At 40.2% G+C, this 57,671-nt stretch carries 35 protein-coding genes and 1 tRNA gene (1 of these 36 running past the window's edge); 21 read left to right on the top strand and 15 right to left on the bottom strand.

Annotated elements, in window-relative coordinates; translation table 11 throughout:
* From IQ226_RS05375 to IQ226_RS05355, 5 genes are all read right to left on the bottom strand, one after another.
* Positions 1–135, bottom strand: partial view of an NUDIX hydrolase gene (locus tag IQ226_RS05375; RefSeq protein WP_193893055.1) — the 5' portion only. The gene continues 360 nt to the left of window position 1, outside the view; 135 of the gene's 495 nt are visible here — the first part of the coding sequence; its start codon is at positions 133–135; the stop codon falls past the left edge of the window.
* Between the two features lie 358 nt (positions 136–493).
* The gene (locus IQ226_RS05370; protein ID WP_193893013.1) at positions 494–3,370 is read right to left on the bottom strand and encodes a response regulator; all 2,877 of its coding nucleotides are present in this window, start codon (positions 3,368–3,370) and stop codon (positions 494–496) included.
* A gap of 157 nt (positions 3,371–3,527) precedes the next feature.
* Positions 3,528–6,158, bottom strand: coding sequence for a methyl-accepting chemotaxis protein (locus IQ226_RS05365; RefSeq protein WP_193893010.1), 2,631 nt, complete (start codon positions 6,156–6,158; stop codon positions 3,528–3,530).
* A 59-nt stretch (positions 6,159–6,217) separates the two neighbouring features.
* Positions 6,218–6,715 (bottom strand): chemotaxis protein CheW, encoded by a 498-nt coding sequence (locus IQ226_RS05360; protein ID WP_193893007.1) that lies wholly within the window; start codon positions 6,713–6,715, stop codon positions 6,218–6,220.
* A 227-nt stretch (positions 6,716–6,942) separates the two neighbouring features.
* Positions 6,943–7,962 carry an ABC transporter ATP-binding protein gene (locus IQ226_RS05355; RefSeq protein ID WP_193893004.1) on the bottom strand — a complete coding sequence of 340 codons (1,020 nt, stop codon included), beginning with the start codon at positions 7,960–7,962 and terminating at the stop codon, positions 6,943–6,945.
* A gap of 342 nt (positions 7,963–8,304) precedes the next feature.
* On the opposite strand from IQ226_RS05355, the gene IQ226_RS05350 reads away from it, so the two are divergent.
* From IQ226_RS05350 to IQ226_RS05330, 5 genes are all read left to right on the top strand, one after another.
* On the top strand, positions 8,305–8,712 hold the full coding sequence (locus IQ226_RS05350) for a RusA family crossover junction endodeoxyribonuclease (protein ID WP_193893001.1): 408 nt from the start codon (positions 8,305–8,307) through the stop codon (positions 8,710–8,712).
* Complete coding sequence (locus IQ226_RS05345) at positions 8,709–9,944, top strand: hypothetical protein (RefSeq protein ID WP_193892998.1); 1,236 nt, start codon at positions 8,709–8,711, stop codon at positions 9,942–9,944. The genes IQ226_RS05350 and IQ226_RS05345 overlap by 4 nt, the downstream gene beginning before the upstream one ends.
* Entirely contained in the window at positions 9,941–10,561 is a 621-nt protein-coding gene (locus IQ226_RS05340; protein WP_193892996.1) for a Shedu immune nuclease family protein, read from the top strand. The genes IQ226_RS05345 and IQ226_RS05340 overlap by 4 nt, the downstream gene beginning before the upstream one ends.
* A 73-nt stretch (positions 10,562–10,634) precedes the next feature.
* Positions 10,635–11,129, top strand: a complete 495-nt coding sequence (sixA, locus tag IQ226_RS05335; RefSeq protein WP_193892992.1) for a phosphohistidine phosphatase SixA — start codon at positions 10,635–10,637, stop codon at positions 11,127–11,129.
* 87 nt (positions 11,130–11,216) lie between these two features.
* A complete protein-coding gene (locus tag IQ226_RS05330) occupies positions 11,217–12,353 on the top strand; it encodes a citrate synthase (RefSeq protein WP_193892989.1) in 1,137 nt (378 codons plus the stop codon).
* A gap of 360 nt (positions 12,354–12,713) precedes the next feature.
* Here the strand turns inward: IQ226_RS05330 and IQ226_RS05325 are convergent, their stop codons facing one another.
* Positions 12,714–12,908: a hypothetical protein gene (locus IQ226_RS05325; RefSeq protein ID WP_193892986.1), complete on the bottom strand. Its 195-nt coding sequence runs from the start codon at positions 12,906–12,908 to the stop codon at positions 12,714–12,716.
* A 35-nt stretch (positions 12,909–12,943) separates the two neighbouring features.
* Between IQ226_RS05325 and nuoH the strand changes: the two genes are divergently transcribed.
* The 9 genes from nuoH (at position 12,944) to IQ226_RS05280 (ending at position 22,179) form a co-directional block, all read left to right on the top strand.
* Positions 12,944–14,062 carry an NADH-quinone oxidoreductase subunit NuoH gene (gene nuoH / locus IQ226_RS05320; protein WP_168643844.1) on the top strand — a complete coding sequence of 373 codons (1,119 nt, stop codon included), beginning with the start codon at positions 12,944–12,946 and terminating at the stop codon, positions 14,060–14,062.
* Positions 14,063–14,179: 117 nt separating this feature from the next.
* A complete protein-coding gene (ndhI, locus tag IQ226_RS05315) occupies positions 14,180–14,761 on the top strand; it encodes an NAD(P)H-quinone oxidoreductase subunit I (protein ID WP_096670315.1) in 582 nt (193 codons plus the stop codon).
* 89 nt (positions 14,762–14,850) lie between these two features.
* Positions 14,851–15,462 carry an NADH-quinone oxidoreductase subunit J gene (locus IQ226_RS05310; protein WP_193892983.1) on the top strand — a complete coding sequence of 204 codons (612 nt, stop codon included), beginning with the start codon at positions 14,851–14,853 and terminating at the stop codon, positions 15,460–15,462.
* Between the two features lie 33 nt (positions 15,463–15,495).
* Positions 15,496–15,801, top strand: a complete 306-nt coding sequence (gene nuoK, locus IQ226_RS05305) for an NADH-quinone oxidoreductase subunit NuoK (RefSeq protein ID WP_015080280.1) — start codon at positions 15,496–15,498, stop codon at positions 15,799–15,801.
* Between the two features lie 6 nt (positions 15,802–15,807).
* Positions 15,808–16,728, top strand: coding sequence for an NAD(+) kinase (locus IQ226_RS05300; RefSeq protein ID WP_193892980.1), 921 nt, complete (start codon positions 15,808–15,810; stop codon positions 16,726–16,728).
* Between the two features lie 255 nt (positions 16,729–16,983).
* Positions 16,984–18,123, top strand: coding sequence for a glutamate--cysteine ligase (gshA, locus tag IQ226_RS05295; RefSeq protein WP_193892978.1), 1,140 nt, complete (start codon positions 16,984–16,986; stop codon positions 18,121–18,123).
* A 243-nt stretch (positions 18,124–18,366) separates the two neighbouring features.
* Positions 18,367–18,828: a tRNA (cytidine(34)-2'-O)-methyltransferase gene (locus tag IQ226_RS05290; RefSeq protein WP_193892974.1), complete on the top strand. Its 462-nt coding sequence runs from the start codon at positions 18,367–18,369 to the stop codon at positions 18,826–18,828.
* 768 nt (positions 18,829–19,596) lie between these two features.
* On the top strand, positions 19,597–21,960 hold the full coding sequence (locus tag IQ226_RS05285; RefSeq protein WP_193892971.1) for a peptidoglycan DD-metalloendopeptidase family protein: 2,364 nt from the start codon (positions 19,597–19,599) through the stop codon (positions 21,958–21,960).
* Between the two features lie 145 nt (positions 21,961–22,105).
* Positions 22,106–22,179, top strand: a tRNA-Met gene (locus IQ226_RS05280).
* A gap of 806 nt (positions 22,180–22,985) precedes the next feature.
* Here the strand turns inward: IQ226_RS05280 and IQ226_RS05275 are convergent.
* Both IQ226_RS05275 and IQ226_RS05270 read right to left on the bottom strand, forming a co-directional pair.
* Complete coding sequence (locus IQ226_RS05275) at positions 22,986–23,183, bottom strand: HNH endonuclease (RefSeq protein ID WP_193893053.1); 198 nt, start codon at positions 23,181–23,183, stop codon at positions 22,986–22,988.
* A 121-nt stretch (positions 23,184–23,304) separates the two neighbouring features.
* The gene (locus IQ226_RS05270; protein WP_193892968.1) at positions 23,305–23,862 is read right to left on the bottom strand and encodes a hypothetical protein; all 558 of its coding nucleotides are present in this window, start codon (positions 23,860–23,862) and stop codon (positions 23,305–23,307) included.
* Between the two features lie 394 nt (positions 23,863–24,256).
* Between IQ226_RS05270 and IQ226_RS05265 the strand changes: the two genes are divergently transcribed.
* Positions 24,257–25,450, top strand: a complete 1,194-nt coding sequence (locus tag IQ226_RS05265) for a Coenzyme F420 hydrogenase/dehydrogenase, beta subunit C-terminal domain (protein ID WP_193892965.1) — start codon at positions 24,257–24,259, stop codon at positions 25,448–25,450.
* Positions 25,451–25,505: 55 nt separating this feature from the next.
* On the opposite strand, the gene IQ226_RS05260 is transcribed toward IQ226_RS05265, so the two are convergent.
* The gene (locus IQ226_RS05260) at positions 25,506–25,880 is read right to left on the bottom strand and encodes a GxxExxY protein (RefSeq protein ID WP_193892962.1); all 375 of its coding nucleotides are present in this window, start codon (positions 25,878–25,880) and stop codon (positions 25,506–25,508) included.
* Positions 25,881–25,922: 42 nt separating this feature from the next.
* Positions 25,923–27,155 carry a methionine gamma-lyase family protein gene (locus IQ226_RS05255; protein ID WP_193893051.1) on the bottom strand — a complete coding sequence of 411 codons (1,233 nt, stop codon included), beginning with the start codon at positions 27,153–27,155 and terminating at the stop codon, positions 25,923–25,925.
* Between the two features lie 86 nt (positions 27,156–27,241).
* On the opposite strand from IQ226_RS05255, the gene IQ226_RS05250 reads away from it, so the two are divergent.
* The 4 genes from IQ226_RS05250 (at position 27,242) to IQ226_RS05235 (ending at position 31,324) form a co-directional block, all read left to right on the top strand.
* Positions 27,242–28,057, top strand: a complete 816-nt coding sequence (locus tag IQ226_RS05250; RefSeq protein ID WP_193892960.1) for an acyl-CoA desaturase — start codon at positions 27,242–27,244, stop codon at positions 28,055–28,057.
* Between the two features lie 229 nt (positions 28,058–28,286).
* Positions 28,287–29,345 (top strand): fatty acid desaturase, encoded by a 1,059-nt coding sequence (locus IQ226_RS05245; protein WP_193892958.1) that lies wholly within the window; start codon positions 28,287–28,289, stop codon positions 29,343–29,345.
* Between the two features lie 197 nt (positions 29,346–29,542).
* Positions 29,543–30,619: a fatty acid desaturase gene (locus tag IQ226_RS05240; RefSeq protein WP_193892957.1), complete on the top strand. Its 1,077-nt coding sequence runs from the start codon at positions 29,543–29,545 to the stop codon at positions 30,617–30,619.
* Between the two features lie 162 nt (positions 30,620–30,781).
* The gene (locus tag IQ226_RS05235) at positions 30,782–31,324 is read left to right on the top strand and encodes a DUF3172 domain-containing protein (RefSeq protein WP_027401792.1); all 543 of its coding nucleotides are present in this window, start codon (positions 30,782–30,784) and stop codon (positions 31,322–31,324) included.
* A 116-nt stretch (positions 31,325–31,440) separates the two neighbouring features.
* Here the strand turns inward: IQ226_RS05235 and IQ226_RS05230 are convergent, their stop codons facing one another.
* The 3 genes from IQ226_RS05230 to IQ226_RS05220 form a co-directional block, all read right to left on the bottom strand.
* Positions 31,441–32,169, bottom strand: a complete 729-nt coding sequence (locus tag IQ226_RS05230) for a Bax inhibitor-1 family protein (protein WP_027401791.1) — start codon at positions 32,167–32,169, stop codon at positions 31,441–31,443.
* A 392-nt stretch (positions 32,170–32,561) separates the two neighbouring features.
* Positions 32,562–33,236: an AMIN domain-containing protein gene (locus tag IQ226_RS05225; protein ID WP_228039254.1), complete on the bottom strand. Its 675-nt coding sequence runs from the start codon at positions 33,234–33,236 to the stop codon at positions 32,562–32,564.
* A gap of 1,448 nt (positions 33,237–34,684) precedes the next feature.
* The gene (locus IQ226_RS05220; RefSeq protein WP_193892953.1) at positions 34,685–35,140 is read right to left on the bottom strand and encodes a hypothetical protein; all 456 of its coding nucleotides are present in this window, start codon (positions 35,138–35,140) and stop codon (positions 34,685–34,687) included.
* Positions 35,141–35,282: 142 nt separating this feature from the next.
* On the opposite strand from IQ226_RS05220, the gene IQ226_RS05215 reads away from it, so the two are divergent.
* On the top strand, positions 35,283–35,480 hold the full coding sequence (locus tag IQ226_RS05215; protein WP_193892950.1) for a hypothetical protein: 198 nt from the start codon (positions 35,283–35,285) through the stop codon (positions 35,478–35,480).
* A gap of 162 nt (positions 35,481–35,642) precedes the next feature.
* On the opposite strand, the gene IQ226_RS24925 is transcribed toward IQ226_RS05215, so the two are convergent.
* Together IQ226_RS24925 and IQ226_RS05165 are read right to left on the bottom strand one after the other, a co-directional pair.
* The gene (locus tag IQ226_RS24925; RefSeq protein WP_370567082.1) at positions 35,643–52,118 is read right to left on the bottom strand and encodes a putative Ig domain-containing protein; all 16,476 of its coding nucleotides are present in this window, start codon (positions 52,116–52,118) and stop codon (positions 35,643–35,645) included.
* A 763-nt stretch (positions 52,119–52,881) separates the two neighbouring features.
* Entirely contained in the window at positions 52,882–55,074 is a 2,193-nt protein-coding gene (locus IQ226_RS05165) for a cation:proton antiporter (protein WP_193892948.1), read from the bottom strand.
* 615 nt (positions 55,075–55,689) lie between these two features.
* Between IQ226_RS05165 and IQ226_RS05160 the strand changes: the two genes are divergently transcribed.
* Entirely contained in the window at positions 55,690–57,384 is a 1,695-nt protein-coding gene (locus IQ226_RS05160; RefSeq protein ID WP_193892945.1) for an ABC-F family ATP-binding cassette domain-containing protein, read from the top strand.
* Positions 57,385–57,671: the final 287 nt, after the last annotated feature.

The following is a 57,671-nucleotide window of genomic DNA, read 5'->3' as shown; positions in this document are numbered from 1 at the left end:
ACCATCAGGTAAAATAGGAATAATACTTGTACCAGTAATGGGGTGGCGGAATATAATACCCAGTACCGTTTGTCCAAAATGCCATAGGCTGCGCGTGGACTGAATTATTGGTGTAAAAAAAGCAAGAATGTTCAAGTTGAAAATTACTTTGTTGTATTCTAAGTAGGTTAGCATTGAAAATCTTCGTTATGGCAAGGCAAAAGGCAAGAGGCAAGAGGCAAAAGGCAAGAGGCAGTAGTGAAGAGGGTTTGGGCGATTTTACTTTTCTTTACACAGATTGGTTTTATTGTGTTCACCTACTTACGAATTACGAATTCCGGCGTTGCTGATTAAGGGTATGAATTTTAGTCTCACGCAAAGGCGCAATCACGCTTCGTGATCTCGAAGAGTAGACGCAAAGGTAAGATTTTTAAAGGTTCAATTTGGAAATTTCATACCTCGATTCAGCAACGCCCGAATTCCAAATTCCAAATTACGAATTACGAATTACGAATTACGAATTACGAATTAATGTTGTTTCTGCAATCTGGAAAATCATTTCTTCTAATGTCCGTAATAATTCTTGCTCATTATACGGTTTAGAAAAATAAGCTTTTGCTCCTAATTGCATAGCTAACTGACGATGCTTACTACTACTACGGGATGTTAACATAGCGACAGGAATATTTCTTAACTCTGTATTATTGTTGATTCGCTCTAAAAAGCTATAACCGTCAATACGAGGCATTTCAATATCACAAATTACCGCTTGGACTTGCAGACCACTTTCTAGCTTTTCTAAGGCTTCTTGACCATCTTTAGCCTGTTCTACTTGATATCCACCTTTTTCCAGGGTTAGTGCTAGATAACGGCGGACGTTAATGGAATCATCAACGATCAAAATTATGCCTTTTTGGCGACTAGGTTGATTTACAGTCGTTACTTTTGGCGGTTTGAGGAATGCAGTTTGTAGTCTTGTTGTTGGTAATTTATTACTGATGTGGGGACGTTCATTTTTCGTGATCCACGATACTAAATCATTAGTGTTAATGAGGGGAACTACTCGACCATCACCCAGAATTGTACAGTTATTAAAACCACCGGGAAGGGGAATATTACCTTCTACTTGACGAATAGCTACTTCCTGTTCACCCCAGCAACGCTCTACTTGAACTGCGACTTGTTGATGATCATGTTTGACTATCAATACACTTATAGCATTAATGATTGGCAGAGTTTCTATTTCTAGGTTATTGTAGCGGGAGCAATTAAACTCAAAGTAACTATTGAGACGCAGTAATGGTAATTGATTGTTTTGCCAGTTAATAAATTCTTTCCCGTTTTGGGAGAAGATTTGTTCCTGTTCTAGCAAGAAAATTTCCTCGATTACGTCTGTAAAAAATGCTAACACCAAGCGATCGCTCTCAACCAATAAAACCCGCGCGACTGACAAAGTAAATGGAACTGATAAGGTAAATTTTGTCCCCACTCCAGCTTGGGTGTCAACATTCACATCTCCTCGTGCTAATTTCAGGTTGTTACGAACCACATCCATGCCTACACCCCGACCAGATAAAGCTGTTACTTGTTCCGAGGTGCTAAATCCTGGTTCAAAAATTAATGATAGTAGTTCTTCATCACTAGCGATCGCTAATAAGGAATCATCCAAACCCATTTTTAAAGCCCGGTGACGAATTTTGTCTAAAGAAATACCTTGACCATCATCACGAATAGTAATAATTGTGCGATTACTATGATAGGCTGCTTTCATTTCAATTAAACCTTGTTCAGGTTTGCCTTGATTTTTCCGAGTAATAGGATCTTCAATTCCATGATCAAAAGCATTGCGTAACAAGTGCATTAAAGGCTCGTTTAAAGCTTCCAAAATACCTCTTTCAATTAAAGTATTTCCACCTTCAATTTTTAACTGTACATTTTTTCCATACTCAACATTTAAATCCCTAATAGCTCTAGGAAAACGTTCCACCAAATCGGAAAAAGGACGCATTCTCACCTGGGTTAATTGTCTTTGTAATTGTTTAGAAGTTTTATTGAGTTTTCGTGTGATTTGGTCTGTATCGTCCACGCTTAATTGAATATCACTGGTAACTTCCGCAACTTGGACAATAGTTTCCATGACATTTTGAGATAATAAATTCAATTTTTGATAACTCTCTTGTTCTATAAAATTATTTTCTACTTCTTGATTACCATGATTATGAGTTATTATTTTTGCGTAGGCTGTTCGCAGTTCTTGATTTTCTTGATCAAGAATTTGAACTCTTTGACTGAGATTACGCACCAATTTACGTAATCTTTCCACTTGCACATTTAACCCATTACGTTGAATAATAACTTCTCCAAATAAATCATTAATTTTTTCTAAATGTTTACTAGGAACTCTAACTGTATTTTCCTGGTTTTCCCTTTCTTTAGGTAGTGAATTAATATCACTTTTACGTTCAGTATATTTATAATCTATGGGGAGATTTTCCGAAGTTGATACTCTATCAGCACTTGCTGGAGATAGTTCAACATTTTCTAAGAAATCAAAATCAGAAACAAATGACTTATGCACTTGCTGATTTGATAAAATCGCAGGAAGATCATGAATAACTTCACCAAAATCAATTCTATTTGGTAAATTACCTCGTTGATTACTTAATACTAAAGTTTGAGATTGCCGCCATGCTTTTAATGCTAAATTAGCAATTTCTAAATAACTATCAGGGTGAGTTTCTAAATAATGGCTAACGGATTGACATAATTGGGTAAAAGCTGTTAATTGCAGCATTTCTCCTAACCCACCCAACTCAGTTGCCATCATTACCAACTCTGCTCTTAATCCCGATTTATTGCTATTTTTTAATCTAGCTTCTAGGTGTTGTAAATACTCTTCAACTTCAGTTTCAAATAATAAAGGGATAATTTCTGTATCATTTTCTGATGATAGCAAAGTTGTAATATTTTCTGGAGTCGGTTCACCTAAACGCTCATAAAGTTCGTTAAAAACTGGATAACAAGATTTTCTTAACCAACTATCATCCAGATTATTACCCTTTGCCAATAACTCAACAATCTGTCGTAGCCAATCAACACTAGATAGTAATAAACTTTGTAAATGAGTATCAAGTTCCAAAGAATCTTTTTGAGTCTTTAAGACTTTAAAGGCATCTTCCAATTTATGAGCTAAATTACTTAATACGCGAAATCCCATCATTGCTGCTCCACCTTTAATAGAATGGGCGGCTCGCATTGCAGCGTTAATATGTTCTAATTCAATACGTTTACTAATGTCAATTTCCAGTAATACCCCTTCTAAAGTATTGAGGTAATCAGTTGCTTCTTCCAGAAATTGCATCTGGATTTCCAATTCTTTATCTTTAGTCATTAGTGATTAGTCCTTAGTCATTATTTATTAAGTAGGTTGGCGTTGAAAATTGTCGTTATGGCAAGGCAAGAGTCAAGAAGTTTTCAGCGATTTTACATTTCTTTACACAGTTTGGTTTTATTGTGTTCACCTACTTAATTCAGAACAAATGAGAATATTAATTAAAAGGGAAAGTCTCAATAGTATCTTTTAACTCTTGAGAAATATCTACTGCTGTTTGTAACGATTGGGAAACTTGACGCGAATTATGAGTATTACGTGCTAATGCCAGAGTAATATCCTTAATAGTTTGACTCACAATTTGTGATGTTTGAACTTGAGATTGAGTAGAACTTAAAATTAACCGGACTAAGGTATCTACTTGCTGGGATACATCAACAATTTGTCGTAAATTATCTTTGGCCTTTTCAATAATATTCCTGCTTTGGGTAACTTGATTAGTTCCCGTTGTCATTGTTTTTAATACTTCACCTGTTTCTCGTTGGATTTTGACAATTATTTCCTCAATTTCTTGAGTAGCGGCGGCACTTCTGGCGGCTAATTCGCCAACTTCTTCAGCTACCACGGCAAAACCTTGACCTTCCTCTCCGGCTCTTGCAGCTTCAATTCCCGCATTAATTGCTAATAAATTAGTTTGCATGGAAATTTGATTGATTATAGAAACCACACAGGAAATTTGTTGAGAAGAGTCCCCTAAACGTCTTACTTTTTTAGTAACTTCATCAACTGTTTCTTGGACACAGAAAATATTTTCCAGTGTTAAATCCATATCTGCTCCAGTTTTAGTGGCTGTATGGTTAGCATCATTAGCAATGGTGACAGCTTGCTGTGCTATATCAGCGATAGATTGAATAGCAATGGTCATATTTTCAATAGTTTCTAAGCTTTGGTGCATTTTTTCAGGTTCTATAATTGCCTCTGTGGTGAATTTTTCTAAATAAACATTTACTTCACTAATAGCTTGTTGAATTTGATTGACAATTGGCTGAATACTATCCTGGAAATTCTGGATTTCTAGAGAGTCTTGATGAATATTTGTTTGACTATGAGCTTTCAATTTTCTGATCTCTACTAGCAGATGAGATTGTTCTAAAGCATAGCCAATTTGTGTAGCAATTTGGGTTAAAAAATTAATTTCTCCAACTTGCCAAACATGAGGATGATGACAATGATGAGCAATCAAGAATCCTTGAATTTCTCCATGACTTAAAATCGGTGCTGTTAAACTACTTTGTACAGAAAATTTCTTTAACCATTCGATATAACTACTGGTTAAATTTACCTCTTGTTTAATGTTTGATATGGCCTCAAATTGATTACTTTTCCCAAGTTCTCGCCAGTGAGAATCATTGTTATAGACACCGAGCATTTTTTGACAATCATCAAGTACCGATTCAGCAATTACTTTGACAGATTGCGTTTTCCGATGGAGTTTATAAACGATGACTCTATCTGCTTTGAGAACATGAATAACTTCAGAAATTGCTGTTTGATAAATAGCTTCGGACTGAAGATTTAGCCGAATTTTTCTAGTCACCTCTAGCAGTAATTTTAGCCATTCAATTTCTCTTTCTTGATCTTCTTGTTTGTTGACTACGCTTAGATGTATTTGCTCTTGAATTTCCTGAGCTTTTCCTATAGACGTATTCGCAATTTTAGCATTAATCCGCTGACTTAACCAAGCTACAAGCAACGTCATTAATAATGCAATTAATGATGTTGTACTAGCAGTTAAGGTTAAAAATTCTCTTTGTTGCTTAAAGGCGATCGCTGTATCTTTTTCTATGATTAATTGCCACTTGCTCTCTGGTAAACCTGATATCTTGGAAAATGGTATATAAGTAATAAGTTGCTGGTTTTGATTATTTTTGGCAATGGCTGTAAATGTATCAATATTTTTGGTATTCAAAACATTTGTTAAACTCGGATATATATTTACGAGTTTTTCACCAAATATATCTTGATAGGAACTAATTAAAATTTTTCCTGCTGCATCTAAAAAATAATATTGATGATTCTTATCTATATAATTTTGTATTACTTTTTTTAAAGCCTTCAGAGGTATACGGGTTCTGACTATACCAATAGTATTACCCTCCACTGCATCCTTAATTGGTGCAGCTATATAAATCACTGTACCGATATTTTCAACTATTTCTGGTTGACTAATAATAGGAGTATTTTGTTTAACTACCTCTTGAAAATAGATAAGTTGTTTTTCTGGACTTAAAGATTCTCCTGATGATTGCATCATCACTTGTCCATTCAGATCAAATATGGCTACACTATCATAAACATGACTATTTTTGATCAAGCTATCTAAGGAGACTTGTGTTTCTATATTAATTGTGCTGGGATCAACTTTCGATATTTGCCTAGATTTTTCTGCTATTGCTTTTTCTGTATCTTGCATCGGACTTGAAAAAGATATATTAGATAGGATCTGAATATCTCCATAGCGTTGTCCAATAAAGTTATTAACTTTATCACTTAAATTAATTGCTGTATTTTCTTGGGATGTAATAATTTGCTTTGTAATTAACTGACTACCAAACATATAAGCGATCGCCCCAGTTCCCACAACTGGTAAAGTACCAATAGCAATAGTGATAGACAAAATTATAGATTTGGTACTTAACTTAAATTGTCGCAAATATTCTAATCTCTCATACCAAGACCTCTGATCACTGGAACTTTTTCCTCTATTATCAACAACTTTAGTTGGAGAAATTAAAGATGCTTGATTTTGAGAATTGCTACTTTGTTTGATATCAGTCTTATTCAACATATATTCCTCGCACCACATCTATAAAATAAAAAGTTACCACTTTCTTTGAGTATTAATTATTAGTTAATACAAAAAACATCTGAACTTAAAATATGTACTGCATTTAATACCAATAAAATTTCTTCTTGTTGTACCACACAACCACATAAGTAAGGTACTAAACTAGATGCTACTTGTCCCACAGGAGAACGGATATCATCAGCGATAAACTTGGTTGTACCTTTAATTTCTTGAACAACTAAACCTAAAATCATTGATTCTATTTGAATAACAATAATATTATACTGACGCAATCGGTGGTCAAGACATTCTAGATTAAACATCCTCGGTAAATCAACCACCCAAATTATATGACTGCGCCAATTCATCAATCCTAATATACAAGCAGGCATATTCGGAATAGCCGTAACCGATGTCACAGGTACAATAATTGCTTCCTGCGTATGAGCAATGGATAAAACAGCACCAGTTTGTTGATTAAGTTGAAATTTGAGATAGCCATCTTCTCGACTATTATGTATGGCTTGATGGTTAAAGTCAATTTGCAACTTTTTCATAAATAAATATTATAGGACTTACGCACGCTCACTAATTTACCATGATATGAATGAACGAAATTGCGTCGTTTTCGGCTTTGGGAATAACTTATTGAGTAGGGTGCGTCAGATAGAGGGAATCTGTTTTTTTGTCAAAATATCGTGTCTGACGCACCCTACAAGGGATAAAATTTACCTCGCATATTTGGGGAATCTTGTCAATGCGTAAATCCTATTCTCTATTTTCTCTATCTCATATTTTGCTTTTTCTCCGCTTTAGGATCACGATTAGCTACAGCGGCTAATTCCGCATCCATTAAGGTTTTTCCGGTGGCTGCTAGGTAAACATCATCTAAACTAGGACGAGATTGAGCGATACCAAAAATTGGTAAATTGGCATGATTTAACACCTGTTGAATCGTGATTAAAACGTCATTTTGCGGTGTAACTACCAAATTTAGGGAGTTACCCTGGGCGCTATTGATGATGATTTCTTGGACAAAAGGTAAGGCTGCTAACAGGTTTTTGGCGGTTTCGGCTTCTTCTAGAGGTGAAAATTCACGGATTCTCAAGGTGATGCGATCGCCCCCCACCTGATCTTTTAACTGAGAAGGTGTACCATTAGCAATAACTAAACCTCTATCAATAATTGCCACCCTGTCAGCTAAAGCATCAACTTCTTCTAAATAATGACTGGTAATTACCACAGTAGTTCCCCCAGCCCGTAATTGCCGCAAGAAATTCCAGACTACAACCCGACTTTCAATATCCAATCCTACCGTTGGTTCATCTAATACCAACACATCCGGCGCATGAAGTAAACCAGCCGCTAAATCTAGCCGTTTGCGTAAACCACCGGAATAAGTTCCAGTTTTTTTATCTGCGTATTCTTGTAACCCCAGCAAATCCAAAATAGTATTAATTCGCTGTTTAATCACCGCACCAGGAAGGTGATACAGCGCCGCTTGTAACTGTAGTAACTCCCGTCCAGTTAGCACCTTATCCAAAGCTACCTCTTGGGCTACATAACCCAGCTTTTGCCTAGCTAATTTGGGGTGCTTTAAGACGGAAATGCCAGAAACTTCAATTTTCCCAGTATCAGGCGTTGTTAGGGTGCATAAAGCCCGGAGAGTGGTCGTTTTCCCCGCCCCGTTAGGTCCAAGTAACCCAAAGATTTCTCCAGGTTGGACTTGAAAGGAAACATCCTGGACTGCAACTACATTACCGTAGCTTTTTTTAAGATTTTCGATCAAAACAGCGGCAGTCATGACAGCTATAATCCTTAACTATACAATTCGCAACAATCTATCTTTTATTGTACAAGTTAGGCGATCGCCATGATGAGTTGAATATTTCATTTTCAGATAATTTTCAGTACAGATTTAGCCAAATGATCAACTATAGGGATAAGCACATCTCTACCGTTATTGTTGATACTCTAGCTATACAGTACGGCTATCAACTTGACTTATTTGATTTATTTTTGAAACTATATAGTCAAAGAAACAGGTATAAATTTAGTACAATTTTGAGATACACCCAAGACTTGAGGAGTAAGTGGTGGAAAGTGCTGTAAGTTTATTAAGTTATAATCAAGAGATGGACTGGGAATGTCAATAATATATTTTGAACTTCTCATTCGCAAGCGGCCTGTTTCATTACAAGGAAAATCAAAAGGACGTAATGAATGGAAAACTTTTGTTCGTTCTGAAGCTCAAAAGGTTTGGACAGGTGGCAGTCCAATTAAAAATGTTAATTTACAGTTAACGCTAATTTATCTTTGTGATGATAGTCCACCTGACACCGATAACATTATTAAACCCATTCAGGATGCACTCAATGAGTTAGTTTATGAAGATGATGGACTAATATCAGATGTAGAGAGTCATCGTCGGTTTTTATCTGAGCCAATTGATATAACAAATTTACCTTTATTATTACAGGAAGGTGTCATCATTGGCGAAGAGTGTGTTTATGTCAAAGTAAGTGAATCTCAAACATTGGAAAAATACTTATGATAGACAATACTAAAAGTTTACATGATGATAAAGTTGAATCTTTGATCAAGCAGTATCGTGATCAAGGATTTACTGTTATACAAAACCCGAAAGCAGATCAATTACCGTTTGATTTGGATAATTATCAACCCGATATTCTGGCTACGAAGAATGAAAATGAATCTGGTTTAATAATTGAAGTAAAAACCAGCATTAGTCCAGTTTCAGTTGAGCAGTTACAATCTGTAGCAGAAGAAGTAAGTAGACATCCAGGCTGGCGTTTTTTATTGGTAACACTTGAAGATATACAAGCAGAATCATTACCAGGAACATCGGAAGAACTACCTTCCTGGGAAGAAATAGTTGACCATTTTAGTCAAGTTAGCAAGCTTATTGAAAATAATAATATTGAACCTGCTTTTCTTTTTCTCTGGAGTATTTTTGAAGGAGCATTAAGAAAAAGATCATTGGATGTATCAATTCCTATTGAACGTTTACCATTCATAAAATTGCTAAGATCAATGTACTCTTTGGGAGAGTTATCAATTTCTGAATTTGATAGTATTCAAGCTTACCTAGAAAAGCGCAATCGTCTGGCTCACGGTTATATTCAGAAGCTAGATTCGGAGGTTTTACCTACGTTTATAATTTTGGTTGTTAAGTTATTGATAGAATGGATTTCTCATATAACTGAAGAAATAGCAATTTTACAGGTTTTCGGGCAAATTATGGTTAGTATGACCGAAAATACTCAGGAAACTACAGCACAAAGGAATCAGAAATTTCAAGAAATATTAGTTTCTGTGTTAAACGACGAACCAACAGAAAAAAAAGATGAAATATTTGCAAAGATTAAGCACACATTGGAAAAAGTAGAAGGAGGAACTAATTTTTTCAATGAAGTTCAACACTTATCTGATGAGTCTTGCGATTTTTCTACTGACTCTAAAAATCAACAGCCAAACAAAAATGAAATAGTTTTAGATGATAACGCACAAATAGCACTTGATACTTTACCAACTCAAGAGAAATACAAGATTAGTCATGCTATTAGTTGTCTAGAAAAATTTCCTGATTGTTCAGAAATTGAAGTTTCTCAACTGAATTCAAGCTCAGATAATGATTTTATTGCCAAGGTAGGAATATATCGAATCATTTTTGAAGTTCAATCCAAAAAAGTAACTATTATTGATATAGTTAATTACAAACGGATTGAAATGTTATATGGATTATTAGAAAAGGCTAAAGTATGAGAGGTCTAGATTCTTTTGATATAGATATTAAACAGTGTTGGGTTGAACTTGAGGAATTTGAAAATCTACTGCGTAATAATAAGGAATTAAATGAACGGAAGGATATACTTCCTTTTTTCAAAGAAAGACCACATTTATCAGCCTGTATTGGGTGGTATGCTCCTGATAACTTTTGCAACCAAATAAAACATGAATTTACATTATTTGGAGATTTTAGAGCCGATTTAGTTGTTGGTGATTGTGTCAATAATATTTACTGTTTTATTGAATTTGAAGATGCTACAAAAGATAGTATTTTTATCAACAAAGAAAGAAGTACATCAGAGTGGTCGCATAGATTTAAAGATGGATTTAGTCAAATCATTGATTGGTTTTGGAAAATTGATGATGTTAAGAATACTTCTCAATTTCGTTCTATTTTTGGAACTGAGAATATAGAATATCAAGGTATTCTTGTTATAGGTAGAGATGAATTTCTTAGTGAGCTTGAAAAAGCTAGATTGAAATGGTATTTAAATAGAGTTGTAGTAGACTCACGCAAAGTAATTTGTAAAACATTTGATCAATTAGCTAGAGATATAAGAAATAGACTTTCACGGTATCCAAAGATTTTATGAAATTACTAATTTTACCCTCTTCTTTGCGTCTTTGCGCGAAACAAAAATAATATAAAAACACCCAACTAAAAACATGGAACTCTACTTAATTCGTCATGGTATCGCCGAAGAACATCAACCGCAACTAAAAGACGAAGAACGACAACTCACCCCAGAAGGAAGACAAAAAACCGAGAAAGTCGCTCAAAGATTGGCACAGCTAGAATTACACTTTGATCTCATTCTCACTAGTCCCCTAATTCGCGCTTATCAAACAGCAGAAATACTCATTGCGGCTGGACTGAGTTCCCAATTAGAAACATCAGATCATCTGAGCTTTGATGGTAATATTCAAAATTGGTGGCAAGAATGGCTTCAACCCAGAAAATATCCCCAGAAAACCAAACTAGCATTAGTCGGTCATGAGCCTAGTTTAAGCCATTGGGCAGAAATTCTCCTGTGGGGAGAAGCAAAAGAGAGCCTCATCCTCAAAAAAGCAGGTATGATGGGAATAAAACTACCAGATGATGGTTCAGCTTGGGGTCGTAGTCAAATGTTTTGGTTGACACCACCCAAGTACCTGCTGTAATAGTTGTTGCATCTGCAATTATTGTGGTGAAAATAGTCTCTGGTGAGTTAGCGTGAGCAGATATTTTACAAAGTAAATGGTGTTGCCATGACGGTATGCGAATACAAGCCTGGTTTAGAAGGCATTCCCGCAGCCCAGTCGAGTATTAGTTATGTAGACGGGCAGAAAGGAATTCTAGAATATCGTGGTATCAGGATTGAGGAATTAGCCGAAAAAAGTACATTCCTAGAAACTGCATATCTGTTGATTTGGGGTGAATTACCAAACGAGGAAGAACTAAAAGCATTTGAGCATGAAGTTCTCTTCCACAGACGCATCAAATACCGCATTCGGGACATGATGAAATGTTTCCCTGAAAGTGGTCATCCGATGGATGCACTTCAAGCCTCGGCTGCTGCTTTAGGTTTATTCTATTCTCGTCGGGATTTACATAATCCGGTCTATATTCGGACTGCGGCTGTGCGTTTAATAGCGACTATTCCCACAATGGTAGCAGCATTCCAGTTAATGCGAGAAGGTAATGACCCAGTTAAGCCTAGAGATGATTTAGGCTATGCGGCTAACTTCCTGTATATGCTCAACGAGAAAGAACCTGATCCTTTAGCAGCCAAAATCTTTGATATCTGCTTAATTCTTCATGTTGAGCATACAATGAATGCTTCTACCTTTAGTGCAAGAGTCACAGCTTCTACATTAACTGATCCCTATGCTGTCGTTGCTAGTGCTGTAGGTACATTGGGTGGTCCATTGCACGGTGGAGCGAATGAAGAAGTAATTCAGATGTTGGAAGCGATCGGTTCTGTAGAGAATGTTGTCCCTTATGTGGATGATCTTCTCAAACGCAAAGCTAAAATTATGGGCTTTGGGCATCGTGTCTACAAAGTCAAAGATCCCCGTGCGACAATCTTACAAGGCTTGGCAGAGCAGTTGTTTGAGAAATTTGGCTACGACGAATACTATGAAATTGCCGTAGAAATGGAACGGGTAGTTTCGGAAAAACTAGGTGGCAAAGGGATTTATCCTAATGTTGACTTTTATTCCGGTTTAGTGTATAGGAAGATGGGAATTCCTACGGACTTGTTTACACCAGTATTTGCGATCGCTCGTGTAGCTGGTTGGTTAGCACACTGGAAAGAACAACTGGTAGAAAACCGGATTTTCCGTCCTACCCAAATTTATAACGGTCGTCATGAAGTCGCTTACACTCCCATTGACCAACGTTAACTAACAAACAACTCAACTCTAGATTTTGGATGTTCAATTCAAGTCCTCCGATGGACAGATTGATAACTGTCATATCTACCATCGAGGCTTGTAGTCCAAAATCACAACTCCCTCCAATTGACAAATTTACAACAGCAACCAAGGGCAGAAAATCAGACAATTTGGATACAATAGACAACCGTTGCTAACCTGGAAGCGGCTAGTACAACACGGCGTAAATAAATCAACCATTATCAATCGCCAAAAAGCTTGCTCAGTATTAGTTTTGACTTTTGACTTTTGACTTTTGACTTCCGCCTTGCGGTACTAGTTTGTCTTGTTTGATGACTTAATGGCGAAACTTTTGCCCATTTTCCCCACTCACCAATCATCAATTCCCAATCCCAACCATAAGTAGAAGTTGTCTTGTGGAGTCTCATGGAGAAAACCATCCAAGGATATACTAAACTCATGACTTGGCCAAGGTATGGAACTGCAATCGAGCATCATCTCAGCAGAGATTATTACTAAAGCTGAAGGACAAAAGATGAAGATGTAAGTAATTTCATCCTTCATTGTTCATCAGAACGTTGACTTAAAGAGCAGCAAACATGAATCCAGGAATTGACCTTCAAGGAACTTTTATTCAATCTGTCAAGGACTTAGGCGTACCTCCAGGCGCGGCCAAAGCCCTATGGATGCCATTACCAATGGTGTTGATGCTCATTGGGGCTACAGTAGGTGTTCTAGTTGCCACATGGCTAGAACGGAAAATTTCCGCGGCGGCACAGCAACGGATTGGGCCTGAATACCAAGGACCCTTCGGATTATTAGTGCCTGTGGCAGATGGTCTGAAACTGGTATTCAAGGAAGATATCATCCCCGTCAAAGCCGATCCTTGGCTATTTACCATCGGACCAATTATTGTCGTTTTGCCAGTATTTCTGTCCTATTTAATTGTGCCATTTGGACAGAATATCATTATTGCTAACGTTGGCATGGGCGTGTTTTTATGGATTGCCTTATCCAGTATTCAGCCCATTGGGTTATTAATGGCAGGTTATGCCTCTAATAATAAATACGCATTGTTGGGAGGGTTGCGGGCAGCAGCGCAGTCCATCAGTTATGAAATCCCTTTGGCACTGAGTGTACTAGCGATCGCCATGATGTCCAATAGTCTTAGCACCGTTGACATCGTCAATCAGCAATCTAACTTTGGTATTCTCGGCTGGAACATTTGGCGACAACCATTAGGTTTCGTAATCTTTTGGATAGCCGCCCTAGCAGAATGCGAGCGCCTCCCCTTTGACTTACCAGAAGCCGAAGAAGAACTAGTCGCAGGGTATCAGACCGAATATTCAGGCATGAAATTCGCCCTCTTTTACCTCAGTTCCTACATCAACCTGGTACTGTCTGCCCTATTAGTAGCAATTTTATACCTTGGTGGTTGGCATTGTCCTATCCCCCTGGAGATGATCACTGGTTGGTTAGGAGTCAGCGAAAGTGACCCAGCCATTCAGGTAGTCACGGCGGTGATAGGCATTACCATGACCGTGATTAAAGCCTACTTACTAGTATTTCTTGCCATCCTCATTCGTTGGACAGTACCACGAGTACGGATTGACCAATTGCTAGACTTAGGATGGAAATTTCTCTTACCAATAGGCTTGGTAAATCTCCTCTTAACCGCCGCCTTCAAACTAGCCTTTCCCGTCGCCTTCGGTGGGTAATGGCTAAGGGGTAATGGGTAATGGCTAATAGGTAATGGCTAATGGATCAGTATTCTACCAATTACCAATTACCAATTACCAATTACCAATCACCTGACAAAAGTAGAGTCATAAACAATGTTAAAGTTCCTCAAACAAGTTGGTGATTACGCCAAAGAAGCAGTCCAAGCAGGTCGTTACATTGGTCAAGGATTATCTGTAACTTTTGACCACATGAGACGGCGACCTGTTACCGTCCAATATCCCTACGAAAAATTAATTCCTGGTGAAAGATTTCGCGGTCGCATTCACTATGAATTTGACAAGTGTATTGCTTGTGAAGTCTGTGTGCGTGTTTGTCCCATTAATCTTCCTGTCGTTGACTGGGAAATGGACAAAGGCACGAAAAAGAAAAAGCTCAAACACTACAGTATTGATTTTGGAGTTTGTATCTTCTGCGGCAATTGTGTGGAATACTGTCCCACCAACTGTTTATCCATGACAGAAGAATATGAACTAGCCACTTACGATCGCCATGAACTTAACTACGATAGCGTAGCCCTGGGACGTTTACCCTATAAAGTTACAAACGATCCAATGGTGACACCACTCCGCGAACTTGTTTACCTACCTAAAGGCGTAATGGACCCTCACGGAGTCCCCGCCGATGCCCCCCGTGCAGGTTCTCGTCCAGAAGACCTAGTAGAAACAGAAAAATAATTAATTATTAGTCATTAGTCATTAGGAAAGATAATTTACAACTGACAACTGACAACTGACAACTAACAACTGACTAAGGACAGAAAACAGTGAATCTATCAGAAGGAGTACAGTCTGTATCACTTGGCATTCTTGGTGTAATGATGATTGGGACAGCACTCGGTGTAGTGTTATTCTCTAACATTGTTTATTCCGCTTTTTTGCTGGGAGGTGTATTCATCAGCATGGCGGGAATGTACCTGTTGCTAAATGGTGATTTTGTCGCATCAGCACAAATCCTAATTTATGTTGGTGCAATTAACGTTTTAATTCTGTTTGCCATCATGTTGGTAAACAAAAGACAGGATTTTTCACCATTGCCTAGTGCGGGATTACGAAAAGTATTTACAGCTTTAGTCAGTTTTGGACTATTTGCGCTGTTAAGTACAATGGTATTAGCTACACCTTGGGCTTATACAACCAATCCCGTAGTTAATCAAAATTCCATAGTTGTCATTGGCGAACATTTCTTCAGCGACTTTTTGCTACCCTTTGAATTAGCTTCCGTCCTTTTGCTAATAGCGATGGTAGGCGCAATTATTTTGGCGCGTCGGGAATATCTCCCTGACCAAGTACCAACCACTGAACTACAACAAACAATTTTAACCCTACCAGAACGCCCCAAAGAACTCATCTCCACTGGTAGCACCACTGACAACTAACAACTGACAACTGACAACTGACAACTGACAATCATGCAACTCCAATACTTTTTATTACTAGCCGCCGCTTTGTTCTGCATTGGGATTTATGGCTTAATTACCAGTCGGAACGCAGTGCGGGTACTCATGTCAATTGAGTTATTGCTAAATGCCGTTAATCTAAATTTAATGGCATTTTCCAACTTTCTTGATTCAACCTTAATTAAAGGTCAGGTTTTTACCGTTTTCGTGATTACCGTCGCAGCAGCAGAAGCAGCAGTAGGTTTAGCGATCGTTCTGACTATTTATCGCAACCGCGATACCGTTGATATGGAGCAGTTTAATCTTCTGAAGTGGTAATAGTTAGTGCAACTCAAGCAGGTAATCATTGCTTATAAAGCCCGAGATCCCCAGAGTAAACGCTGGGCTGAACTCTGTGCTAAACAACTAGAAAATCGCCAGTGCCAAGTATTGATGGGACCTAGTGGGCCAAAAGATAACCCTTACCCGGTTTTTTTGGCCTCTGCTAACCAACCAATTGATTTAGCGTTGGTACTCGGTGGTGATGGTACTGTTTTAACTGGCGCTAGGCATTTAGCAGCAGCCGGGATTCCCATTCTCGGAGTCAATGTAGGCGGTCATTTGGGGTTTTTAACCGAGTCAGTAGATGAGTTTCAAGATCCAGAAATAGTTTGGGACAGGCTGTTAGAAGATCGTTATGCCATCCAACGGCGGATGATGTTACAAGCAGCGGTATATGAAGGAACTGGCTCAAATTTAGAACCGGTGACTGAAAGTTACTTGGCTTTAAATGAGTTTTGTGTCAAACCCGCTTCTGCTGACAGAATGATTACCTCAATTCTGGAAATGGAAATTGATGGTGAAATAGTAGATCAATATGTGGGAGATGGGTTAATTATTTCTACTCCTACAGGTTCTACTGGCTATACAGTTTCTGCCAGCGGACCAATTATTCACGATGGGATGGAAGCAATTACCATCACTCCCATTTGTCCCATGAGTCTTTCTAGTCGTCCTCTGGTTTTACCCCCTGGTTCGGTGGTTAGTATTTGGCCTTTGGGCGATTATGATTTAAGCACCAAACTCTGGATGGATGGTGTTTTATCTACTTCTATTTGGCCCGGACATCGTGTTGATGTGCGAATGGCTGATTGTCGCGCTAAGTTTATTGTCTTACGGGCAAATAATTCATATTATCAAACATTGCGGGAGAAGTTACTTTGGGCGGGAACGAGAGTTCGTTACAACAATAATCACCGCAATTGATGTTTATGTTTATTTTCTAAACTTTCACCCTGTCACGCTCGTAATTCTCAATCAATTTTCGCCCCCAATTGCAATTTATTTGGGGGTTTTTTATGTCTACTCTTACTGGCATTATTCAGAATAATGGGACTGTCTTTGTTGGGCAATCTATAAATCTCAAGTAATTTTTCAGCAAACCCTATCTACACAAAAAATGCAAAAAATCGTCTAATTAGATACAATTTATGAACATTAGAAGAAGTTTTGGAGAATAATATGGTCTTATTAAAAGGCTTTGAGATTGAGATGTACACTGGTACACCTCAAGGTGACATTGTGGGACTATCGGACAAAATTATGTCCGATTTAGATGGATTTATGCGTGAACCGGATAGCCGGAATGTAGAGTACATAACTCAGCCATATATTAATTATGACAATTTGCTGTGTGCTTTATTGCGTCCTAGAAAGACATTGCGGGATTATCTCCAAGGTTTAGATAATTATACTTTGATACCGGGTAGCACATTATCTTTGCAAGGAAGCCAACGCTTTTTCCGTTCTGACCCCACGAATCCCTATCATGATTACATTGAACAAACCTATGGCACAAAGGTAGTTACAGCCAGCGTCCATATCAATGTTGGTATCAGTGACCCAGAGGTATTAATGCGTGCCTGTCGGGTCATCAGAATGGAAGCACCTCTATTTTTAGCTATGAGTGCCTCTTCTCCTTTCCTGGATAGTAAAACCACTGGTTATCATTCCACTCGCTGGGGATTATTTCCCCAAACTCCTGATTATGTTCCCTTATTTGCTAGTCATGCTGATCATATTCAATGGGTAAATGAACAATTGTCCGCTGGAACAATGCAAAATGTCCGGCATTTGTGGACATCAGTGCGTCCAAATGGCGATCGCCGACCTTATGATCTCAATCGCTTAGAATTGCGAATTTGTGACTTAGTGACAGATCCTATTGCCTTGTTAGCGATGACAGCACTGCTGGAAGCGCGGTTAATCCAAATTATTGACAACCCCAGTATTGATCCTTTAACTCAAAGCCCATTTTCTCCCGAAGAACTGATTACCTTAACCAGAAGCAACGAAATGGCTGCCGCTACTGACAGTCTGGATGCAAGATTACAGCGATGGCAAGATGGTAGCAGTATCCTGGCTAGAGATTGGATAGCACAAATCTATCAAGAAGTTTGGAGTATCGCCAAACAACAGGGCTTTAGTTGTTTCTTATCCCCTTTACAAAAAATCCTGCGCGAAGGCAACGAAGCTCAACAATGGCTACAACTGCATAAAATAGGCGTTGATATTCAGCGTGTAATTGCTCAAGCTATTATTGCCACCCAAGAACGGGAAGCCGAACTAGAAAGCAAACTATGTTCATCTGTGAGGCAATAGGTAAGGGGCAAGGGGCAAGGGGCAAGAGGCAAGAGGTCATTGGTGAAAACGATTCTTATTTCTTCTTCCTCCTGAACTCCCGAACTCCGAACTTCTGACTCCCGACTCCTGCTGAATGATTTAAAAAAATAATCACAGGGAAATACTTCGTACATATTAAAAAAAACTATATATCGCCTCTACATTTTGGTAGATTTTTAGACAGCAAGAAATTCCCTAATATATAATTTAGAGTTGAGAAAGATGCCCCAGATAGTTTTAGTCAACCCACAAATTCCTCCTAATACTGGCAATATTGCCCGAACTTGTGCCGCTACAGGTACGGAATTACATCTAGTTGGTCCGTTAGGATTTGAAATTAGCGATCGCTATCTCAAACGAGCCGGATTAGATTATTGGCCTTACGTTAAATTCCATTATCATAATTCCATAGAAACATTTCAAAACGTACATAAACAACGTGGAGGTAGATGCTTAGGTTTTAGCGTTCGTGGTAATTTTAATTACATTAACTTTGAATTTCAACCGGATGATTGGCTACTCTTTGGCAGTGAAACAGCAGGATTACCAGATCCCATTCTCTCCACCTGTAACTCCACCTTATATATTCCCATGTACGAACCCGGTGTGAGGAGCTTGAACCTATCAGTCAGCGTGGCTATAGGTTTATTTGAATGTCGTCGTCAGTTGGGCTATTTACAATAATTCATATTCACCAACAGAAATTTAGAATTATGTGATAGAAACATATTGATCAGAATCAATCATACCAGAACCCTTGAGAATAATGTTGTATAAAATACATAAACAAAAGATCAATCATGGTAAATACAGATAAAACCTGCTAACATGACATAAGAAATTTGTATAGATATTTTCAGGGTGATCTAACTACCAAGGATAGATTTTAGTTAATTCTCAGCCTATGACTCAAAAAAGCCAAAACTCCCAAACACCTTGACTCTCAATGAATTGGACAACATTGTATCCAGAAATACAACAAAATAATGCAAAAATTGCCGATGTTGTATACGGTTGTTTTCTAGGGAAGAATAAAAGTAAAGTCTCGTATTGATAAAACGGATTTAGTCAAAAAATCTTGAAAACGTCTACAGCGGGATCATTGCTATTGTAGAAATCATCCCAAATAATGAGCTAATAGAGACAATAGACCTAGGCAAGTTATGATATTTGTTTAGTTCTGTCTTTTTGCCGCAGAATGAGTGAGGATGACTCTCAACAGTGAAAATTTTTAGGTTGTGAGGAGTGACTTAGACAAGACAGCACCAAAAACTTTAGGGTTTACAAAAGTGTAGAACTTGTTTAAATCAGAGAAACACGTTAATTTTGCGTAAGTGTCTCTGGTGAATGTGATCTTGATATGTGGTTTAATGTGATATCAATCATAAATTATTAATATCCAACTTAAAAATCAAGATCAGTTAAACGCTAGTGATTATTAGGAGGTCGTCTTTGAAACGAGCATTGAAAAAAAGAGATAAGGCTGTGTTGAAAAATACCCCCAGCAGCGATGATGCCCCGGTAGAGCAAACAAATTATGAGATCAATTCCAAAATGACCCGCCGGGCGCGGACTCATCGGGCAGCCATGATTGGCTTGGCGATATCCATGGGAGCAACCAGCCTTTTGGTGACTCGACAAAGCGATCAAGCCCAAGCAGCTGCTCCTGTTGGTAGTCAAAAAGCAGTTTCAACAAATCCATCTGTTTCCGAGACTGAGATGAAATTTGCAGCCACCAAACTGGAAGCCCCAACCGTCTCACTCGCAGGCGCTTTAGCAAATCCAGTAATATTGGAACCAACAGTAGTTTCACAAGTACCTGGGCTTGAAGCTAAATGGCAAGTTGCAACCAACAGCACAGCCGCCGAAGGCACTGCATCCAACGTAATTTCCCCAGCCAAATCGGTTGACAGAGATTCTGTTCACTCACAATTAGCGCCGGGAGTGGGAGTAAGCTATAACCCAATTCAGGCGACATTACCAACAAATGACCAACAGCCTGGGACAGCATTACAGTTGTCTAAAGTGGAAGAGGTTACTGGCAGTACCCAAAATTTGTCGGCAGGCGAGTTAGCCGGCGGTAATGTTGATGCCCAATTAAAAGCACAGCAGGAATTTGCCCTGAATCGCTTACAGGAAAAATCAACCCGGTTAAGAAATAGTTTGGCAGATTTACGGTCTGAACAAACTCAAGATTTATTAAAAACTGGTATTAAAGAAGCACAGCCAACCACTGTAGCTAACAGATCCGTGCCAGAACAATCGGATAACTTGACTGATTTCAAACAATCCGATCTGATTTCTCGGTTGAAACAGAGCAAAGAAACAAGTGCGACGATACAGCACATACCTCTGCCTGCATCATCGTCAACAAAAGTTGTCGCACAATTGTCTCCCTCAACATATCAAGTCAAGCCCGGAGACACCTTAGCAGAAATTGCTAACAATTACGGTACTTCGGTTTCTGAGCTAGTTAGAGCTAACAACCTGAGTGATCCTAATCAACTGCAAATTAATCAAAGGTTAATTATTCCTGCGGATAAGATATTAGAAACCTCTAGCCAGGTAGATAATTCTTCTTTAAACAGCCCCAGTTTTAACCCCAGATCATTTGTTGCCAACAATACTAGTTTAACAATTCCTGCCCCACGAATAAATGAGCAGTTAGAAGAGATTGAAACTCCGGCTACCAATAGCGTGGCTATCCCAGTACCAGTGGTGACACAAGAGCAAGAACGGACTAATTATCCTAGTATCGCTAACCGAATTAATGTTCCTGCGCCAATAGTCCCAGATAGCCAAGGGCAGCCTACTATTCCTATTGTTATTCCCAAAGCCCTACCTACTCCCAGTAACTCTTACGGCTTAGGCGGTGATGCTCCATTACCAAGAACTTTTTCCCAAAAGCAGGGTTCACAAAAACCCGTGCAAAAGGTATCTAAAGCCAAAGGTAATGAACGTATCCGCAGCTTGCAAGCAGAAATTGAGAGATTGCGTTATAAATACCGCGCTCAACAAGCTGGTGTAGCTGTTACAGCCCCTGAAAACAATAGTCAGTCTGTACCTGTTGCTATTGAATCATCCAATAACTCCACCGTATCTCAAGCAAATGCCATCCAGATTGCCGTACCTCAAGCAATATTGCCCAGCTACAGCAATCAACCGCTTAAGACTCTAGTAACAGCATCCGCTCCCACCAACGAGCCAATTAACCCAGAATTTCTACCTAGCAAAACTGGCGCTAGATGGAATTCTCCCCGCAAATCATCTGGCATTAAGTTAACAGTACCTCCTGCTCGTACTAGTGCCTCTGACTCTTTAGGAAAATTGCGAGGAACTTCTGTTTCTCCAGCTTTACCACCTATAGCAGCAGTGGATATCCACTTACCTCAGACCACTGAAGACAATCCCAGTTTCCCAAGCAATTCTTCCACCACAACCTACATTTGGCCTGCTAAGGGAGTTCTGACCTCTGGTTATGGCCCGCGCTGGGGAAGAATGCACAGAGGGATTGATATTGCTAACTCAACCGGCACACCTATTTATGCTTCATCTGCTGGTGTCGTTGAGAAGGCTGGCTGGAACAGCGGTGGTTACGGTAACGTTGTGGATATCCGTCATGATGATGGTAGCTTGACTCGCTATGGACACAACAGCCGAATCCTGGTGCAACGTGGTCAAAGAGTGCAACAAGGTCAAACAATCGCGGCTATGGGTAGCACTGGTTTCAGCACTGGACCTCATAGTCACTTTGAAGTTCATCCATCTGGAAAGGGTGCTGTTAACCCTATCGCTTTCTTACCCAATCGCATTTAATTCCCGCTGGTTGGGAATTTAGTGATTCTCTGGTTAATTGAGGGAGGTAAACTCCCTCTTTTATTTTGAAATTAAAAATTTGGAAATTGATAGTTGTCAAATGCAAATTGGTATGCTATCTTAATATAAGTTGATAAAACAACGTGGCTCAGTAGCTCAGTTGGTTAGAGTACGGGACTCATAAGCCTGGGGTCGTCAGTTCAAATCTGACCTGAGCCATTAAAAACAATACAAAATATAAGGGTTTCAGCTTTCAGTTATTTATGTCACTGGGGGCTGAATATTTGTTTTGAGGCTTTCTGGACTATCAATTTAAGCCAAGGATAGTTAGGAAACTTTGCTCCTACTCTGATTAAATACAAGTCTCAGTACCAGCCTCCTAAAAAATCTTGGCTCTACGCTCCCTTGATGATATTTTTGGTAAAATATCCCTAAAAGCCCTACTCCAACTGGATTTAAGGTTTTAATTTTTTCAAAAAAATATATACCATACGTTAAAGGAAGCGGCAAAACCAGTTTTTATAAATACTTGTATTTTTAAATTAGATCTTGATTTTTTCCTTATTTTCCAGAGGAAAAACTGCATTGGAAAAATCAATAGTTTCGCCAGCTATGGGTACTAAATCAGAATTTATATATGCTAATGCTACTTTTTTGTTTGGCTTTCCTTTCTAAAATTCCTTGACAATTATCCGTGCATCATGATTAGATTTAGGCTTAACTTATATCCTTTTTATGCTATATTTAGCATATTTTTTTGAGAAAGCGATCGCTCTTTTTTCATCTAACATCTTCCACAATCATCATGATATTACCACCACTAATAAATTCATTTCTTGGCTAATAGCAAAATTTAGCTAAAGCTGAATGAAGATTAATATTTATTCAGTCTGTTAAAACAGACTTTTGCTATGAGGCTGAGAATTAATTCTCAGTCGGTTTTGTGGGATAATGGAAGATATATATTAAAAGCAAAAAACCCTCGATAAATTAACCGAAGGGTTTATTAATAAAAACTGAAATATTTATTTCATCGTCCTTATACCTTTACCACGATTACATTCAAAGCAAAGAGTTTGTAAGTTATTGATATCGTTATTACCACCTTTAGAAAACGGGATAACATGATCAACTTCTAGGGTAACTACTGGTGGACTTTTACCACAAGAAACACATTGATGATTATCTCTTTGTAGAACTGCAAAACGAACTGATAAAAAAATGTGACGCGATCCCTAAAAGTTCTTGTCATGCCAACCAAGAATCTGTAGCAGTAACTAGTTTGGGTTTAGTTAAGAAAAGAATTCCTAGTTATGTAAATCATTATTTTAAATTAATCAAAAGTTATGGTGCATTTGCAACGGAAACAATTCTATTAACCTGATTTTTAGAATTGAAAATTAGGTAAGTTTCATCTAAATAAAATGCTTCTTCATCATTATCAATAGGATTGCTATATAAAACAGTTCTGTTTTTAAATATTTCTGCTTTTGCAAAAGATTTACCATCATTAAAAGATTGTCTGGCAATTCTCATAGCTTCTTGTGAACTGATACCAGAATTAAACTTAATATCTGTAAGAGAACCCTCAGTACCCTGAATTTTTAAAGAAATTACACCATCTTTAAACTGATAAGATTTAGCAACAGCACACAAACTTTTACCTGTCAATTTTTGACAGATATTACTCCGTTTGTGTAATTGATTAATTAGTTTTTGTGTAATTTTGAAATTCCGATATTTATAATCTGTGGGTAATTGACGACAATATTCTACACATTTGAGAAAATCAAGGTTAAATGTTGCTGGTTGTGCGTTAACCTTTGGGGTTTGGATAGATGTCAGTAAAGCGAGAGAAGCAGTTAATAAAAAGGTCGGGTGTGGAAGTAGTTTAATTTTCATAATTGCACGGTCATCACCAAAGTATCTATAGTATCTATTTAGGACAATAGCGATAAATTTCTTTACGGTGTAAAACTCTTTCAAAAATTAATTTTTCACGATTTTAATCAATCTGTTGATACGATTGAATATCTGACTCATAAATTGCTTTTGTATTTGCTAAATATCAATATAATATTAAATTTAACAATTAACTTATTAATAATCACAATAGTATATTTACTGAACAGTAATTTAAAAATTAAGAATATCGCTATGTAATTATTTGCCTCCTCTCTTCACCCCCTCCGCATTTCTGCGTGAAAAAAACCTCTTACCCAAATCAAACAACCCACATCACATCCCCTAACGGTAAGGTAATAAAAGCCATATTTAGTAAAAATAAACAAAATAAATGACATCCATAGAATCCCACAAAAAAGCCAAAGCCCTCAAACCCGGAAGCGTGCGCCCCGCCAAAGAACTATGTAGCGAATGCGGACTATGCGACACCTACTACATTCACTACGTCAAAGAAGCGTGCGCCTTCATTACCCAAAGAATAGACGAACTAGAAACCACCACCCATAACCGCCCCCGCAACCTAGAAGACGAAAATGAACTTTACTTTGGAGTTCATCAAGAAATGATGTCCGCCAGAAAACAAGAACCCATAGAAGGCGCACAATGGACAGGAATAGTTAGCAGCATCGCCATAGAAATGCTCAATCGAGGCCTAGTAGAAGGCGTAGTCTGTGTCCAAAACACCAAAGAAGACCGCTTTCAACCCATGCCCATCATCGCCCGTACCCCAGAAGAAATACTAGCAGCCAAAGTCAATAAACCCACCCTATCCCCCAACCTCTCCGTATTAGAACAGATAGAAAAATCAGGAATGAAGAGGTTATTAGTCATCGGAGTAGGTTGTCAAATCCAAGCATTACGAGCCGTCGAGAAAAAACTCGGACTAGAAAAACTCTATGTCCTCGGTACACCATGCGTAGATAACGTTACCCGCGCCGGACTGCAAAAATTCCTAGAAACCACCAGCCGTTCCCCCGAAACAGTCGTCAGCTACGAATTTATGCAAGACTTCCGAGTCCACTTCAAACACGAAGACGGTTCAGAAGAAACAGTCCCCTTCTTTGGCTTAAAAACCAACGTCCTCAAAGACATCTTCGCCCCATCATGTATGAGTTGCTTCGATTACGTCAACTCCCTCGCTGATATCGTCGTTGGGTATATGGGCGCACCCTACCAATGGCAATGGATAGTCGTCAGAAACGATACAGGCAAGGAAATGTTAGAACTCGTCAAAGACCAACTGCACACCCAGCCAGTCATGTCCCAAGGAAACCGGAAACCAGCAGTACAGCAAAGCATCCCAGCTTATGATCAAGCAGTGACATTACCCATGTGGGCAGCCAAATTAATGGGAGTAGTCATAGATAAAATTGGCCCAAAAGGACTGGAATATGCAAGATTTTCCATAGATTCCCACTTTGCGAGAAATTATCTGTATGTGAAGCGGAATCATGGGGAGAAGTTGGAATCTCATGTACCAGAGTTTGCGAAGCGGATAGTGGGGCAGTATAAGTTACCGGAATAAGAGTCTCACGCAAAGGCGCAAACACGCAAAGGGAAGAAGCGTCTTTGTCCTGATTTTATAAGTTGTTGGCAATGCGGAAGATTCCATCTTTGATGAGGAATGATCCGAAGTTGATGAGTAAACCAAGGCGTTTATCAGCGAGACGAAGGTAAGTTAGTAGTTGCTTTTTATGTACTGTATGAACTGTTTCTACGGACTTAAGTTCGATAATAACTTTGTTTTCAACTACTAAATCCCGAAAACCTACCTCCAGATGAACATCTTCATAAACTACAGGTATGGGTTGCTCCGCTTTCACCGCCAATCCTCGCTTTCCTAACTCATATTCCAGAACAGACTGATAAACAGATTCCAACAAACCTGGTCCCAACCTTGTATGAATCTTATACGCAGCATCAACAACTTCCTTTGCAATCTCATTCTCATTCATATCCACCTTCTTCCTTTGCGTCTTTGCGCCTTTGCGTGAGGATTATTCTATATTTATCACCGCCTCAATAGCCGCTTGTAAAGCAAGAGATACATGAGTCCAATGAGTCCCCCCTTGGCAATAAACCACATAAGGTTCTCGCAATGGACCATCTGCCGATAATTCCAAGGTACTCCCTTCGATAAATGTCCCCCCAGCCATGACTACTTGGCTTTCGTAGCCTGGCATATCGTCGGGTATGGGGTCGAGATAAGACCCGATGGGTGAATGTTGTTGAATGGCTTTGCAGAAGGCGATCAGTTTTTTGGCTGAACCCAGTTTAATGGCTTGAATCACATCTCCTCTGGGCGCTAATGGTGGGGGGTTAACTGGATAACCTAGTTTGTCAAATACATAACCTGTTAGGTATGTTCCTTTCATCGCTTCCCCTACCATCTGCGGGGCTAAAAATAATCCTTGGAATAAGAGGCGATTTTGATCAAAGGTTGCTCCGCCTTCGCTACCAATTCCGGGGGCTGTCAGTCTACAAGCGGCGGCTTCTACTAGGTCTGCTCGTCCGGCTATATAACCACCTGCACTCACGACTGTACCTCCAGGATTTTTAATCAATGAACCAGCCATTAAGTCAGCACCAATATGGGTTGGTTCTTGGGTTTCTATGAATTCGCCGTAGCAGTTGTCCACAAAACAAACTGTGTGAGGATTTTGCTGTTTGACTATGTAAACAATTTTCTCTATGTCGGCTATGGAAAGGCTTGGTCGCCATGAATATCCGCAGGAACGTTGAATCAATACTAACTTTGTGTTGTCAGTAATGCTAGTGCTTAAGTTTTGCCAATCTATTTTTCCTTGATCAGTTAATTCCAATTGGCGGTATTTTATGCCAAAATCAATAAGAGAACCTTGGCCTTGTCCTCTCAAGCCAATCACCTCTTCCAAAGTATCGTAGGGAGAACCGACTACTGCTAACATTTCATCCCCAGGACGAAGAACACCGTACAGCGCACAAGCGATCGCATGAGTTCCCGAAACAAACTGCACTCGCACCACCGCAGCTTCAGCACCCATCACTTGGGCAAAAACTTTATCTAAGGTTTCTCGTCCTAAATCATCGTGTCCGTAGCCACTTACGCCCGCAAAATGGTGTGCGCCTACCCGGTGATGACGAAAGGCATCTAATACTCGTTTAAGATTATGCTTGACCTGAGCGTCAATACCAGAAAAAATTTCTAATAGCGCCTGTTCTGCTTCCCGCAGCCGTTCAAAGCTGTTCATCATTTCCTCATTCAAAAACATAAAATAGATATGCGGATTTTAGGATCGCGCAGACTAGGCTGAACAATTTCTATTCAGGTTACTGCATGACAATTGCTACTTCTAAACCTCACATTAACTGGGTTAATACCCTATTTTTCATTGGCTTGCACGTCGGCGCTCTATTTGCCTTGATTCCTAGCAATTTTAGCTGGCAGGCAGTTGGTGTGGCTTTATTGCTCTACTGGGTGACTGGAGGTTTAGGTATTACTTTGGGATATCACCGCCTTGTTACTCACCGTAGCTTTCAAACACCCAAATGGTTAGAGTATATCTTGGTGATTTTTGGGACACTATCTTGTGAAGGTGGTCCAATTGAATGGGTGGGTACACATCGGATTCACCACTTACATTCTGATACTGAATCTGATCCCCATGATTCAAATCAAGGTTTCTGGTGGAGTCATATCGGTTGGATGATTCATTTTGCTCCCGCTCACGATCAAGTTCCTCGCTTCACTAAAGACATTATTGATGACCCAGTTTATCAGTTTTTACAGAAAAATTTCATTTTCTTACAAATTGCTCTGGGCGTAGTCTTATATTTCTTAGGCGGCTGGCCAATGGTAGTTTGGGGAATTTTTGTGCGGATTATTTGGGTTTATCACTGCACTTGGTTGGTAAATAGTGCTACTCATAAATTTGGATACCGCACTTATGAATCTGGTGATAGATCAACTAATTGTTGGTGGGTTGCTATTCTCGTATTTGGTGAAGGTTGGCACAATAACCACCATGCTTTTCAATATTCTGCCCGTCATGGTTTGGAATGGTGGGAAATTGATATGACTTGGATGACTATTCAGTTGTTACAATTACTAGGTCTAGCAACAAACGTAAAGCTGGCAGAGAAAAAAGCATAAGCATATTTATTGCTCAAAGTCAATAGTCTTATAGTCAATTTTTGACTGGAAGCTATTGACTTTTTGTGTGTAAATAAAGCAATTTTTAATTTGAAATTTTTAATTGCTGAATATCTATCCTAAGTTGTTCTTAGGTTGCTATAATCTCAGAAATTAATGTTACAAAACTTTGCAGCAAGTTACGTTTTTTAGTAACGTTGTGTTGCAGTCTGTTGTTTTTCAGGTATTCATGACTACATCAATCATCAAAAGCCAGGAAATAGCGGTCTCCACAGACCTGGGCAAAGACCAAATCAAACTAAAGCATGTTATCAAAAGTCTGCCCAAAGAATGTTTTCAGAAAAATAGCCGCAAAGCGTGGACAACTGTAGTTCTCAGTCTATCTATGGCTGCATTGGGCTATTATTTCATCGCAATTTCCCCTTGGTTTCTTTTACCCCTGGCTTGGATTTTTACAGGAACTGCTTTAACAGGTTTTTTTGTTATTGGTCACGATTGTGGTCATCGTTCATTTGCCGACCGTCGCTGGGTAAATGATTTAGTGGGACATTTTTTCATGATGTTCTTAATTTACCCTTTTCATAGCTGGCGCATTAAACATAATCATCACCATAAACATACTAACAAGCTGGACGAAGACAACGCTTGGCATCCTATTAGAACAGAAGTTTTTGCAGGCTGGTCTAAAAATAGACAATTTGCCTTTGAGTTGTTCATAACTAAACGCCTCTGGTGGGTAGGTTCTATTGGTCATTGGGCAGTGGTGCATTTTGACTGGCGCAATTTCCAGAAAAAAGACCAAGCTAGTGTCAAACTTTCTGTGGCTGTAGTAGTTGCTTTTGCCGCTATTGTTTTCCCAAGTCTAATTATTACAACTGGTGTTTGGGGTTTTATTAAATTCTGGTTTATTCCCTGGATGGTTTACCATTTCTGGATGAGTACCTTTACCATTGTTCACCACACTCTTCCCGATGTTCCTTTTTCAACTGCTGATAAATGGAATGAAGCCTTAGCACAGTTATTTGGGACAATTCATTGTGATTACCCTCAGTGGGTAGAAGTTCTTTGTCACGATATTAATGTTCATGTTCCCCATCATATTTCTACTGCTATTCCTTCCTATAATTTACGGTTGGCTTACAGTAGCATCAAAGAAAATTGGGGACCTTATCTCCATGATGAATATAAGTTCTCTTGGAATTTGATGAAAGAAATCACTAATCAATGTCAACTCTACAAAACTGATATTGGTTATACTACTTTTAACGCATACCGGGCGGCGAAATAATTAGGAATAAGTGATGAATTTAGAAAAGATGAATTAATTAATTAATTGCTTCTAAATTTCATTACAAATTCTTTTAGTTTGGCAATTAACCACATTTAAGAATGTTGAGGAAAATTGCCTATATCTCTTCGTTTAAATTCCAGTGGTAACTAAATATTACCTCACAGTTAATTGATAATTTACAATCAACCAATCCAGTGCAATTAGATACAATCCAGTTCAATCAAAACCCTAGTTCTGAATCTGCTGAAAGTCAAGAGAAATTACCCTTTACTCTTCAGGATTTAAAAGCTGCTATTCCCGCTGAATGTTTTCAGCCTAGTGTGACTAAATCGCTTTATTATTTCTTCCGTGATGTTCTGATTGTGGGACTGCTGTATGCAGTTGCCAATTACCTAGATTCTTGGTATTTCTGGCCAATTTTTTGGGTAATGCAAGGAACGATGTTTTGGGCTTTGTTTGTAGTTGGTCATGACTGCGGACACCAATCTTTTTCTAAGCATAAGTGGTTAAATGATCTAGTTGGTCATATTACCCATACTTTCATTCTTGTTCCTTATCATGGTTGGAGAATTAGCCACAGAACTCACCACAAAAATACAGGCAGTTTGGAGAATGATGAAAGCTGGTATCCTGTCTCTGAATCAGAGTATGATGAGATGCCTTTAGCGCAAAGAATAGGGCGTTTTTATCTGTTCTTATTGGCTTATCCAGTGTATTTATTCAAGCGTTCTCCTGGTAAAGAAGGTTCTCACTTTTCACCCAGCAGCCCGCTGTTTAAGCCTTCAGAAAAATGGGACATTATCACCAGCACCACCCTTTGGATTAGTATGGTGGCTGTGTTAGGTTTATTCACTTATCAATATGGTTGGATGTGGTTGTTAAAATACTACGCTGGACCTTACATCGTCTTTATCATTTGGTTGGATTTAGTGACTTTCTTACACCACACTGAACCCGGAATTCCTTGGTATCGTGGGGAAGAATGGACTTTCCTGAAAGGGGCAATTTCTAGTGTTGACCGAGATTATGGGATTTTTAACCACATTCATCATGATATCGGTACTCATGTTGCTCACCACATTTTCTTGAATATGCCTCATTACAATTTGTTGAAAGCGACTGAGGCAATTAAACCAATTATGGGTGAGTATTTCCATGAATCCAAAGAACCAGTTTGGAAGTCTTTGTGGAATTCCGCTATTGGTTGTCATTTTGTTCCAGATATAGGTAGTAAGGTTTATTACACTTCTAAGAGTCAGAATGCAAAATAGTCGGTAGATTTTTTAAATCTAGGAAGTCCGCTAATGCGGGCTTTTTTTTATTTTAAATTTTCCTTAAAAGTGAAAATAGGGGATAATTATTCTCAAGGATCGGCATACTGAATAAGGGAGAAATTAAAAAACCACTCTTGGGACGAAGGTAATAAAGCGAAAATGAGACGTAAATCTGCTAATAATAGACCAACTAATCCGTCTAAACCCTCTATGTTCCAATCCCCGGTGTTTAACTTCGTCACCATTGCCATTTTTGGGGCGGTGCTGATTTTGGGAATTGGGATTGGGATTGCGTTTAGTTCGACAACTACATTGAGTTCATCAAATGTGGCTTCCCGTGAGTTTATTGATACTAGAGCGCCAAATCCTGAGATTTGTGTGCAGTATGGATCTAGTGCAATGGTGATGGATGCCAGACTCTTTGTAACTCTTAATCCCTTTAATGTCTTTGTTGCCCAGCCGAATATCCGCCCTGGATGTGTAATTCGTCAAAATAACTGGGCTATTTTAGAAAATAAAAAACTAGTAACTTCAGATCAGGTGCGAGAATGTAAGAATCGTCTCAATACCTTTGGGTTTACAGGGGACTTAAATAGTGAAAAGCCAGATATTAGATGTATTTATCAAAATGAATCGGCTCAAAATTTCTTTTTATCTCAACCGGGGGCTGTGGGAAGTCCTCAAGATACGGAAAGATTTTAAATATAGTCACCGAGTCAGGAGTCACCGAGTCAGGAGGAAGAAGGTTAAAGATTTTTCTTTCCCTTTTCCCTTTTCCTCTTTCCTGACAAGTTTGAGTTTTCTCTGCCTAAATATACTTAATCACGACCATTGATAGCAATAAGCAAGCGTAAGATAAAGACGAATAAGTTGATGTAGGTAAGGTACATTGACAAAGCCGCTGGCAAATATTCATCATTGCGATAAGTGCGAGGCAAGATGTAGAAATCAACTACTGATGCTCCAGCGAAGAGAAATACACCCAAACCAGAGATGCCGATTTCTAACCAACTGGGTGTGTAAACACCAAACAAGGCAAAAACAAATTGGAGAAGACAAACCACTAATAAGGCAACAATGCCCAAACTAATGGTTTTTGTTAACGCCATCCCATCTGCTTCCGAAAGGTTAGAACCGATTTTTCGGGCAGCAATGAAGGTAATTCCACAACTCAGAGCAGCAATACCAATACCTTGAATACCTACCCCTTGGGTTCTCAAAGCCACAAATACCAAGCCACTCAGGGTGTATCCAGATAATAGACTGTAAATACCCAATAGGGGTAACGCTAGGGCTTTGTTACCTTTGGATGCGACATTTTGGGCAACGAAGAACAAAATTAATTCGAGAATTACCGCCCCAATTAAGGTAGGAAAAAAGAGTCCGGGATTAGTGCGGATAATGCCTAAACCACCATAAGTTCCCAATGCTGTCAGCACCAATCCACCACCGACATAGGGGAGGGCGTTAGCGATGACATTAGGTCCAACGATTCCATGAGTTCTCGCCTCACGGAAAGCTTCACGAAAATTACTGGTATTACTCATGTCTAAAAACTACCAAAAAATATTGGAACTGAGGAAAATAACCTGCTGATTTCTATTGTTACAAATTTTTGGGTTGAGAAACCAGTAGATAAATCTGTAAGAGAACACCAAAAAATAAATTACCCAATTTTGTGGGATGGGCATCCTTGCCCGTCCTTGATGATTAGCGGGCAATTCGTCCCGCACCACAAGAAATTTTGGGATATTTTTTTGATTGGAAGTCTCTAATAAACCTGTGCTGCATGAGTTGTCATTGCGAGTGAAAGGAAGCAATCTCTTGACAACCGATAAACCACCTAACGCAAAAATCTCTCAAACCCTTATTCCTCTGTGTCCTCTGCGCCTCCGTGGTTCGTTAATCAGGATAATTTATTTCTTGGAAGTCCCTAAATCTAAAATTTTTGGCTGGGTAAAGGTTGACCAAATTCAATAATGGGAATTTCTTTAGGGTTATTTGGGGAACTGTTTTTGTTTTCTTCAGGTGTGGGCAACATTGCGGGAGGAAGGGGGGAATTGATTATGGGTGATGGGTTTTGAGAATTTAGGGGTGGGACTGTGATTAAGGGTTGTTGGGAGTTAGTGGTGAGATTTGTGGATGGTGGTAGGGTAGTGGAGGGTGTGGTTAAGAGACTGTTGGCTGGAGAAAAGGTAAGATGAGGATTGAATATCCAGCGCGTGGGTTTTTGTCGAGAAAGAGGTTGAAGTTGTACTTGGTTGGGTTGGAATTTGGTTCCTGGTGCGATATCAAGGACTATGCGGGTCATATTGGGGTTAAGTTGAGAAATACGAATTCTCTGAATTGCGCCTGAATATTCTTTTTTAGTAATGACTTTACCCAATTTGGTGTTAGGTAAATCGAGAACTATTCGTGGTGGTTGCATTAGTTGGAAATATTGGGGTGTTGCAGTTGCGGAGAGACTAATTTTTAATTGCTGGGACTTGGGGTGAAATTCCCAGTTGTTAAGTTGTGCGATTGGTTGGGCAATACTGATGCTAGGAGTGAAAGCAATCAAGCCAAATAAGCTTACCCTGATAGATAGAAGAATTTTATTAGTTCTAGTTTTCATAATTTGGTTGTTTGGGGTTGGGATATTTAGCATAGACTACGCAAGATTAGAAAAATTGACGTGACGGTAATTAAATTGTCTGATAGCGTAGCGTGGCGCAAGCCATATCAGGATTTTAAGGATTTACAGGATTTCAGGATTTACAGGATGAGGGATCTGTTTGTAGATGAGGTTGGTAATTTGACGGTGATTAATTGTCTGAATCAGGATTTCCAGGATTTCAGGATTTACAGGATGAGGGATCTGTTTGCAGATGAGGTTGCTAATTTGATGGTGATTAATTGTCTGAATCAGGATTTCCAGGATTTCAGGATTTACAGGATGAGGGATATGTTTGCAGATGAGGTTGCTAATTTGACGGTGATTATACTCAAAACGGCTTGATTGTTTGATTCTAAACGTAGGGGTAAAGCAAAAGCTTATTGGTGTCAACTTAACGTAAAACATCTATCCCGCAAAGAACTCAAGTCGTCTGATTCCCAGTCTCTGACTGGGAATGAATTCTAGAAGGCTCTGCCTTCAATGATATATTAGAGGCAGAGCCTCATCAACTGCATTCCTAGTCAGAGACTAGGAACGAGATGTGGTAGGGATTTGAGCTTAAGTTGACACCTATGAAGCTCTTGCTTTACCCCTGCACATCTGGGTTCTTTGTCATTTGGCAAAAGTTTAAATCTCACCCGTGTTTAGTATAATTGGTAGCGATCGCTGTGGGAATTTGTCTGAATCAGGATTTACAGGATGAAGGATTCGGTGGTTAATTGGTGGCGATCGCTGTCCCTAGATCCCTAGATCCCCGACTTCTCTAAGAAGTCGGGGATCTGAAATAACTCTAATCGCACCAAAATAAGGTTGTTAATTTGAGGATAATTAATGATGAGCGATCGCTGTGGGAATTTGTCTGAATCAGGATTTACAGGATGAAGGATTCGGTGGTTAATTGGTGGCGATCGCCCCTACTAAATTCTTGAGGGAAATTGAGCGATAGCGAAGCGCTGCTGCAAGCAGTTCGCTTCACTCGCTGTAGGAATCACATCAAAGGACAAAACCTAGTGTGTTAATTCTGTGTATTTTTGGAGGGATTGTCCGAAAAATTATTGGTGTTACCGTAGTTTACACCGAAAACATCTGTTCCATGAACTTTCTCGTAAAAATATGGCGACATATTTTGTGCATGAAGTCTTATGGGATAAGGGATTCAGAATTAACACACTAGACAAAAACTGATTTTACAGTTCTTTAGTCCATTTTGTCACCGATATTATTTTTTTTCTTAAATTACCTACTGAATGTGGGTTATATGCTAGGTTCGGTTGTGGAACGTAAACGTATCCCTGCGGGACACTGCGTGAACGCGGAGCAATCGGAACGAAACCCAACATTATCAAGTATTTTGCCCAATCAGGGGCTTAACCCATCGCGCTAAACCCCTATGGGAGAATTAGATTCTAAGCAAAGACAAACTGTTTAGAATCTGTCAAACTCAAACCACTGGCTTGAATCCCAGTCAGAGTCGCTAAAGTTTGATTGTTGAAGACAATCGCAGTATCAGCACCAACTTGATTTAACTTGAGTGTGGATGTAGTAATACCTAAACTGACAGCACCTTGAATACCAATGACATCAGTACCAAGTTGGAAGTCAAGCACGGTATTAGCCGAAGAGGGTAATTCAGCATTGACAATCCAGAATTGGTCAGTACCAGCACCACCGGAAATTAAGTTACCACCACCAAGACTAACTCTGAAGATATCTTTACCATCACCACCCAAAGCGCGGTCATTGCTACCCAAGTAGAAGGTATCATCACCCACACCACCAGATATGCGGTTGCCACCTTGTCCATCTCTCGCATCAAAGGTGTCATTACCATCACTACCAAAAGTGCGATCGCCTTTATTCACAAAAATTGTATCTTCACCGCTACCCAGATCAACGATATTGTTACCTGAGTTGGGAAAAACAGATACAGTGGACAGGTCTACCTCATCTTTACCTGCACCTGTAAATACAATATTGTTTTGACCATCGAATTGACTACCAGGAGTGGCAATTAATTTATCATCTCCTGGAGTTCCTGGAGTTCCTACAGTTGTAGATTGGTTATCAATGATTTTTTCGACTGCGATCGCAAAAATATCATTAGCAGATGTTCCGGCTTTATCTGTAGCGATCGCCTTAACATTAAAGTTCCCTACATTATCATTAGTGGGAGTAAGTAATTGGACAAAAATATTTATTTAAACTTTTGCCAAATGACAAAAAACCCAGATGTGTAGGGGTTTAGCAGTGCTAAACCCCTACGTTTAGAATCAAACAATCAAGCCGTTTTGAGTATAGCTATGACTTTAACATTCAAATTCCCTACATGATCATTAGTTGGAATACTGAACAGACACTGAGAACTTAAACTGACAATTTAAGCTTGATGTCAGCAGTCAAGGCACTTGCATCAAGGGTATTAATCAACCCATCACCATTGATATCAGCAGTGGCATCAAAAATTCCCTTATTAAAGTTCGTTTTTGCTTGGTTCAGTGAACCTAAATCACCAGTATTAACTTTGCCATCATAGTTGATGTCTGAGTTAAAGGTGGATTTACCGGACAATTTAACCTCGTACTGAGACCAATCAGGAACGTTGGTAAACAATACCAGACCATTAGTAAGATCAAAGTTTTCCTTAGCTGCTGAAGGATCATAGGTCAACTCAACCCGTTGGCTAGAACCCGGATTCAGCAATAGGTCTTTATCCCCTGACAAATCCAGATTATTCACAGTCACCCCGCTGACATTAATCTGAATATCGGAAACCACCAGGATACCTGTCCCCGTATTGTTGATATCAAAGTATTTGGTGATATCAGCATAATTGGGGCGGACATAATCGCTGTCTTGGTAGCCCTTACGAAACTGGGATAGTTCTGTTGTGAATTTGATACTAGAATCATCGGCATTGCCTGAATTATCGGTAATAGCCAAACCTGGAATCACAATATCAGCTTCCTTTTCAACTGTAATAGTAAAGATATCACTAACATTTGCTCCGGCTTTATCTGTAGCGATCGCCTTAACATTCAAACTACCAACATTATCATTACTGGGAGTACCGCTAAAGGTGCCAATTGTGGGATTAAAGGTTAACCAACTTGGTAAAGCATTGCCATTTTCTAATGTTGCGGAATAAGTCAGAAAATCACCAGCATCAATATCGCTGAAAGTGTTGGTGGGAATTTGGAAGTTAAAGAGGTTATCTTGTTTAGCGTTTTGATCGGCGATCGCATTACTCAAAATCGGTGCATCGTTGATGTTTTCAACGGCAATTACAAAGATATCACTAACAGTTTCCCCGGCTTTATCTGTAGCGATCGCCTTAACATTCAAATTCCCTACATTGTCATTAGTGGGAGTCCCGCTAAAGGTGCGAGTTGTGGAATTGAAGGTTAACCAACTTGGTAAAGCATTACCATTTTCTAATGTTGCTGAATAAGTGAGAACATCACCAGCATCAATATCTGTGAAGGTGTTGGTGGGAATTTGGAAACTGAAAGCGTTACCTTGTTTGGCGTTTTGATCTGCGATCGCATTACTCAAAATCGGCGTATCATTAACATTTTCAACGGTAATTACAAAGATATCACTAACATTTTCCCCGGCTTTATCTGTAGCGATCGCCTTAACATTAAAGTTCCCTACATTATCATTAGTGGGAGTACCGTTAAAGGTGCGAGTTGTAGGATTGAAGGTTAACCAACTTGGTAAAGCATTACCATTTTCTAATGTGGCTGAATAGGTAAGAACATCACCAGCGTCAATATCCGTGAAGGTGTTGCTTGGGATAGTGAAGGTAAAGGCTGTATCTTCCGTTGCTGTTTGCGGGGCGATAAGGTTAGTAACTGTAGGCGGATTATTAACTATGATTTGTTGGTTGCCAAAATCAATTCCTGTACGGACTTCACCTGCTGTCAGGTTGACGGTATGAACAAGGTTAATGGTATTGTCGAATATGGTAGTTGCCCCATTGTTATTGTTGTTACCAGGATCAACAGGATTGGGATTAGAAGTTGCATCACTGAGATTGAGAATACCTTCTGCGAGTTTCAATAAATCTACACGGGGATAATTTGCTCCTGTGTTGATCACGTTGTCATTCTCGTTATCACCGTCGTTGATAATGACACTGTTTGTACTTAGGAGATTACGAAACTCATTAACTGTGAGTTTCCGACCAAGTTTTTCTATTGCTATCTCTTGCGCGAGAGTTGCCACACCTGTAAAGTATGCCGTTGCTTGGCTAGTTCCTCCCATCGAGGTAGTACCACCATTGGCATTAGCGCCTGTAATTAAGATACCAGGAGCAAATACATCTAACAAGTTGCGATCGCGTTGGGAGAAACTAGCAATTTGGTCAGCAGTTGTGGTGTAATCAATTGCACCACCAACAAAGTTTTTCTGAGTGCCAGAATTATCCGCCCAAACCGCACCAACGGCGATGACATTGGGATCTATGGCTGGGTAAGCTAATCCGGGGTTACTACCATACTGATAAAAGCTGTTACCTGCGGCGGCGCTGATAATGATATTTTGAGAGGCGATCGCTGCTAATTCATCACCAATACCATAACGAGAGGTTGCCGTTGTCCAATTTTGACTATCACCAATGGAAAGGTTGACAGATGCGATATTATATGCTGTGCTATTAGCCGCCACCCATTGCAGGGCTTTTTCTAAATCGGAGAAACTGCCAGCACCGTTATCTTTAAAGACTTTCAGGGCAATAATATTAGATTCAGGTGCAACGCTGGTAAAGATACTGGCAATGTGAGAACCGTGATTATTTTTATCACTAGCATCTGTATCATTATTCGCAAAATCGTATTCATAAACGATTTTATCAGCAATGCCGTTATTATCAGCATCAGTCCCAAAGATGGGATGATTTAAGTCTATGCCTGTATCAATGATGACCGTAGTTAAACCGTTGCCTTTGATGTTAGCAAATCGGCTATCTGCCCAGAAATTATCCAGGTTAATTAAAGAAGTTGCCTGACTATCTACAAAACTGGAAATTGTGCTGCTAGGAGTTTCCAGAGGAGGCGTTACTGTAGAATTGGCAGGGGCATCGTCATCAACAATAGTCACAGTAGCACTGCTTTGATTACCGATGGATGCGCCACCTGTGGGGTTAGTCAGTTTAATTGTAAAATACTCGTCTCCCTCAACTTTGTCATCGTTACGAATTTTGATGGCATTAGAATTACCTAACAGGGCATTCTGCACATAAACGAGTTTGCTGGTTTCATTGGCAGCAAAGGTGACAGCAATCGGAATATTATTGAAATCATTATTGACGGAACTAGCCGCACATCCGCACCCTTTGGCAGTACCATCAATGAAGCTCAGTGTGGCACTAACTGTATTACTGGCGTTTCCTGTGCGAGTTACCCAAATTTCTGTGAGTGCAGTTCCGTCTTCCTTGACTATATAATTAGCCGCATTGAAGTTGAGTTGAACCTCGCTGATTGAGTCGAGGGGGGAAATAATATCTAAAGTTGGGGTATAAAGGGGAATTTCTGCGTTGGTGGTGGTGATATTAACGCCGGGGAAGGTTTGCTTCCATCCTGGTTGTTGCACTTCTGCGGCGGTGTAAATTCCCGGACGTAGATTAGTGAATTGATAATTACCGTTTGTGTCGGTAATAGTTGAGATTTCGCTGTTGTCTAATTGTCCGTTGGTGTTGGTATCGAGGTAAATTGTCCAACCTTGTAAACCAGTTTCCCCAGCATCTTTTACCCCATTACCATCAAGATCATGCCATTTCATCCCCCGAATTTCAGCATCATTATCGGTAATGCTGACAGCAATATTAGGAAGTGTGGCATTGTTGTAATTAGCATCTGTACTGCTAACACTATGGCTAATTGTACTGGTGTGGTTGCCTTCTGGGATAGTGTCGTTAACGGCAGTCACGGTAACTGTTTGGGGAGTATTCCAGTTAGCAGATGTGAAGGTAACGGTAGTTTTATCAATGGTAATTTGATTACCACCGTTTAGGGTAACAGTCACATCAGCAGTCGGTTGAGTTTTGAGAACAAGGGTATAACTATCAGTATTACCCCCTTCGGTAACGGCGGTGCTACCACCACTTTGAATTAAAGTAATACCAGGGGTTGGTGGTGCAGTAATGGTAAATGTTGCGGTTTTGGCTGCATCACCACTATTACCCGCATTATCTTGGATGGTAGTAGCATCAACTTTTAAGCTGTAAATACCAGGAGTGTTAGTTAAGCTATCTAACCCGTTAATGCGATAGGTTGTATCGGAGAGATAGGTAACAGTGACGGTATTGGGTAAAGTTAGGTTAACACCGTCACGGCTGAGGGTAAGATCACTCTGATCAAAGGTATTGAGATTAATTTGTTCGGAGAATTGAACATCAATAGTATTGACGGGGTTAGGGGTTGAGGTGGGAAGGTTAGGGAATTGGGTAATAGCCGGTTGAGTAACATCAGCAAAAACCCCAAGGGTAGCAGTTGAAATGTTTCCGGCGACATCTTGTACTCGAATTTCTAGGTTACGAGAACCGGGGGAAGGGAGTTGAATATTGCCACTAAATTGCGTTCCGGTGACGGTTGCTTGTCCTAAGTCTTGGTTAGTGGTTAGGTCGTTGATATAAACCCGGAGGTTAGATTCGGGTAAATTGCCTGTAATGGTGATATTTTGGCTATTAACTCGGAATTGTCCGAACTGATTGAGAATCCCTAATGAAGCGGTTTGTAGTTCGGCTGTTGGGGTAGCATTAACTTGAATATTAGTGGGAATATTGGGGGCAATGCTGTCTAATGTCCAGGTTTGGGTTAAGGAGTTACTGACGCTATTCCCTGCTGCATCTTTAATTCCTGTCCCGTTGACGGTGAGGGTGTAAACGCCGTTATCAGCTTGTAGTCCGCTTAATCCTTTGATGGTGTATGTGGTTTCGTTGCGTTTTTCTAGGGTGACACCATTGGTGATTAAATTGGCACTACCATCACGGGTTAAGATCAGGTCATTAAAATTCAGTGTATCTTTGTTAATTGCCTCAGAAAAACTGATTTCTACGCTAGTAACTGCCGTATTGCGAGGACTGGTCAGGTTAGTAATACTGGTAAGGGTGGGAATAGTGTTGTCCAATACCCAGTTAAAGCCTTTACCGCCTACGCCGTTGTTACCATCAGTATCCTGTACGCCATTAGCGGTGACTAATAGTTGATAATCCCCTTCGATGTTGGTAAATTGGGCAAAGTTACCGACTCGGAAGGTAGTCGCATCAATTGGGGTGATGGTGACGGTGTTGTTAACTAAGCTTTCGCCGTTGTTGCGTCTTAGGGTGATGTCGGTATAGTCGAAGCTACTGGGGTTAATGGCTTCTGTGAAGGTGACATCGAAGGTATTAACGGCAGTTTTAAGTAAGGTGGAGTTAAAGCCGATAATTGAGGCAATAGCGGGTCTGTCGCCTGTAAATGTCCAAGTTTCGTTGACAATACCTGCCCCGGCGTTACCTGCTAAGTCTTGGATACCTGTGGCATTAACACTGAGTTGATATTGTCCAATATTGCCCGTAATGCCGGTTAGGTTGTTGATTTGGAAGGTAATCGGGTCAATTTGGCTGATTGTCACCCCGTTGGTGATTAAATTTGCCCCACTATCAAGGGTTAAGCTTAGGTCTTGATAATCAAAGGTATTGGCACGAATGGCTTCACTAAAGACGACGGTTAAGTTATCAACGACTGTATTGCGGGGGTTGGGGGAAACGTCAATGATTTCGCGGACTTGGGGGGCTGCGTTGTCGTTGCTGTTGTAGATGATTTTGTAGCTGCCCGTGCTGTCTTTGTCGAGGAAATGTAAGATATTTTCATATACAGGTCTTCCGGTGGCGGGGAAGGTGCGATCTGTGCGCCAGATATTATCTAGATTGATTAATGTACCATCGGAACGTAATAGCTGTTTAATTTGGAATTGTCCATTGGCGGGATCTGCGAGGGTGATATAAGTCCAGCCGACCTCACCCCCTAACCCCTCTCCTATGAGGAGAGGGGAGTTTACGGTGATTTGTGCTTCTAGGTCAAAGATGGTAACAGGTGCGTCAACGGTGGCGGTGTCAATGGTGGTGACGGGTGCGGTGCCGCCTTTGCTGAAGTAGAGGGTATCGGGGTAGAATTTGGCATCAAAGGTGTCGTTAACGAGGAAATCAGGCAGATTATCGCTGTCTGCTGCAACTTTTTGGATTAATTCGTGAATTTTGACTTCTTTGATTAAGGATAGTTCTTTGTTGCCGAGTCCGTTAACGTGTTCAAAGGTGGCTTTGTATTCGATGAATTTACCCTGTAGGGTAGATTTGAGCAACCAGTTAGCGACGGCGGTTTCTCCTGCTGCAATATCGCCAAAGTTGACTGCAAGGGAGGGAGTAACGTCTTCTCCGTTGAGTTGAGAACCGATGATATTGAAGTCAATCAGTAATCCTTTCTCATTTTCGATGATTTTGGGTTGAGATGAGGTAATACGAAGGTTTTTCGCGTCGCCATAGCCTTGATTACGGACTAAGACAGCGAGATCGAAGGGTACAGCTACTTCGGTGGCATCGGTGAAGGGATCATCGCCATAGACGTTGCGGGATTGGAAGTAGTCGAGGTAGAGTTCGGCTTGGGGTAAGACGGTGATGGGGGTGGAAAGTAAGGGGACGTTGATGACTTGTCCGTTTTCGGTGTAGGAGAGTGTACCACCGATGCTGTAGGTGGTGGGTGCTTGGGGTGCGGCGAGGTTGGTGGGGATAAATGTCCATTCTGCACTGCCTAAGCCTTCATTTTGGGGGGTATTGGGGTCATCACCGATGAGGATACCTGTACCATCTACTGCGGTGATGTTTTTCAGGATGGGGTTAGTGATACCAAAGAGATCGTTAACGATATTGCCGTTTTGATCTTTGACTTGCAGGGTGACGGTGAGGTTAGTGAGGCTGGTGGCGTTGCCGTTGTCAATTTCTAGTGCGCCAAGGAAGGCGGAACGAGTCATTACTGCGGATTGGTCGATTTGTAGTTTGACTCTGGCACAAACACTATCTTCTTCCGCTTTCGTCAGTAATGAGGAAGATGAGGGATTAAGACTAGCTAGGTAATTACTTTCTAATGAAGAATAAGATTTGCCAAGAAGATTAGCAAGGTTTTGCAGAATTCCGGCTTGGATTGGATCTATAGTGATTGATTGTTCTATTGCTGATGTTTGGACAAAATCACTTTCACTTTCAGTTTTAGGTTTAGGTAGCTCATCCTTGCAAATAGGAGGTAATCCTTCCTTTGGAAAATTTTCACACTTTCCAACTGAAGCAGGTTCAATAAAGTAGTTTCTGTCTTCTCTTTTTTCAGTATTGGGATCGTCTGGTCCGTATAAGCTATATGTAATGATGCTTGGAATATCAGCAACTATGGTTGAATAAATCCCGTCAGATTGGAAACAATCTACCCAACCAGTATTAGGTGAATATAAAAATTTATAGGAAACACCACCAAATAATCCTGCTTCTGCTGTTCCTTTATAAAGTTCTATATCAGTCCCATTAATCAAATCAACTTTAGCTGATGCTTCTCCTGTCGCACCTGCTTGAAATCCTAGTCCAATCTCGCCAGTAATTCCATACTCAATTCGCCCATCACAACAGCGTACTACCACAGCAGTGATACTAGCACTAAAAGAAGCTTGTATTCCAATGAAGGCTTCACCCGATAAGGATATGCCTTCAATACCAAAGGGCAAAGCTTCTTCTGGTACTTCTACGGAACCTTCAGCTTCAAGAGCCGGTCCAACTTTAAATTTACCAGTCCCCGTAGCTTGGGCAGTAAATTTCAGACCAAAAGGATCGCAACAGGTTTGAACTTGAGCAAAAGCTTCAATATCAAGTTCAACTGAACCTAACTCTTTGATGTAAGCATTTATCGCTTTTTCGGCTCTTTTTACAAAAGGTTTTAAATAGTCGGAAACATCTAAGTTAAATAATGTTACTTCTAAACAACAATTAGTATCGCTTTCGCTAATGACGGGTGTAGAACTACCACCGCCAGGACCACCAGGACCACCAGGACCACCAGGACCACCAGGACCACCAGGTAAGCTAGGAGGACAATTGCCTTTTACATTGATAACCTTACCCTCGGTAGATTTATTAATTTCTTGTGGACCACAAGGAAAGCTCGAATCGACAAAGAAAGATATATCACAAGGAACAGAAAGTGGAGCAGCTTGGGTTACTAACTCACTACTATTACTAACGGTATCAAAATCTGCAACTCTTGTAATTCTTACAGGTACAGTGATAGAACTTTTTGCTGCTAAATTGTCAAGACTATTAAATAACGGTTCGATTTTGTAGAAAGGATGATTTCCAAAGTTTATCTGAATGTCATTGGCAGCAATTAATCCCTCATTAGATAAGGTCAAGTCAATTTGTGTTACTTGACCAACAACCTGTAAATCAGCCAAATCAATTACTGGAGGATAAATAACAACTGTAGGAATCGGAACATCTGTCTCAAAAACGCTTTGAACTGTTATTTGATATCGATCCTCAATTGTCGTATCTTCAACTCGCCAAATATATTGAACTGTCTGACGAGATAAAAACGCATCAATATTTTCCGTTTCCCCTGCATCTAACTGAATCGTTTGACGGAAAGTTTCGTGCTTATCTGCCTTAATCTCAATGTTGTAAAACCCTTCATTAATATTAGACAGGTTAAGCATTCCTGTCTCATCCGTCACCGTACTGGCTATCACTGCATTACTGAAATAATCCCGTAACGTCACTGTTGCATTGGCTAACTTCGGCGCACCTTCTGCAAAATAGAATAATTCATCAACGGTATTAATCCGTATATTGCCCTTTGCCTCACTTACCGCACGGAAGTTAAAATCAACAGATAAATCCCCATCATTTCCAGCAGCATCTAAGAAGAGATTTCCTGTATATTCCGTTAACGGTAAATTCGCCTCTGGAGACAGTAATAAAGTAACTTTTGTAGATTCTCCCGGATTTAATGCCGAAATTGTCACAGGAGAAGCCAACTTTAACCAAGGTTCATTCGGTAACAATACCTCAATATTTTCAGCAACTCCTCCCCCTTCATTCTTCACTTCAAACTCAACAAAAGTTTGATTACCCCGTAACATCCCACTACTCACCAAATTAGTAGAAGCCACCAAACGGGGGACGATCCGCTCTAAATTGACATTAACAGGTAAAACTGCCGTCGCGCCTTCCGCACTGGTAAGCTTGATATTAAAAGTATCTTGGGTAATATAGGAATCATTAGGCGCAGTAATCGTATAGCTAACGGTATTATTCCCCGAACCATCCAAGACGGAGGGAGTATTAACCTGAACATTCCACCCCTCCACCACACTGTCAACCGTCGCGGTAATTCCCGTTAAACCAATATTCGTGATATTTTCCAGTCCCACAGAACCAGTAAAGGGAGAATTTGCAATGATTTTATTAGTGACTTGATTGCTATTAAATTTCATCCCCAACAGCTTAAAACTGTCCTCTGGTGCTGTGTCTTCAGTAGGGTTACTGGGGAAATAGGCATTAATGTTATATTGTCCCCCTTCCGTGGGTAAGGGGTTAAAATTCTTAACAAAGTTACCATTTCCATCGGTAAATGCGCTTAATTCCCGAATTGTGCGGTTATTTTCAACTTTAATAGTGACAAATTCAAAAGGTACAGGGGAATTATCCGCGTTATTAACCGCACTTCCTCGCAAAGTCACCGCTTGTCCATTTGTACCAATTTCCGTATCGGTGGAAACGGTGGCTTTATAAGCAGGAGTAACAGTAATGGGAGTGATGACGGTGTTATTCTGTTCCCCTAATCCTGCACCCTCATTAACGGTATTATTAGCGTCTGTGGTAGCAATTAAATAATATTCTCCCCCATTTCTCGGCGCAAAGAAGGGAATATTGCGATCATAGAAAGAATTAAAGGGAATATTTGGGGTAAAGGTGGTTTCAGTGATCAGAGTATCGCCGCTATCTAATTTATTATCCGTAGATAGATAAACCTTGTCCGTCCAACTTCCCGTCGCATCCGTTAAGCCTTTATTTTCGACTTTATAAGCTAAGAAAGACTGCTTTCCTGTAAAAAGTGGAATAGTTGTCGGTGCTAAATTGGTAATTTGTAAGTCAGGAACATCAATATCACTAACTTCGACGGTTTTTACACCATTATTAAACCCGTTCGCAGTTGCAGTCAGGGTAACGGTTTGACTACCATCGCTTACCCCATCATTTACCCCCGTCACAATAAAGGTAGCAGAAGTTTCTCCGGCAAGAATCGTAACGGTTTGGGGTACAGTTGCTTCGGTGGTGTCGCTACTGGTGAGGTTAACGGTTAATGCTTCTGTTGTGGGGGTATTTCGGGTAATGGTAGCGGTAGCTGTTCCCGTCTCGCTGATAATGTTTTGATCGAGGGTTAAATTTAAACTTGGACTTTCATTATCCGTTACATTAAGATTAGCTGTTGCTTGTCCTGCATCTACTGTGATATTTGTGCCTGTATAGGTAGGTTTAGCGGTAACTACAACCGCTTGTATGCTATCTAAAATGGTATCATCAACTCCTTGTATTTCAAAGGTTACTGATGCTTGATTAGCAGGAATAATGACGCTGGTGGGAACAGTTGCTTCTGTCGTGTCGCTGCTACTAAGTTGAACTTCTAGGGGAGTATTGGTAATAATATTTCGGGTGACTGTAGCGATCGCTTTACCCCCATTCTCGCTGATACTATTAGCAGCTAGAGTCAAGGTTAAAATCACCCCATCATTATCTGTCACTGCTACAGTATTCTGACCACTAATAAACCCAGAAGCTGAGGCAATAATTGTATAGTTTTTCGGCAGTTCTATTAAGGTATCATCGACGGCAGTAATATTAAATGTTGCTGAAGTTGCACCTGCTGGAATGGTAACAGTTGTAGGTACAGTAATTTGACTACTTTCACTATTAACTAAGGTGACTGTTAAGGGTGCTGTAGTGTCTGTATTACGGGTGACTGTTCCCTGAATGGTGTTACCTTCGTTGACTTGTTGGGAATTAATATTAACCGTTAAAGTGGGTTTAAAATCATCATCCAAAATGTTGACAATCGCGCTCTTTTGTGCATCATTAATTGTTGCTCCTCCAGTTGGGTTAGTTAGGGTTAAGTTGATGGTTTCTGTATTTTCTAAAACCGTATCATTGATGATGGGAATAGTAACTGTTTTACTGGTTTCTCCGTTAGCAAAGTTAACCGTAATAGGTGTAGCAACATAATCACTTCCTGATGTTACTGTACCATTTGTTAATAATATTTGTGCGCTAATTGCCCCATCACTTCCCCCAGTGCGGTTAATAGTAACTTGAGTGACAGGTGTGCCATTTTCATTAATATCATAAGTGGCATTGCTGAAGGATAAAACACCAGGTACTGCATCATTATCAATGATACTTAAAACGGCTGTTGTTTGTGTTCCTAATATTGCCCCATTGGTGGGATTTGATAGGGTTAATTTGACTGTTTCTGTGGGTTCATAAACCGTATCATTATTGATAGGAATCGTTACAGTTTGACTGGTAACTCCATCAGCAAATGTTACCGTAATGGGTGAATTATTATAATCACTTCCTGCCGTTGCTGTTCCATTACTAGGAGTTAAAGTAACACTAACTATGCCATCACTTCCCCCTGTACGATTTAGAGTTATGTTAGCAACTGGTGTGCCATCTTCATTGACACTATAACTCGTTGAACTAAAAGCAATAGTTCCTGGTCTTAAAGGATCATCATTAATGATAGTAAGTGTGGCTGTAGTTTGCGTTCCTAATGTTGCACCACCAGTGGCATTTGTTAACGTTAAATTGATAGTTTCATCCGGTTCAAATTGAAGATCATTAACGATAGGAATGGTGATAATTTTGCTTATTTCACCACTGACAAAACTAACGGTAATAGGGGTGTTATTGTAGTCAGAAGGTGCGGTTGCTGTACCCCCTGTATAGGTAATGGTTGCGCTAACTGCGCCGTCACTTCCTCCTGTACGATTTATGGTTATATTAGCTGTTCCGTTTTCGTTGACGCTGTAACTTGAAGTATTAAATAATAATGTACCTGGATTACTTATTGGATCAGGTTGTAAAGTAAATAAAGCACTATCAGGAACAATTTGCTTGGGAATATTGCCATCAACACTTGACCAAGAAAAATTCATGACTTCGCCTCCATTGGCCTCACCGTAGAGCATTAAAATGTCATGTAATCCTGCGGTTAAAAATGCTGTACCACTTATTTCTATCGTGCCGTGTAATCCTCCATTATTAACTGTAGAATTACTAGCAGACGGAGAAAATGCTGCACCATCTAAAAATAAATAACTAGCATCATCACTATTCAAATAAAATGTGTAATTTCCAGTTATAGGAATATTAATATATCCCTGCCAACGAACACTAAAAGTGTCTAAATCTGCTAAGGAAGTATTGCCAAGATTCCAAGAATTACCAGCAAAGTTTATCGTGCTATCATTGCGGCTGAGAACGAGTTGATTTTGAGCAAAGAAATTAAAATTATCGTTCCAATAACCATCGTAATATTGTGCTGCCAGTCCACCAGAAGCTACGCTAGGATTCGTAAAGTAATTAGAATTAATATCTAATCCTGTTACTCCTTCAACAACAGCAATTAATTCATCGGGTTCTGTGCCTGGTTTATCAATAAATATGCCTGTTCCTGAAACGCCAGCAATGGGAGAATTAGCGAGAATATAATTACTTTTTGCCCCTGATAATTGAATCTTATCTTCATCAATATTAAAGTCTTTAATCAGGGCATAATCACTAATACCATTAGTGCTAGTATTGCCATCATCATAATAGGCTTTTGTTGCATCTCCTAAGATAAAGCGATCGTTTCCCGTTCCCCCTTCTAATGTATCAATTTCACCGATTCCGGGAGCAGCCGCAGTAGTATTAACACCAATCAGGCGATCGCTTCCATCCCCACCATTAAGGGAGTCATTACCAGTACCCCCTTCTAGGGTATCATTCCCTGCATTACCTGTGAGGGTATTATTGCCACTGTTACCTGTGAGGGTATTGTTAAGGGTGTTACCCGTCGCATTGAGGTTATTTGTGCCTGTGAGAGTGATATTTTCAACGTTAGCGAGGGTTTCAACGCTGTAGGAAATAGAAGCTTGAATGAGGTCTATTCCTGCACTCGCATTCTCATTAATGGTGTCCCCTAGTTCATTAATGATGTAGGTATCATCGCCGATACACCCTTCTAGGATGTCAATACCAGTACCACCGTTTAGGGTGTCATTCCCTGCACCACCTTTTAAGGTATCGTCAAGGTTGCCACCAATGAGATTATCGTTACCGCTACCACCTGTAATGTCAAATTTCTCGATATTGACGTAATTTACAGAGTTTCCAGTGGTGGATATTGTTCCACCGCCATTATTATTAGGGGTTGTGGAAGTTATATTGGTGGTGAGGGTGGAGTAATCAACTTTTAGGGTGTCGGTTTCGGTGCCACCGTCGGCGTAGTCGCTACCGAGTCCGGGGTCTAAAGTATCATTCCCTGCTTGACCATAAACCTGATCATTCCCTGCGCCACCAATAATGCTATCGTTACCATCTCCCCCCTCAAAGTAATCATTTCCTGCACCACCAATGAGGGTGTCATTTCCTGCGTAACCCCGTAAGTCGGCATAAATAGCACCCGAAGCGTTAACATTATCATTCCCCGTCGTATTATTGCCTCGGTAGTAGAAATTCTCAATTCCCGTAATAGTTCCCCCTGCTGAAGTTGTGCCATTATTGGGGTCACTGTAGTTAACGGTTGTCCCTGTTGCTAGTCCATAGAGGTCGAGTCTATCTGTACCTGCACCTCCAATAATTACGTCTGCTTCTGAGCCTTCTGAGAAGTAGTCATCACCATCTCCCCCGTCTAAAGTATCATTACCCGCACCGCCATAAACCTGATCATTCCCTGCGCCACCAATAATGCTACCGTTACCATCTCCCCCCTCCAAGTAATCATTTCCTGCACCACCAATGAGGGTGTCATTTCCTGCGTAACCCCGTAAGTCGGCATAACTAGCACCCGAAGCGTTAACATTATCATTCCCCGTCGTATTATTGCCTCGGTAGTAGAAATTCTCAATTCCCGTAATAGTTCCCCCGGCTGAAGTTGTGCCGTTATTGGGGTCACTGTAGTTAACGGTTGTACCTGTTGCTAGTCCATAGAGGTCGAGTCTATCTGTACCTGCACCTCCAATAATTACGTCTGCTTCGGCATTCTCTGAGAAGTAGTCATCACCATCTCCCCCGTCTAAAGTATCATTACCCGCTTCACCATAAACCTGATCATTCCCTATACCACCAATAATGCTATCGTTACCATCTCCCCCCTCCAAGTAATCATTTCCTGCACCACCAATGAGGGTGTCATTTCCTGCGTAACCCCGTAAGTCGGCATAACTAGCACCCGAAGCATTAACATTATCATTCCCTGTCTTATTATTGCCTCGGTAGTAGAAATTCTCAATTCCCGTAATAGTTCCCCCGGCTGAAGTTGTGCCGTTATTGGGGTCACTGTAGTTAACGGTTGTCCCTGTTGCTAGTCCATAGAGGTCGAGTCTATCTGTACCTGCACCTCCAATAATTACGTCTGCTTCGGCATTCTCTGAGAAGCCATCATCACCCGCACCCCCGTCTAAAGTATCATTACCCGCTTCACCATAAACCTGATCATTCCCTATACCACCAATAATGCTATCGTTACCATCTCCCCCCTCCAAGTAATCATTTCCTGCACCACCAATGAGGGTGTCATTTCCTGCGTAACCCCGTAAGTCGGCATAACTAGCACCCGAAGCATTAACATTATCATTCCCTGTCTTATTATTGCCTCGGTAGTAGAAATTCTCAATTCCCGTAATAGTTCCCCCGGCTGAAGTTGTGCCGTTATTGGGGTCACTGTAGTTAACGGTTGTACCTGTTGCTAGTCCATAGAGGGTGAGTGAGTCAGTTCCTGCACCTCCAATAATTACGTCTGCTTCGGCATTCTCTGAGAAGCCATCATCACCCGCACCCCCGTCTAAAGTATCATTACCCGCTTCACCATAGAGGTTATCATTCCCCCCTAACCCTGAGAGAGCATCATTACCTGTTCCTCCATAGAGATGATCTTGATTGGTGTCACCCCCTTGCAGACTGTCATCTCCGGCTTCTCCATACAGTTGGTTATATCCCGTTGCACTACCAATGACCGTATCATTGCCTGCACCCGCATAGATTTCATTTTGCCAATAGCCATTGTAATCTGTAGCGGAAACGTTGATATTATCGTTCCCTGAACCTGTTATGAGTCGAGTTCTTTCTATTCCTTGGAAGACTGTGCCGTTATTTGACCCACCTGTGATACTGCCATTATTGACATTGGTATAGATAATGGTGGTGTCGGCTGTGTCGTTACGGTTGTCAATATCCAGAAAGTCGTTGCCATTTCCCCCAATGATGCTATCTGCACCTGTTCCTGGAGAGAAATTATTATCCCCAGAAGTGCCAACAAAGTTATTATCTTCATTGCCTCCGGTAAAATTCTGCATCTCAACGGCAAGAACATTCCCATTGAGGCTAATAAATCCGCGATCGTCCTCCGCTTTCAACTGACCTAACTCTGCATCAGACAGACTTTCCCTTTGTACCAACGCTGAAAAAATCGCCCCTTCATCCCCCTGACTATCTGCACTATTGAGCAAACTATCAACCTTGTGACCAATTTCCTCCAAAAGTAAGCCCACCAGAGGTTCAATGGAGATTGCTTCACTACCGTTAGCAATGGCACTCAGAAACGCCTCAGACAGATAAATCCGATTGGTAGAGACGGCATACGCCCCATTCGCCCCATTCAACTGTGCCGACGAGAGGAATTCAATAGTTGGAATAACGTTAAAATCCTGATTCTGCCAAGCCTGTGCCAAACTTAAAGCTGTTTCAACCTCAAAACTTTCCCCAAATGCCAAACGCATCTTATCTATGAATCCCGGATTGGTGGCAAATTTCCTGAGATATTGCTGTACCTCTTTTACTACAATGCCATTGACATTGGTTAAATAGTTGGGATTAGAACCACCATTACCAAGATTAATTAATTCAAGTGCTAAAATGCCACTGTATGCTGCTAATACTTCTGGATGGAAAGCTACGGATTTTTTGCCATCTGTAACGGGAAAACTCACCTCTAACTCCCAATTTCCGCCTAAAGCTGCATTGCCTGTTTTTGTTGCCGATGCCCTAATACTTGCTTTTGTAATCTGATGTAACTTGCGAATAAATTCTTCTCCAGCATCTCCAGCAGCCACATTACACCCATAAAGTAAAATGCTATTGCTTTGCCAATGCTGTAATAAATCAGCATATTTACTGATACTATCTAAATTAAGTTGACTATTTCCTAAATACAAACATCCCGGCGCACCGTGAGAAACGATATGAATGGTGGTAATTTCGGGATGCTGTCGTAAAACTGCGGTGATTTGTTTGATACCGTCTTGATTGGGGTTAAGAGCGATCGCTTCTACCCCCTCTGCAACTCCCGCCTGTAGAGTTTGATAATCGGAAACAGATGGATCAATAAAGACAACTATTCCTGAATCTTCTTTTGCCTTAAATCCCACATTCCTCACCCCATTCGCCCAAGCACCCTGTAAACCTTCTGGTGATGTACCAAACGCCAGTATCATCTTTTCACGAAAATCCGGTCTTTGAGCAAACTGCTGAAGCCGTTCCTCAGTATCTCGAATTGCTATTTGCACAACACCTAATAGATCATTATGGGTTAGCCCATTCAAGTTCAGTGTTTCAGAGGATTTGATTAGGATCATCGGTTTAACTGGGTGCTTGGTGTAGATATTGTCAGATTACCTGTAATTGACAATACACTAAAGCGTAAATACAAGCAAGTGTTACTTTGAACAAATTAATAATTGTTCACTGTAGTACCTAATCCCCATTACCCATTAAACATCTAAGTAGGTGAACACAATAAAACCAATCTGTGTAAAGAAACATAAAATCGCCCAAACCCTCTTCACTCTTGCCTTTTGCCTTGCCATAACGACAATTGGCTGATTCTATCTTCATTTCTCACTCCTGACTGGGCGCAGGCCCTGCGCCCCTACCTCCTATCCCTAAGTAGGGTTTGCTGATAGCGTAGCGTTAGCCATACTTCTAGTACACTGTGGCGTAAGTGAATGAACCATTCTAAATCCTCCAAAAGCCTATACTGTCTTCATTTTGACTTTTGACTTCCGCCTTGCGGTACTAGCCCTCACAGACAACTTTTTCAGCAAACCCTAATTAGGGCTTGCTAAATAAAGCTAAAATCATTTATTAATAAGGGTTTCGCGGATTTTTATCAGAAAAAAGTGCAAGGTTCTGGCTGATGGTGTCTCAAAATAGGTGCATTTTTCTTTGTCGGATTTGGAAAATTGAGGATATCCAGATCGTTGAAACTGTTAGAAAGTTCCCAGTTAAGAGTTCCCTGCCTTCACAGACAACTTATTCAGCAAACCCTAGTTAGGAATTATGAGTGATTTCTTGGGTGTTAACTGCTGGTAGGAGGGCGGTAAGGTGTGAGGTAACTTGACTGTAACGACGGGTAATGAGTAATGAAGAACGACATTGGATGGCAAGTTGATCTGTGTATCTTCCCAGGGTTTGGCGTTCAATTCCCCACAGACGGCTAGTACCAACAATGGTCAAATCAACATTTTCGGAGGCTGCAATTACGGATTGGATTGGTTCTGGGGATGTGACAGTTTTGATTTCAATGCGATCGCGCACACTTTGTGGTAATCGCTCAATCATGGCGTTGAGTTCATAACTTAATTCTTCTTGGATGTGATTGCCTTTAAAGACTTGTAAAACTTGTAAAATACAAGTATCCCGATTAATCAGCATTCTCAGGGCGATAATTAATGCTAAATCGTCGTGGATGTTGGCGCAGTAGGGAACTAATAAACTTTCAATGGCGTTGCCTCCCTTATCTACAAACACGGCGACATCTACCGGTGTGGTACTGAGAATTTGTCCGACTCTTCCCCCTAACCGATTGTTGCTAAAAGCTGGACGATGCCAACCGACGAGAACTAAATCGGGTTGTTCGATTTTGGCGATCTGTGCTGTTTCTCTGGCGACATTGCTAGATATGCGAACTATAGGATGGATATAGGAGCGTGTTTCTGGTGGTTCTAGGGTAGCAATTAATTCTTCTAGTTTTTGGCGACGTTCGGCAATGAGTCTATCAGCTGCCGTTGGGGTACTTTCAAAGCCATAGTCTTCTTCGAGTTCAATGAAACTGAGGGGATAAACCACAGCAGGTTGTCGGTTATTAACAGCGATCGCCGTTGCTAACTGTAACAAACCTTTTTGGGTAGCAGGATTAGCCACTGGGACTAAAATCCGATATTGGGCAATATAAATTTCGCTGGGAACTGGTACGGTTTCTGCTGGTATTTCTGGTTCTGGTTCAACAACATCTAATCTGATCAGGCGTTTCGGATAGGTAAATTCCAGTAATGGTGAAGTCATGAATGTTGTCACCAAAGCCATAATTACTAACATGGTGAAAAGTAAGGGGGTAATCACGCCTAACTCTAAACCAATATTCAAGACAATTAATTCAGTTAAACCGCGAGTATTCATCAACCAACCCAGGGCTGATGCTTCCCGTTTGTCAATACCACTAATTCGAGCCGCTACATAAGCACCAATATATTTACCGCCAATGGCCACTAATAAAATCAAGGCTGACAATAGCCATAAATGAGGACTGTTAAGTAAACCAATTTGGGTTTTTAAACCACTGTAGGCAAAGAAGATTGGTAACAAAAATATGAGAACAAAATCTTCAGTTTTGATCGCTAATTCTCTGACTAATTCTTCATCTTTGGGCATGACTGCGCCTAATAAAAATGCCCCAAAAATTAGGTGAATACCGATAAATTCAGTAATTAAAGCAGAGGAGACAACTCCCATATAAATTACAGCTAGAACGAATTGACTCAACCGCCCAGCCCGACGATGATGTTTACTCAGACGTTGGAGAAACCATCGCCCAATTGTGAACATGAAGCCAATATAAGCAATACTTTCAATAATGGTGAGAATAGCTTGCCCGTCAATACTACCGTGACGAGCGACAGCGATCGCTACTGCTAAAATACACCAAGCTGTCACATCATCTACTGCCGCACAAGTTAAGGCTAATGTCCCCAAACGAGTTCCCTGTAAGTTATTTTCGGTAATAATTCTCGCCAACACCGGAAAGGCAGTAATTGACATCGCCGCCCCTAAAAACAAAGCAAAAGGGGCAAAATTGACATGATTACTAGCAACTAAGGGATAAAGGACAAAAGATAATACAAAAGCCGAAGCAAAGGGAACAATAATACTGAGATTAGAAATAAGAATGGCAGTTTTTAAGTTACCACTCAGATATTTGGGATTTAATTCCAACCCAATCAGAAACATGAAAAATATTAGCCCAATTTGCGATAAAATATTCAAATAAGGCATCGTTTCTGGAGGAAACAGGCTATGAGCTAAACCAGGAGCAATTAAACCAAATAATGATGGACCAAGCATGATACCAGCGAAAATCTCGCCGATTACCAATGGTTGTTTAATTGCTTTGAATCCCAGTCCCACAATTCGAGAGAGTCCAATTACAATTAATACTTCAACCAAAACGAGAATAACCGTGTGCATATTTTCCTCATTGACGATAATTTGAGTTCACTATGATAATTTTTGACAATATAGCAGGAGTCAGGAGTTAAAAGTCTCTTAGTGTATGGCTTTTATTGTATATTCTGGCTCTCATCCCAGTGCATACCGCTATAGTTCAAATTGTCAACATAATTAGATATATTCTCAACTATTTTTATTAATTCAAGATGTTAATTATTGTTACCTTGCTATCTTGATTATCTCAGAAAATCAGTATTAATTTGTTGTTAAACTGTCAATAAACTTGAGAATTAGCAAGTATAAAACCTAAATCAAGAGAATCAAGTGGTCAGAACCTTTGATTAATAAATTATTTCCGCATAAAAGCTGACAATAAACCATAAATTCTTAAACAGTCCTCTGATTAAAAATTAGAAAAAATGTCTCAGGTGTAACCTAAAATACTTGCCGGCAAATCCTGTCTTTCTTATTCTGTCTTCTTCTGACAAAGGGCGCAGGCCCTGCGCCCCTACCTCCTGAATCGAGGAAAGAATTTGGGTTTATAGCCAAAAAATTGTAAATATGGCGTTAAATTTTGTTAAGATTAGGTACGGCGTTAGCTTTGCCCCCTGTCCCCTACCTACGAGACGCTTCATGCTGCGATTAGAACATATCAGTAAAATTTATCCTACAGGCGAAGTTCTTAAAGATGTCAACTGGGAAGTCAAACCAGGAGATCGTATTGGTTTAGTTGGTGTTAACGGTGCGGGAAAATCCACCCAATTGAAAATCATCTCTGGGGAGATTGAACCCACCGCTGGAGAAATTATTCGTCCCGCCAGTCTACATATAGCTTATCTTAACCAAGAATTTGAGGTTGACCCCACTCGTACAGTTAGAGAAGAATTTTGGACTGTATTTAAAGAAGCTAATGAAGTGCAGAAGGCTTTAGCTCATATCCCTCATGAGATGGAAACAGCTAATCCAGAAGAGTTAGATGAGCTAATTCATGAGTTAGATCGGTTACAGCGTCAGTTTGAAGCTTTGGATGGATATAATTTAGACTCACGGATTGGTAAGATATTACCAGAGATGGGATTTCAACTAGAAGATAGCGATCGCCTAGTTAGCGCCTTCTCCGGTGGTTGGCAAATGCGGATGAGTTTAGGCAAAATTCTCCTGCAAAAACCTGACTTATTACTACTGGACGAACCGACAAACCACCTAGATTTAGAAACCATTGAATGGTTAGAAAATTACCTCAGAGGTTTAATTACCCCAATGGTCATAGTTTCCCATGACCGGGAATTTTTAGATCGTCTGTGTAACCAAATCGTTGAAACTGAAAGAGGTGTTTCTAGTTCTTACCTGGGTAATTACTCGTCCTACCTGCAACAAAAAGCCGAAAATCAATACGCACAACTCAACGCTTACGAACGTCAACAAAAAGAATTAGAAAAACAACAGGCATTTGTAGAAAAATTCCGTGCCAGTGCTACTCGCAGTACCCAAGCGAAAAGTAGAGAAAAACTACTTGATAAAATTGAACGCATTGAAGCACCGACAGGAGGAGTTAGAACCCTACATTTCCGGTTTCCTGATGCCACTCGTAGCGGTAGAGAAGTAGTAGAAATTAAGGATTTAACCCACATTTATGGGGATAAAATTCTGTTTTTATCCGCAAATCTGCTGGTGGAAAGAGGAGACAGAATTGCCTTCCTTGGTCCCAACGGTGCAGGTAAATCCACACTGTTAAAAATTATGATGGGTGTTGAACTACCCACAGAAGGGATTGTGAAATTAGGCGATCACAACGTGATTCCTGGTTACTTTGAACAAAACCAAGCGGAAGCCTTGGATTTAAATAAAACCGTCATGCAAACCATCCATGACGAAGTTCCCAACTGGACAAACGAAGAAGTCCGCACATTGTTAGGCAGATTCTTATTTACTGGTGATACCGTATTTAAGAAAGTTGCGGCATTGAGTGGAGGTGAAAAGGCTCGATTAGCATTGGCAAAAATGCTATTACGTCCAGCCAATTTAATCATCCTGGATGAGCCTACTAATCACTTAGATATTCCGGCAAAGGAAATGATGGAAGAGGCTTTGCAAAACTATGATGGTACTGTCCTTGTAGTTTCCCACGACCGTTATTTTATCTCCCAAGTAGCTAACAAAATTGTCGAAATTCGTGATGGTGATTTTCATGTTTACTTAGGAGATTATCACTACTATCTCGATAAGAAAGCTGAAGAAAAAGAACTGGCGGAATTGGCAGCAGCAGAAGCCGCAAAAGCCGCTAAAAAAGCCGCTAAATCTGCCAAAGCTGGAGCAAAGCAGAAGTAGTTAATATCGGCGAATGGGTGACTGATTGTGATTCTGGCTTTCTGTCACCTATTTTTTAATGAACTTTCTGGGTTTAGCTTCATCCAGTGGTTTACCTCTTGATCCGGCGATAGCGTAAGCGCTAACCGAAGGTATCGCCACTGTTATAGTTTTATATATCCTCAAAATAGGGGTAAATATATTTTGCGATTACACTGAACCCCCGGCTGCTAATGGTGGAACTTTACCCCCAGCCAAATAATTTATGATGTAGGGGCGGGGTTTCCCCGCCCTTGAGGGGGTTTCCC

Origin of the sequence: Dolichospermum sp. LEGE 00240, assembly GCF_015207875.1 — a bacterium.
GTDB classification, from domain to species: domain Bacteria; phylum Cyanobacteriota; class Cyanobacteriia; order Cyanobacteriales; family Nostocaceae; genus Dolichospermum; species Dolichospermum gracile.
The sequence above is the reverse complement of the archived record's forward strand: the minus strand, read 5'-3'. Positions and strand labels throughout refer to the sequence as shown.

What these genes read in the sequence shown, in the direction of transcription:
- IQ226_RS05330 (WP_193892989.1), top strand. Translation starts at nt 11,217, where the DNA reads ATGACGGTATGCGAATACAAGCCTGGTTTAGAAGGCATTCCCGCAGCC.
- IQ226_RS05350 (WP_193893001.1), top strand. Translation starts at nt 8,305, where the DNA reads ATGTCAATAATATATTTTGAACTTCTCATTCGCAAGCGGCCTGTTTCA.
- IQ226_RS05225 (WP_228039254.1), bottom strand. Translation starts at nt 33,236, where the DNA reads ATGAAAACTAGAACTAATAAAATTCTTCTATCTATCAGGGTAAGCTTA.
- nuoK (WP_015080280.1), top strand. Translation starts at nt 15,496, where the DNA reads ATGCAACTCCAATACTTTTTATTACTAGCCGCCGCTTTGTTCTGCATT.
- IQ226_RS05365 (WP_193893010.1), bottom strand. Translation starts at nt 6,158, where the DNA reads ATGTTGAATAAGACTGATATCAAACAAAGTAGCAATTCTCAAAATCAA.
- IQ226_RS05370 (WP_193893013.1), bottom strand. Translation starts at nt 3,370, where the DNA reads ATGACTAAAGATAAAGAATTGGAAATCCAGATGCAATTTCTGGAAGAA.
- ndhI (WP_096670315.1), top strand. Translation starts at nt 14,180, where the DNA reads ATGTTAAAGTTCCTCAAACAAGTTGGTGATTACGCCAAAGAAGCAGTC.
- IQ226_RS05255 (WP_193893051.1), bottom strand. Translation starts at nt 27,155, where the DNA reads ATGAACAGCTTTGAACGGCTGCGGGAAGCAGAACAGGCGCTATTAGAA.
- sixA (WP_193892992.1), top strand. Translation starts at nt 10,635, where the DNA reads ATGGAACTCTACTTAATTCGTCATGGTATCGCCGAAGAACATCAACCG.
- IQ226_RS05165 (WP_193892948.1), bottom strand. Translation starts at nt 55,074, where the DNA reads ATGCACACGGTTATTCTCGTTTTGGTTGAAGTATTAATTGTAATTGGA.
- IQ226_RS05345 (WP_193892998.1), top strand. Translation starts at nt 8,709, where the DNA reads ATGATAGACAATACTAAAAGTTTACATGATGATAAAGTTGAATCTTTG.
- IQ226_RS05245 (WP_193892958.1), top strand. Translation starts at nt 28,287, where the DNA reads ATGACTACATCAATCATCAAAAGCCAGGAAATAGCGGTCTCCACAGAC.
- IQ226_RS05265 (WP_193892965.1), top strand. Translation starts at nt 24,257, where the DNA reads ATGACATCCATAGAATCCCACAAAAAAGCCAAAGCCCTCAAACCCGGA.
- IQ226_RS05340 (WP_193892996.1), top strand. Translation starts at nt 9,941, where the DNA reads ATGAGAGGTCTAGATTCTTTTGATATAGATATTAAACAGTGTTGGGTT.
- IQ226_RS05360 (WP_193893007.1), bottom strand. Translation starts at nt 6,715, where the DNA reads ATGAAAAAGTTGCAAATTGACTTTAACCATCAAGCCATACATAATAGT.
- nuoH (WP_168643844.1), top strand. Translation starts at nt 12,944, where the DNA reads ATGAATCCAGGAATTGACCTTCAAGGAACTTTTATTCAATCTGTCAAG.
- IQ226_RS05290 (WP_193892974.1), top strand. Translation starts at nt 18,367, where the DNA reads ATGCCCCAGATAGTTTTAGTCAACCCACAAATTCCTCCTAATACTGGC.
- IQ226_RS05325 (WP_193892986.1), bottom strand. Translation starts at nt 12,908, where the DNA reads ATGAAGGATGAAATTACTTACATCTTCATCTTTTGTCCTTCAGCTTTA.
- IQ226_RS05160 (WP_193892945.1), top strand. Translation starts at nt 55,690, where the DNA reads ATGCTGCGATTAGAACATATCAGTAAAATTTATCCTACAGGCGAAGTT.
- IQ226_RS05355 (WP_193893004.1), bottom strand. Translation starts at nt 7,962, where the DNA reads ATGACTGCCGCTGTTTTGATCGAAAATCTTAAAAAAAGCTACGGTAAT.
- IQ226_RS05260 (WP_193892962.1), bottom strand. Translation starts at nt 25,880, where the DNA reads ATGAATGAGAATGAGATTGCAAAGGAAGTTGTTGATGCTGCGTATAAG.
- gshA (WP_193892978.1), top strand. Translation starts at nt 16,984, where the DNA reads ATGGTCTTATTAAAAGGCTTTGAGATTGAGATGTACACTGGTACACCT.
- IQ226_RS05270 (WP_193892968.1), bottom strand. Translation starts at nt 23,862, where the DNA reads ATGAAAATTAAACTACTTCCACACCCGACCTTTTTATTAACTGCTTCT.
- IQ226_RS05250 (WP_193892960.1), top strand. Translation starts at nt 27,242, where the DNA reads ATGACAATTGCTACTTCTAAACCTCACATTAACTGGGTTAATACCCTA.
- IQ226_RS05230 (WP_027401791.1), bottom strand. Translation starts at nt 32,169, where the DNA reads ATGAGTAATACCAGTAATTTTCGTGAAGCTTTCCGTGAGGCGAGAACT.
- IQ226_RS05235 (WP_027401792.1), top strand. Translation starts at nt 30,782, where the DNA reads ATGAGACGTAAATCTGCTAATAATAGACCAACTAATCCGTCTAAACCC.